Origin of the sequence: Cognatundibacterium griseum, assembly GCF_014284195.1 — a bacterium.
In the GTDB taxonomy this organism is placed as follows: Bacteria; Pseudomonadota; Gammaproteobacteria; order Burkholderiales; family Burkholderiaceae_D; genus Undibacterium; species Undibacterium griseum.
This window is the reverse complement of the sequence record NZ_JACOGC010000002.1, coordinates 403520-461190: the sequence shown is the minus strand read 5'-3', so window position 1 is coordinate 461190 and position 57671 is coordinate 403520. Positions and strand designations below refer to the sequence as shown.

At 52.3% G+C, this 57671-nt stretch carries 47 protein-coding genes and 1 tRNA gene (1 of these 48 cut by a window edge); 11 read left to right on the top strand and 37 right to left on the bottom strand.

The annotated features are described in order from the left end of the window. Nucleotides 1–168: 168 nt before the first annotated feature. From H8K27_RS06550 to cyoA, 7 genes are read right to left on the bottom strand one after another with little or no spacing between them, the layout of a single operon-like run. Complete coding sequence (locus H8K27_RS06550) at nucleotides 169–705, bottom strand: response regulator transcription factor (protein ID WP_176802166.1); 537 nt, start codon at nucleotides 703–705, stop codon at nucleotides 169–171. Nucleotides 706–733: 28 nt separating this feature from the next. Then, the gene (locus tag H8K27_RS06545; RefSeq protein WP_230418984.1) at nucleotides 734–2017 is read right to left on the bottom strand and encodes an ATP-binding protein; all 1284 of its coding nucleotides are present in this window, start codon (nucleotides 2015–2017) and stop codon (nucleotides 734–736) included. 4 nt (nucleotides 2018–2021) lie between these two features. Then, the gene (locus H8K27_RS06540; protein ID WP_186862366.1) at nucleotides 2022–2903 is read right to left on the bottom strand and encodes an SURF1 family protein; all 882 of its coding nucleotides are present in this window, start codon (nucleotides 2901–2903) and stop codon (nucleotides 2022–2024) included. Then, entirely contained in the window at nucleotides 2900–3349 is a 450-nt protein-coding gene (cyoD, locus tag H8K27_RS06535; protein ID WP_186862365.1) for a cytochrome o ubiquinol oxidase subunit IV, read from the bottom strand. The genes H8K27_RS06540 and cyoD overlap by 4 nt, the downstream gene beginning before the upstream one ends. Continuing rightward, complete coding sequence (cyoC, locus tag H8K27_RS06530) at nucleotides 3346–3969, bottom strand: cytochrome o ubiquinol oxidase subunit III (protein ID WP_186862364.1); 624 nt, start codon at nucleotides 3967–3969, stop codon at nucleotides 3346–3348. The genes cyoD and cyoC overlap by 4 nt, the downstream gene beginning before the upstream one ends. A gap of 1 nt (nucleotide 3970) precedes the next feature. Then, nucleotides 3971–5974: a cytochrome o ubiquinol oxidase subunit I gene (cyoB, locus tag H8K27_RS06525; protein WP_186862363.1), complete on the bottom strand. Its 2004-nt coding sequence runs from the start codon at nucleotides 5972–5974 to the stop codon at nucleotides 3971–3973. 2 nt (nucleotides 5975–5976) lie between these two features. After that, the gene (gene cyoA / locus H8K27_RS06520) at nucleotides 5977–6993 is read right to left on the bottom strand and encodes a ubiquinol oxidase subunit II (protein WP_186862362.1); all 1017 of its coding nucleotides are present in this window, start codon (nucleotides 6991–6993) and stop codon (nucleotides 5977–5979) included. A gap of 150 nt (nucleotides 6994–7143) precedes the next feature. Between cyoA and H8K27_RS06515 the strand changes: the two genes are divergently transcribed. Beyond that, complete coding sequence (locus H8K27_RS06515) at nucleotides 7144–8490, top strand: MFS transporter (RefSeq protein ID WP_186862361.1); 1347 nt, start codon at nucleotides 7144–7146, stop codon at nucleotides 8488–8490. Between the two features lie 138 nt (nucleotides 8491–8628). Here the strand turns inward: H8K27_RS06515 and H8K27_RS16670 are convergent, their stop codons facing one another. From H8K27_RS16670 to H8K27_RS06500, 3 genes are all read right to left on the bottom strand, one after another. Further along, the gene (locus H8K27_RS16670; protein ID WP_329604350.1) at nucleotides 8629–10101 is read right to left on the bottom strand and encodes a methyl-accepting chemotaxis protein; all 1473 of its coding nucleotides are present in this window, start codon (nucleotides 10099–10101) and stop codon (nucleotides 8629–8631) included. Beyond that, on the bottom strand, nucleotides 10013–10300 hold the full coding sequence (locus tag H8K27_RS16610; protein ID WP_186862359.1) for an MCP four helix bundle domain-containing protein: 288 nt from the start codon (nucleotides 10298–10300) through the stop codon (nucleotides 10013–10015). The genes H8K27_RS16670 and H8K27_RS16610 overlap by 89 nt, the downstream gene beginning before the upstream one ends. Before the next feature lie 472 nt (nucleotides 10301–10772). Further along, nucleotides 10773–11225: an RrF2 family transcriptional regulator gene (locus H8K27_RS06500; protein ID WP_186862358.1), complete on the bottom strand. Its 453-nt coding sequence runs from the start codon at nucleotides 11223–11225 to the stop codon at nucleotides 10773–10775. Nucleotides 11226–11624: 399 nt separating this feature from the next. Here H8K27_RS06500 and H8K27_RS06495 point away from each other — a divergent pair, with 399 nt between their 5' ends. The 7 genes from H8K27_RS06495 (at nucleotide 11625) to H8K27_RS06465 (ending at nucleotide 19242) form a co-directional block, all read left to right on the top strand. Further along, the gene (locus H8K27_RS06495; RefSeq protein ID WP_186862357.1) at nucleotides 11625–13910 is read left to right on the top strand and encodes a nitric-oxide reductase large subunit; all 2286 of its coding nucleotides are present in this window, start codon (nucleotides 11625–11627) and stop codon (nucleotides 13908–13910) included. A gap of 146 nt (nucleotides 13911–14056) precedes the next feature. Then, nucleotides 14057–14320 (top strand): DUF2249 domain-containing protein, encoded by a 264-nt coding sequence (locus H8K27_RS06490; protein ID WP_176802175.1) that lies wholly within the window; start codon nucleotides 14057–14059, stop codon nucleotides 14318–14320. Between the two features lie 32 nt (nucleotides 14321–14352). Beyond that, a complete protein-coding gene (locus H8K27_RS06485) occupies nucleotides 14353–14733 on the top strand; it encodes a SirB2 family protein (RefSeq protein WP_186862356.1) in 381 nt (126 codons plus the stop codon). 101 nt (nucleotides 14734–14834) lie between these two features. Further along, the gene (locus tag H8K27_RS06480; protein WP_186862355.1) at nucleotides 14835–16052 is read left to right on the top strand and encodes an HPP family protein; all 1218 of its coding nucleotides are present in this window, start codon (nucleotides 14835–14837) and stop codon (nucleotides 16050–16052) included. A gap of 121 nt (nucleotides 16053–16173) precedes the next feature. Further along, on the top strand, nucleotides 16174–18204 hold the full coding sequence (locus tag H8K27_RS06475; protein WP_186862354.1) for a ribonucleoside triphosphate reductase: 2031 nt from the start codon (nucleotides 16174–16176) through the stop codon (nucleotides 18202–18204). 112 nt (nucleotides 18205–18316) lie between these two features. After that, on the top strand, nucleotides 18317–18535 hold the full coding sequence (gene nrdD, locus H8K27_RS06470; protein ID WP_186862700.1) for an anaerobic ribonucleoside-triphosphate reductase: 219 nt from the start codon (nucleotides 18317–18319) through the stop codon (nucleotides 18533–18535). Beyond that, nucleotides 18529–19242 carry an anaerobic ribonucleoside-triphosphate reductase activating protein gene (locus tag H8K27_RS06465; RefSeq protein ID WP_186862353.1) on the top strand — a complete coding sequence of 238 codons (714 nt, stop codon included), beginning with the start codon at nucleotides 18529–18531 and terminating at the stop codon, nucleotides 19240–19242. The genes nrdD and H8K27_RS06465 overlap by 7 nt, the downstream gene beginning before the upstream one ends. Nucleotides 19243–19250: 8 nt before the next feature. Here the strand turns inward: H8K27_RS06465 and hemN are convergent, their stop codons facing one another. From hemN to H8K27_RS06360, 21 genes are all read right to left on the bottom strand, one after another. Continuing rightward, the gene (hemN, locus tag H8K27_RS06460; protein ID WP_186862352.1) at nucleotides 19251–20663 is read right to left on the bottom strand and encodes an oxygen-independent coproporphyrinogen III oxidase; all 1413 of its coding nucleotides are present in this window, start codon (nucleotides 20661–20663) and stop codon (nucleotides 19251–19253) included. Between the two features lie 145 nt (nucleotides 20664–20808). Continuing rightward, nucleotides 20809–21954, bottom strand: a complete 1146-nt coding sequence (locus H8K27_RS06455) for an NnrS family protein (RefSeq protein WP_186862351.1) — start codon at nucleotides 21952–21954, stop codon at nucleotides 20809–20811. A gap of 178 nt (nucleotides 21955–22132) precedes the next feature. Then, nucleotides 22133–22558, bottom strand: coding sequence for a putative zinc-binding protein (locus H8K27_RS06450; protein ID WP_186862350.1), 426 nt, complete (start codon nucleotides 22556–22558; stop codon nucleotides 22133–22135). Then, entirely contained in the window at nucleotides 22558–23055 is a 498-nt protein-coding gene (gene ubiT, locus H8K27_RS06445; protein ID WP_186862349.1) for a ubiquinone anaerobic biosynthesis accessory factor UbiT, read from the bottom strand. The genes H8K27_RS06450 and ubiT overlap by 1 nt, the downstream gene beginning before the upstream one ends. Before the next feature lie 11 nt (nucleotides 23056–23066). Further along, nucleotides 23067–23975 carry a ubiquinone anaerobic biosynthesis protein UbiV gene (gene ubiV / locus H8K27_RS06440; RefSeq protein WP_186862348.1) on the bottom strand — a complete coding sequence of 303 codons (909 nt, stop codon included), beginning with the start codon at nucleotides 23973–23975 and terminating at the stop codon, nucleotides 23067–23069. A gap of 15 nt (nucleotides 23976–23990) precedes the next feature. Then, the gene (gene ubiU / locus H8K27_RS06435) at nucleotides 23991–24995 is read right to left on the bottom strand and encodes a ubiquinone anaerobic biosynthesis protein UbiU (protein WP_186862347.1); all 1005 of its coding nucleotides are present in this window, start codon (nucleotides 24993–24995) and stop codon (nucleotides 23991–23993) included. Nucleotides 24996–25087: 92 nt separating this feature from the next. Then, complete coding sequence (locus H8K27_RS06430) at nucleotides 25088–25780, bottom strand: Crp/Fnr family transcriptional regulator (protein WP_186862346.1); 693 nt, start codon at nucleotides 25778–25780, stop codon at nucleotides 25088–25090. 261 nt (nucleotides 25781–26041) lie between these two features. Then, nucleotides 26042–26686, bottom strand: a complete 645-nt coding sequence (locus H8K27_RS06425; RefSeq protein WP_186862345.1) for a response regulator — start codon at nucleotides 26684–26686, stop codon at nucleotides 26042–26044. A gap of 88 nt (nucleotides 26687–26774) precedes the next feature. Then, the gene (locus H8K27_RS06420; protein ID WP_186862344.1) at nucleotides 26775–28700 is read right to left on the bottom strand and encodes a type IV pili methyl-accepting chemotaxis transducer N-terminal domain-containing protein; all 1926 of its coding nucleotides are present in this window, start codon (nucleotides 28698–28700) and stop codon (nucleotides 26775–26777) included. 63 nt (nucleotides 28701–28763) lie between these two features. Further along, a complete protein-coding gene (locus H8K27_RS06415) occupies nucleotides 28764–29486 on the bottom strand; it encodes a carbonic anhydrase (RefSeq protein WP_186862343.1) in 723 nt (240 codons plus the stop codon). Between the two features lie 22 nt (nucleotides 29487–29508). Then, nucleotides 29509–30522: a GTP 3',8-cyclase MoaA gene (moaA, locus tag H8K27_RS06410; RefSeq protein WP_186862699.1), complete on the bottom strand. Its 1014-nt coding sequence runs from the start codon at nucleotides 30520–30522 to the stop codon at nucleotides 29509–29511. Between the two features lie 57 nt (nucleotides 30523–30579). Beyond that, on the bottom strand, nucleotides 30580–31893 hold the full coding sequence (locus H8K27_RS06405) for a hypothetical protein (protein WP_230418976.1): 1314 nt from the start codon (nucleotides 31891–31893) through the stop codon (nucleotides 30580–30582). Between the two features lie 35 nt (nucleotides 31894–31928). Beyond that, a complete protein-coding gene (locus H8K27_RS06400; RefSeq protein ID WP_186862342.1) occupies nucleotides 31929–32381 on the bottom strand; it encodes a hemerythrin domain-containing protein in 453 nt (150 codons plus the stop codon). Nucleotides 32382–32477: 96 nt separating this feature from the next. Then, on the bottom strand, nucleotides 32478–33224 hold the full coding sequence (locus H8K27_RS06395) for a peptidylprolyl isomerase (RefSeq protein ID WP_186862341.1): 747 nt from the start codon (nucleotides 33222–33224) through the stop codon (nucleotides 32478–32480). Between the two features lie 19 nt (nucleotides 33225–33243). After that, nucleotides 33244–33927 carry a respiratory nitrate reductase subunit gamma gene (gene narI, locus H8K27_RS06390; RefSeq protein ID WP_186862340.1) on the bottom strand — a complete coding sequence of 228 codons (684 nt, stop codon included), beginning with the start codon at nucleotides 33925–33927 and terminating at the stop codon, nucleotides 33244–33246. 11 nt (nucleotides 33928–33938) lie between these two features. Beyond that, entirely contained in the window at nucleotides 33939–34613 is a 675-nt protein-coding gene (gene narJ, locus H8K27_RS06385) for a nitrate reductase molybdenum cofactor assembly chaperone (protein ID WP_186862339.1), read from the bottom strand. A 55-nt stretch (nucleotides 34614–34668) separates the two neighbouring features. Then, on the bottom strand, nucleotides 34669–36222 hold the full coding sequence (narH, locus tag H8K27_RS06380; protein ID WP_186862338.1) for a nitrate reductase subunit beta: 1554 nt from the start codon (nucleotides 36220–36222) through the stop codon (nucleotides 34669–34671). Beyond that, a complete protein-coding gene (locus H8K27_RS06375) occupies nucleotides 36219–39953 on the bottom strand; it encodes a nitrate reductase subunit alpha (RefSeq protein ID WP_186862337.1) in 3735 nt (1244 codons plus the stop codon). Before H8K27_RS06375 ends, narH begins: the two co-directional genes overlap by 4 nt. Before the next feature lie 249 nt (nucleotides 39954–40202). Continuing rightward, nucleotides 40203–41588: a NarK family nitrate/nitrite MFS transporter gene (locus H8K27_RS06370; RefSeq protein ID WP_329604349.1), complete on the bottom strand. Its 1386-nt coding sequence runs from the start codon at nucleotides 41586–41588 to the stop codon at nucleotides 40203–40205. Between the two features lie 55 nt (nucleotides 41589–41643). Beyond that, a complete protein-coding gene (locus H8K27_RS06365; protein WP_186862335.1) occupies nucleotides 41644–42894 on the bottom strand; it encodes an MFS transporter in 1251 nt (416 codons plus the stop codon). Nucleotides 42895–43181: 287 nt separating this feature from the next. Continuing rightward, nucleotides 43182–46091 (bottom strand): response regulator, encoded by a 2910-nt coding sequence (locus tag H8K27_RS06360; RefSeq protein WP_186862334.1) that lies wholly within the window; start codon nucleotides 46089–46091, stop codon nucleotides 43182–43184. 433 nt (nucleotides 46092–46524) lie between these two features. Between H8K27_RS06360 and H8K27_RS06355 the strand changes: the two genes are divergently transcribed. The 3 genes from H8K27_RS06355 to mobV all read left to right on the top strand — a co-directional run bounded on the left by H8K27_RS06355 (nucleotide 46525) and on the right by mobV (nucleotide 49655). Then, nucleotides 46525–46600: transfer RNA gene (locus H8K27_RS06355), tRNA-His, on the top strand. Between the two features lie 109 nt (nucleotides 46601–46709). After that, nucleotides 46710–48167: a DUF6538 domain-containing protein gene (locus H8K27_RS06350; protein WP_186862333.1), complete on the top strand. Its 1458-nt coding sequence runs from the start codon at nucleotides 46710–46712 to the stop codon at nucleotides 48165–48167. Between the two features lie 327 nt (nucleotides 48168–48494). Further along, nucleotides 48495–49655 (top strand): MobV family relaxase, encoded by a 1161-nt coding sequence (gene mobV, locus H8K27_RS06345; RefSeq protein ID WP_186862332.1) that lies wholly within the window; start codon nucleotides 48495–48497, stop codon nucleotides 49653–49655. Between the two features lie 726 nt (nucleotides 49656–50381). Here the strand turns inward: mobV and H8K27_RS06340 are convergent. From H8K27_RS06340 to H8K27_RS06315, 6 genes are all read right to left on the bottom strand, one after another. Continuing rightward, nucleotides 50382–50681 (bottom strand): hypothetical protein, encoded by a 300-nt coding sequence (locus tag H8K27_RS06340; RefSeq protein WP_186862331.1) that lies wholly within the window; start codon nucleotides 50679–50681, stop codon nucleotides 50382–50384. Between the two features lie 14 nt (nucleotides 50682–50695). Further along, nucleotides 50696–51205, bottom strand: coding sequence for a hypothetical protein (locus H8K27_RS06335; RefSeq protein WP_186862330.1), 510 nt, complete (start codon nucleotides 51203–51205; stop codon nucleotides 50696–50698). 547 nt (nucleotides 51206–51752) lie between these two features. After that, nucleotides 51753–52166, bottom strand: a complete 414-nt coding sequence (locus H8K27_RS06330) for a copper chaperone PCu(A)C (RefSeq protein WP_230418974.1) — start codon at nucleotides 52164–52166, stop codon at nucleotides 51753–51755. 94 nt (nucleotides 52167–52260) lie between these two features. After that, nucleotides 52261–53337, bottom strand: a complete 1077-nt coding sequence (gene dusA / locus H8K27_RS06325) for a tRNA dihydrouridine(20/20a) synthase DusA (protein WP_186862329.1) — start codon at nucleotides 53335–53337, stop codon at nucleotides 52261–52263. Nucleotides 53338–53438: 101 nt separating this feature from the next. Further along, nucleotides 53439–57569, bottom strand: a complete 4131-nt coding sequence (locus H8K27_RS06320) for a DEAD/DEAH box helicase (RefSeq protein ID WP_222610612.1) — start codon at nucleotides 57567–57569, stop codon at nucleotides 53439–53441. 87 nt (nucleotides 57570–57656) lie between these two features. Continuing rightward, nucleotides 57657–57671: the end of a DUF1294 domain-containing protein gene (locus H8K27_RS06315; RefSeq protein WP_186862328.1), read on the bottom strand. The gene runs 312 nt beyond the window's last position; the window shows 15 of its 327 coding nt (coding positions 313–327); its start codon lies off the right edge, out of view; the stop codon is at nucleotides 57657–57659.

The following is a 57671-nucleotide window of genomic DNA, read 5'->3' as shown; positions in this document are numbered from 1 at the left end:
ACAGGCATCAGAATACGCTTTCATCTGGCTGGTATTGTCACATAAGTTGTCAAAACAAAAAAATAGAAATGACGATGCCGGGACTGGCAGACATGGTAAGCCTATCTGCGCGGGAAAAGGGTGCAGTATCAGATGGAATGCCGCACCGGAAAGCGCAGAAAGAAGTGTTTATCTGACCTGTTGTTTGCTGAGTTTGCGGGCGAGTGTGCGACGATGCATTCCCAAACGACGTGCCGCTTCCGATATATTGAAGTCGGATTCAACCAGCACTTCATGAATCCGTTCCCACTCCAGGGTTTTGATCGAGGTGGAGCGCGCCGTCAGCTCAGGCTCGGCAACCCCTGCAATGTGTCCGAATGCAGCTTCAATATCATCGGTATTAGAAGGCTTGGCGAGATACTGACAGGCCCCCAGCTTGACAGCTTCAACCGCAGTGGCAATGCTGGCAAACCCCGTCAGCACCACGATCAGCATATCGGGCACATGTTGACGCAGCAGCTGGACACAGGCAAGACCGGAAGCATTGCCGTTGAGCTTCAGGTCCACCACGGCATAGCGCGGAGCATGCTGTTTCAGTAAATTTTCTGCCGCATCCAGACTGTCGGCATGTAGGACCGTATAGTTCCGGCGTTCAAACGAGCGCGACAGCGTGCGGGCAAATGCAGTATCGTCTTCGATAATCAGCAGCAGACGATTGTCCGACATAATTCCAACCTTTTAAACCATTATCTTTCTAAACCACTAATGCGGATAGCGGCAACTCAATCCTGACCAGCGCACCACCCTCCGCCAGATTACGGGCAGTCACGACTCCGCCCAGCTTACGCACCACATTCACCACGAAAAAAATCCCCAGTCCACTCCCGGGACGTCCTTTGGTAGACTGATAGGGCTGTCCAAAATTTTCCAGTATCGAGGGCAGGAAACCGGGACCGCGATCCGTAATCTGCAGCGTCAGCCGGTCCGCATCACTGGTCACTTCCAATGCCAGCCAGTGCGGCGATGCCTCCAGCGCATTATCCAGCACATTGCAGATCATCTGCTTCAGCACCGAATCAGAAACCACCTGTACGTCATGATCTATATGATTCTGAAACTGGAAAATCTCCACTGTCCTGGTATTTCTGAACTCCTCTGCCAGCGCATTCAGGAAAGTGCCGATCGTGGTTTTGGTCGCCGACTCGCCCCTCGCCTCGCCTGCGGACAATAAAATGCTGCTGACAATCGATTTACAGCGCTGTAACTGCCGCTGCATTTCGGTCAGATCTTCCAGCAATTCAGGATTTCTCTGCAGTTCCGGCATACGCCGCCAGTCGCCAAGGATAACAGACATTGTCGCCATCGGTGTGCCGAGCTCATGCGCTGCTCCGGATGCCAGCAGCCCCATTCTGACGATGTGCTCCTCCTCGACAGTGCGCTGACGGAAATCCGCCAGCTGCGCATCCCTGCGGCGCAGGTTATTGCTGATTTTGGTGAGGAAAAATACCAGCAAAGATGCATTAATCAGGAAACAGATGATGATCCCATCACGGTACAGAGACGGCATGCCATTGATATGCTCAGGCGGCAGGATCAGCGGCCGGGAAAACAGCGAAAGACCAAACAGACAGGCACTGGTTATCAATACAATCACCCAGGTCGACCATACTTCCAGCAATACGGCACTGAGAATGACCTGTAACAGATACAGAAAAGCAAACGGATTCGAGGCGCCGCCACTCAGATACAGCTGCGCCGTCAGGATACCGACGTCCACCAGCAGAGCAAAAAATAATTCCCGGTTCGATACCCGGGTTTCTTCATGCCAGCGCAGATGGCTGGCGAGATTGAATGCAACCAGTCCTGCCAGCACAAATGCCATCGACAAGATGGGCAGATGGATATCGAATCCCAGCACGACCAGCGCAATGGTGGCAATCTGACCGAATACAGCGATCCAGCGCAGATGGATCAGCTGCAACATATTGTGATGCCCGGCTGAGTGCTCGTAATCAGCTGCGATATTCAGCAAAGTCATTGTTTTAAGATTTTCTGCCCTGCCCGTCATGCTGGCATTCCCCTTGCGTACCATCCTGCTTTGCAACAGATGAGCGCAGCTGTCTGCGGCGCTCCCGGAACACCAGATAATACCCGCCTGCCACCATCAATGCGAGCGCATACCATGTCAGCGCATAAACCAGATGATTATTGTGGAAAGAAATCACCGTCAGCCCGCCTGCAGGCGCAGGCTTCTCACCTGCCAGCAGAGCCCGGTAAGCCTCGTCAGGCTGCTGCCCGGCAGCGTCGGCATCCACAAAAAACGGAGCAATCCGGCTGATTTGCTGTGCCTGCGCAATCGCGCCGACATCTCTTGAAAACCAGTTACCATGGAGCGGATCATTGTTGCGCAGAAAACCACCACCTGGCTCGCTCATTCTCAGCAAGCCGGTTACTGTATAACGAACCCTGTCGGATTGCAGGGGGCGTGCGCCAGCATCACTTTTCTGCTTCACAAAACCGCGATTCACCAGTACCACACTGCCATCCTGTTGCTGCAACGGCACCAGCATCCAGAATCCGCCTCCCAGCTCGGTCGCTGCCTTCACGTACACCGTCTGTCCGAACAGAAAATATCCCTGCAGACGGACATGACGATACTCATCCGAAGCAGCGCTGACCGCCGGCCATGCCGCCTGTCCGGGCAGCGCGGTGGCAGTCGCATGCACACGCTGCTCAACCCGGGAGATCAGATCCAGCTTCCACTGCAGCCGCCACAGCTGCCAGCATCCTAAAGCCGTGAAGCTGAAAAAAAACAACCCCGCACAGATCGCGACAATCCAGGTCACGATCACTGAACGGGGTTGCTCAGGTATGAAAGTTGATACAGATGCATCAGCTTTCACCGCATCGGCACCATCGGTCATGGCATATTGCGCATGTTGTTCATTTCGTTGGTTGATGGCTGATTAAATGATTCAGGTACTGTTTCATGATTCATGCCCGGCATCATATTGTGATTCAGGTGATACATGACCCACAGCGAACCTGCCAGCATAATCACCACCAGCACACCGGTAAACAACAGCGCCAGCATGGACCAGCCGCCTTCTGCTTTTGAATTCATGTGCAGGAAATAAATCATGTGCACCACAATCTGAATCGCAGCAAAAAATAACAGCACAAAACCGAGGTTGCGGGAATCAGGAATGACCTTACCCATGACCAGCCAGAATGGCACTGCAGTCAGAAAAACGGACAAGATAAAACCGATCGTATAAGTCTTCAAACTGCCATGATCTGCGTGATCGTCATGTCCGTGATGATCATGGTGAGCATCACCATGATTCAAATGTTCGTGATGTGCACTCATGGCAAAACTCCCATCAGGTAAACAAAGGTAAATACACCGATCCAGACTACGTCCAGGAAGTGCCAGAACATCGACAGGCACATCAGGCGGCGCTTGTTTTCAGTTGTCAGGCCGTGACGCTTTAACTGGAACAGCAATGTCACCAGCCAGACGATACCGAAAGTCACGTGCAGTCCGTGCGTCGCCACCAGCGCGAAGAAGGAAGTCAGAAAGCCGCTGCGCTGCGGACCGGCTCCTTCATGAATCAGATGGATAAATTCATACAATTCAAGGCAGATGAATCCGGCACCGAACAGACCAGTCACAACCAGCCATGCCATTGCTGTGCCCAGGTGCTTTTTCTGGGATTCCAGCATTGCAAAGCCGTAGGTAATTGATGACAACAGCAGCAAGGAAGTATTGAGTGCCACCAGTGGCAGATCAAACAGTTCAGCACCGGTCGGGCCGCCGGCATAATTGCGCCCCAGCACCGCATAGGCGGCAAACAGGCACGCAAAAATCAGACAGTCGCTCATCAGGTACAGCCAGAATCCCAGCAGTGTGCCATTTTCCGGATGATGCTCCCGGACGAAGAATCGGGAACCAGCTTCCTGGCTCATCGTATTATGGGTAGTAGACATATCAGGCTTGACTCGCTAACAGGCGGGTACGTGCATTTTCAGTACGGACAACTTCGTCCGCAGGAATGTAGTAATCGCGGTTGTAATTAAAGGTATGAATAATGATTGCCGCCAGCATGACAATAAACGCTGCCACAGCAGGAATCCACATCTGCCAGATCAGTGCAAAACCACAGGCTGCACTCAATGCGGCGATGATGAAACCCGCACCGGTATTTTTCGGCATGTGAATCGAGACAAAACCTTCAGTCGGACGGACAAAACCGTTTTTCTTCATATCAGCCCATGCATCGTTATCATGGATACGTGGCGTGAACGGGAAGTTGTACGCTGGTGGCGGTGATGAAGTCGACCATTCCAGAGTGCGTCCATCCCATGGATCACCAGTCAGGTCAAGGTTTTCATGGCGACGCAGGAAGCTGACCACCATCTGAATAATGAAAGATGCAATACCCAGAGCAATCAATACTGCGCCAAATGCAGCTACCTGGAACCAGATTTGCAGCGAAGGATCATCAAAATGGCTCAGACGGCGTGTCACTCCCATCAGACCCAGCACATACAGCGGCATGAATGCAAAGTAGAAGCCGATGAACCAGAACCAGAAGGAACACTTACCCCAGAACGCATCGAGTTTATAACCAAATGCTTTCGGGAACCAGAAATTGATCGCCGCCATCGCACCGAACACCACACCACCGATAATCACATTATGGAAGTGCGCAATCAGGAACAGACTGTTGTGCAATACGAAATCCGCAGGCGGAACCGCCAGCAGCACACCGGTCATACCACCGATGACAAACGTGATCATGAAGCCGATTGTCCACAGCATCGGCACTTCAAAACGGATGCGGCCGCGATACATGGTGAACAGCCAGTTGAACATCTTCGCTCCGGTCGGAATCGAGATGATCATCGTCGTGATACCAAAGAAGGAGTTGACGCTGGCGCCGGAACCCATTGTGAAGAAGTGATGCAGCCAGACCAGGTAAGACAAAATGGTGATCACGACTGTCGCATAGACCATCGATGTATAACCAAACAGGCGCTTGCCACAGAAAGTGGACACGATTTCCGAATACACACCGAAGCAAGGCAGGATCAGAATATACACTTCAGGATGGCCCCAGATCCAGATCAGATTCACGTACATCATGGAATTACCACCCATGTCGTTCGTGAAGAAATTGGTGCCAAATATACGGTCCAGAGACAGCATTGCGAGTACTGCAGTCAGCACAGGGAAAGCCGCCACGATCAGCACGTTAGTGCACAGGGCAGTCCAGGTGAATACCGGCATCTTCATCAGCGACATGCCTGGGGCACGCATTTTCACAATCGTGACAATCAGATTCACACCTGACAATAGTGTGCCGACACCGGCAATCTGCAATGACCAGATATAGTAATCGACCCCGACATCAGGACTACCCAGAATACCTGATAACGGCGGATAGGCCAGCCAGCCAGTGCGGGCAAACTCACCGACAAACAGTGACGCCATTACCAGCACAGCACCGAAAGCCGTCATCCAGAAACTGAAATTATTCAGGAAAGGAAATGCGACGTCGCGAGCACCAATCTGCAGCGGCACCACATAGTTCATCAGCCCCGTCACCAAAGGCATGGCGACAAAGAAAATCATGATCACGCCATGTGCAGTGAATACCTGATCATAATGATGCGGCGGCAGGAAACCCGCCGAATCACCAAATGCCAGCGCCTGCTGCGCACGCATCATCAGCGCATCCGCAAAACCGCGCAGCAACATCACCAGACCGAGAATCATATACATGATGCCGATGCGTTTGTGATCAATACTGGTGAGCCAGTCACGCCACAACATGCCCCACAGACGGAAGTACGTCAGCGCCCCCAGCAATACGGCGCCACCCAGCACTACGCCGGCAAAAGTGGCGAGAAGAATCGGCTCATGAAAGGGAATCGCCTCCCAGCTCAGACGGCCGAAAATCAGCTTAGTCAAATCAATATGGTCTAACATCTTTATTTTCCATTCGTAACTGGAGGAGTTGTACATACTTCACCGGTCAAACCAGGCTGCTGGTTCTGGGCGAGGATGGAAACAACTTTGCCGCGGGCACTTTGCTCCGGCTTGACATTCATATCGGTACTCATCAGTTTATCCATACAAACCTGATCCGGTCCTACGCAACGGTTCAGAATCGCGTGATACAGATCGCTGTCAACCGAACCATAAAGGCGCACAGGGTTTTTGATACTTGGCTTTTCCAGCTCCAGATAATCCGCGCGGTTCAGGCTCAGCTTACTGTTCTTTGCGGACTGCACCCAGGCATCAAACTCGGCACGTGACTTACCGTAAAATTTAAAGCGCATGTCGGAAAAACCGGCGCCGCTGTAATTCGCGGAGAAGCCATCGTAAGTACCTGCCTTATTAATGACAGCATTTAATTCAGTCTGCATGCCCGGCATCGCATAGATCTGACCGGCAAGCGCCGGGATGTACAGCGAATTCATGTAGGTGGAAGCCGTGATTTTGAAACTGACCGGCACATCGACCGGCGTCACCAGTTCATTTACCGTTGCCACACCTTGTTCTGGATAAATAAACAACCATTTCCAGTCCAGCGCGACGACTTCGACGACCAGGGGTTTGGTGGCGGCAGGAATCGCACGATTTTCATCCAATCGCGACAACTTTCGATATGGATCAAGAGTATGCGTAGAAATCCATGTCAACATACCCAAAGCGATGATAATTAACAACGGCGCACCCCAGATGATCAGTTCCAGCATCGTGGAGTGATCCCATTCCGGATCGTACTTCGCAGTGGTATTGGACTGTCTGTATCGCCATGCAAAAAATAAAGTCAGCAAAATGACAGGAATAATGATCAACAACATCAGGAGAGTGGAAACCACAATCAGTTTGCTCTGTTGAGCGGCAATATCGCCTGAAGGATTCAACACAATAGTGTCACATCCAGCCAACAGTGCAGCGCACAGGAGCAAAAGTCCGCGTCGGGCTAGTAGGGAAATCATGCGGGAAAAGTCCAAATTAAGGGAAATCGTGATAATGTACACGGACTGACTAGCATTAGCGATTGGACGTTTTGTCCTACCCTGCCATAGCTATACCCGGAAGGGCACAAGGCGTCCATCGGTCAGAAAACATAACTACGAGAGACGACTATGCCAAGTATCAGCCATCAAGGTGATCACATCACCGCTATTTCTGCACGCCATTCTGCGCCTGCTGCCAAAAATACTCATGCTGATCATACAACGATTGCGCCAGGTGAAATTGCCATCGGCGTGGTAATCGGCCGGGCCTCTGAGTATTTTGACTTTTTTGTCTATGCCATCGCTTCAGTACTGGTGTTTCCTGCCGTATTCTTTCCATTTGAACAAAGACTGGAAGGAACCCTGTACTCTTTCGTCATCTTCTCATTCGCCTTCCTTGCACGACCGATAGGAACGGTTGTGTTCATGGCAATTCAGCGCCATCTCGGCAGGGAGGCCAAGCTGACCAGCGCACTCGTATTGCTCGGCATTTCGACCGCCGGAATTGCTTTTTTACCTACCTATTCACATCTGGGGTATGCATCCATTGTTTTGCTGTCCATTCTGCGTGTCGGTCAGGGGCTGGCACTGGGCGGCTCCTGGGATGGCCTGCCTTCATTGCTGGCACTGAATGCGCCACAAAACAAGCGCGGCTGGTATGCCATGCTTGGGCAGCTTGGCGCACCGGTTGGTTTTATGATTGCCGGCAGCCTGTTTGCCTATCTGCTGGCGAATCTGTCGCCGGAAGATTTTCTTGACTGGGGCTGGCGCTATCCGTTTTACGTTGCATTTGCCATTAATGTGGTCGCACTGTTTGCACGCCTGAGACTGGTCTCTACCAATGAATATGCGCACTTGCTGGATGAACGTGAACTGGAGCCAACCCGGATAACCGAACTGCTCGGTACGCAGGGCCGTAATGTTCTGATCGGCGCACTGGCTGCGCTGGCAAGTTATGCGCTGTTCCATCTGGTAACTGTGTTTCCTTTATCCTGGATCACCCTGTACTCTTCCCGTTCGCTGACGGATGTGCTGTACATCCAGATCACAGGTGCAGCATTCATGGCCGCCGGCGTGATTGCGTCAGGCCTTATCGCAGACCGGTTTGGCCGCCGCAATACACTAGGCACGCTGGCATTGCTGATTGCGATTCTAAGCGGCTTTGTTCCCATGCTGATGGATGGCGGGGAATTCGGCCAGAATGTATTCATTCTCACCGGCTTTTCGCTGCTTGGATTGTCTTATGGCCAGGCTGCAGGTGCAGTGACAGCCAATTTTGCTTCCCGCTTCCGCTATACCGGCGCAGCCCTGACTTCGGATCTTGCCTGGCTGGTCGGTGCCGGATTTGCCCCGCTGGTCGCCCTGGGTCTGTCAGCCCATTTCGGTCTTGCCTATGTCAGCCTGTACCTGCTGTCAGGCGCTGGCTGCTCCATGGCTGCGCTGAGCCTGAACCGGGCACTTGAAATTCGGGACTAACACCAAAATTGATGCGCAAGCGTGTCACGCGCTGATCAACACATTCGGCACGCCTCAAATAACAATGCCCGTCAGCCAAAACTGATGGGCATTGTGCTTCATCCACTCCGGTTAATATATCTCTCAGTCAGCGGGATCTCAGTTCGGAATTAGTCGCACACGGGATTTTTCAGCCACATCTGCTTTTGTCTGATACGGATGAATTTTGCTCCGGCTACCCTGTGATATATTTCCGCTGTCCTCCAGAGCAAAGCTCGTATTAATCTTAAAGACGGCAATCAGATTAGCCAGTGCTTTTGCCTGCTCATCCATAGCACTTGCCGCTGCGGCTGCCTCTTCCACCATCGCTGCATTTTGCTGCGTCACATCATCCATATGAATGATCGCCAGATTAATCTGCTCAATCCCTGACGACTGCTCCTGGCTCGCGCTCGTGATTTCATTGATGACTTCTGAAACCCGGTTGACACTCGCCACCACATCCAGAATCGCATTTCCTGCCAGATCCACCAGCTTGCTGCCGCCCGAAACCTTCTCCGTCGAATCGCTGATCAGTTCCTTGATTTCTTTTGCAGCTGTTGCACTTCTTTGCGCCAGATTTCTGACCTCACTGGCGACTACGGCAAATCCCCGACCTTGCTCACCTGCTCTGGCCGCCTCAACAGCGGCATTCAATGCAAGGATATTGGTCTGAAAAGCAATATCATCAATCACACTGATGATGTCTTCGATTTTTCTGGATGATTCATTGATTGCTTCCATATTTTGCACCACCTGCTGCACCATATCACCCCCCTTAGCTGCGACTGCAGAGGCTGATGCCGCCAATTTGTTAGCCATACCGGCATTTTCCGCATTATGCCTGACGGTCGACGTCAACTCCTCCAGTGACGCTGCAGTTTCCTCCAGCGAACTGGCCTGCCGTTCGGTACGGGATGACAGGTCCATGTTACCGACCGCAATCTGCTGCGACGCGGAGGCAATCGAAATCGTTCCCTTATTAACCTGTTGCACAATCTGCGACAGATTCTGCTGCATCACCTGGATCGCATAAATCAGACTGCGCTGATCATTCTCCCGTACCCGGATTTCTCCGGTCAGATCACCGGTGGCGATACGGTTTGCCACTTCTGCTGCATACTGAGGCTCACAGCCGAGTTGCTGAATGATGGTGCTGCTAATGTAATAGGCAATGAAAATACTCAGGAAAATTGCACCAACAGTAAAACCGATAATTAGATTACGTGAAAACTCATACGTCTGATTCGCTGTGACTTCATCCTGTTTATCCTTACTCTCCTGCAGATTCATAAAATCCTGGACTAGTCCATGCCATTTTTCATTTTCAGGATTCGCCTTTTGCATTAACAGCTCAATGGCAGCGCCCTTTTGCCCCGCCCGGACCATGTCCAAAAATTGATTATTCAATCCGCGCGCCGACTGCATGGCCTCTTGCAGGTTCTTTATAAACTGCTGACCTGCTGCATCCAGCGGCATGGTTGCCAGTTCCTGATATGCTTTGTCATAGACAGCACGGGTATCTATAATTTTTTTTCGCTTCGCGATCCTGCGCAGCCTGGTCGTCGAGCAATGCAATTGTACGCACAACACGAGAGACGACGTGGATGGAATTACTCATACTTTCCAGCAATTCCATTTTCTTGACATTCGTATCCACGACATGGTGTAACGACTTGTTGTTCTGGTTCATGCCCAACAACCCCAGGGCCGCCACACACAGCAGCAGAATAATTAAAGCCCCATAACCCACACCCAGTCTCGTACTCACTTTCCATGTTGAAAATTCCATGATGTTCCCCCATAAAATAAATATCGCTAATTCACAAATCCATCTCTGATGACCAGCCTTCATGAAGAGAAAAGAAAATTTTTACTCATCAGAAGCAAACTTATTCATGCGTGCATAGTACAAATATTTCCCCAACAAAATATTTCCATGCATCAATGTTTAACCTTTGCGCCCCCTGTTTTAATTTTCTTTAACATTCATCGCACAATTACGCGCACTTCCCTGCCGCAAGGAATATTCGTGCAGCATCGGTGCTAAGCAAAAATTGGGTTAAACAGGAAAAATCAGTACCGGGCAGGCGAAAGCACTAAGGCATTGATGCGAAAGGAAATGGCAGGACAACAGCGCGTCAATGTAATGCCCGGCGGAGAGAAAACTGATCAGACAACAGACTCATCAGACTGCTGTCCATACGGATGATGTCCGGGTACTGCAACACAGGCTTGACACCGGCTGCGTGCATTAATGCAGATCAGCCCTGAATCTGGCCAGGGCTGTGGAAATGAATTTTGGCAATGCCGGTCTTTTTGCCAATCAGGTCTTCGAGTGTGACATGGTCAAGCACATCCAGATAAGCGCGGGTGGCATCATTCAGCACTTTTTTCAGGTGACAGGCGGGCGCATAAGCGCAAGTGTTACTGGCTTTGTCAAAGCACTCTGCCATGTAAAAATCGGTTTCCGTATTGCGTACAACCTGGCCGATATTAATGTCAGCAGGCGCGCTGTGGAGTCTCAGGCCGCCATTTCTGCCGCGTATGGTATCGACCATATTAGACAAACCCAGTTGGTGCACAACCTTGGTCAGATGGTTTTTTGAAATATTGTGCAGCTCCGCGATCTCCTGAATAGTCACCAGGCGGTCGCGGTGAATCGCAAGGTAGATCAGCGTACGCAAAGTATAGTCAGTGTAAGCAGTGAGTCTCATAAAAATTATCCGGGATTAATGCGCACAACAGAGTTCAAACAAGCTCTCTTGTGCTGCCAACATGCGCTAAAGGCAGTATACCGTGTTGCGCCTTTCCTCACCGGCCTGCGCCACCAGGCTGAATACGGACAGGGATGAAAAGGCGGCGATACTGCATAACCTGAACACTCAATATTAAAAAATGTGCATTTCATCGCAACTAAACATACATTTTATTTGCATCTTATAATACATACATATAAAATGCATCTTAATAAAAGCCGGCGTGCCCGTTTCCTGCAATAACCCGATGGATTTGAAGCATTTTTCAGGAAAGCACACCGGACTCTTATCAATTGTTTTGTGTTCGCTGTTTCACTGTTTTGATCGTATTTTCAACCATTCATAAGGAACCACGCCATGCATGCCACGCGCAAACTCTGGACCTGGCTCGCTGTGATCTGTGTCCTATCATTTACCGTTCTCGGTTGGGTAGGAACAGAGATTTATCTCACAGCTCCCCCTATTCCTAAACAGGTCGTCAGCACTGACGGCAAGATTTTATTCACCGAAGGACAAGTGGACCGCGGTCAGGGATCCTGGCTCTCTGCAGGCGGTCAGCAATTGGGTACGGTCTGGGGCCACGGCAGTTATGTCGCCCCTGACTGGTCTGCAGACTGGTTGCACCGCGAATCTCTGGCATTGCTCGATATCTGGGCACAGAAAGAGTTTCAGCAAACCTTCGAGCAGCTGAACGCAGGTCGTCAGGCCGAGCTGAAAGCACGTCTGAAGGATGAAATGCGCCGTAATACCTATGATGAACAGTCTGGCAAGATCATACTGTCACCAGAGCGCGCAGCCGCTGTCCAGCAAGTGGCACAGCATTACATCGGCCTGTTTGGCAATGACCCGGCACTGGAAAAATTGCGTGAGCAGTATGCAATGAATAAAGGTACCTTGCCTGATGTTCAGGATTTGCAATCACTCCCTGCCTTCTTCTTCTGGTCTGCATGGGCTGCTGCCACTGACCGCCCTGGTGCAGCAGAACTGAGCTACACCAGTAACTGGCCGCATGAACCGCTGGTGAATAACACACCGACAGCTGGCGCCGGTATCTGGTCGATTGCCAGTGTGATCCTGATGATCGGTGCAATTGCGACCATGCTGTTCGTGCATTCGACCAGCAAAGAAGCAACTGATCCAACCCCGCCTAAAGCGGACCCTTTATTCAGCCTGAAGCCAACGCCTTCCATGCTGGCAACCAGAAAGTACTTTTACGTGGTGATCGGTCTGATTCTGGCGCAGGTCGGATTCGGGGTGATTACAGCGCACTATGCGGTTGAAGGCCACAGTTTCTTCGGCTTCCCATTGGCAGATATCCTGCCATTTACAGTCAGCCGCACAATTCATACCCAGTTCGCAGTGTTATGGATTGCTACAGCATGGCTGGCAACTGGCCTGTATATCGCACCGGCTATTTCCGGTCATGAGCCGAAGTACCAGAAACTCGGCGTCAACCTGTTGTTTTATGCGCTGCTGTTTATCGTAGTCGGCTCGACCGCCATGGGCTGGTTAGGCAGTCTGCAACACAAAGGCAATGAATTCGCTTTCTGGCTCGGTAATCAGGGTCTGGAATTCACCAGCATGGGACGGGTATGGCAGTTGCTGCTGTTCGTCGGCCTGCTGTTCTGGGTCACCCTGTTAGGTCGCGGTCTGATGCCCGCCCTGAAAACACCGTCTGACAGCCGCGGCCTGATCGCCATGGTGTTCCTGTCGGCCATGTGTATTGGCGGCTTCTATGCCACTTCCCTGACCTGGGGCCAGCATACCCACTACTCGATGATCGAATACTGGCGCTGGTGGCTGGTTCACCTGTGGGTAGAGGGCTTCTTTGAAGTGTTTGCAACTGCCGTCATCGCGCTGCTGTTCACCCGCCTTGGCCTGATTCATGCAGCGACTGCGAACAGTGCGATCATCCTCGAAACCATCGTGTTCCTGTTCGGCGGCATTCTGGGCACATTGCATCACCTGTATTTTACCGGCACCCCCACCTTTGTGATTGCCATCGGTGCGATGTTCTCCGCACTGGAAGTTGTGCCACTGGCAATGATCGGCATGGAAGCCTATCGCAACTACCAGCGCTCTAAAGCTGCCCCTTGGGTACAGTCGTACAAATGGTCCATCCTGTGCTTTATCGCTGTCGGTTTCTGGAATACCGTCGGTGCAGGTCTGCTCGGCTTCTCGATCAATACACCGATCGCCCTGTACTACATGCAAGGTCTGAACATGACTGCTGCACATGGTCATGCAGCGCTGTTCGGCGTCTATGGCATGCTCGGTATCGGCCTGCTGCTGTTCTGCCTGCGTGGACTGTCTTCCAGACTGGCATGGTCAGACAAGCTGTTGCAGGCAACCTTCTGGCTGCTGAATATCGGCCTTGCGATGATGGTGTTTATCTCGCTGGTTCCTGCCGGTATCTACCAGGCTGCCGCCAGCATCACCAAAGGCATGTGGTATGCCCGCTCACCAGAAGTCATCCATTCGCATTTCATGGAAACAGCTGTCTGGTTGCGTGTTCCGGGTGACGTCGTGTTTGCCGTCGGCACCTTATGCCTGGCAGTGTTCGCCATCCGCCTGCTGACAGGCAAACAGGCAACACAAGCCAGCCTGACCGGTGAAGCTGCCGGCGCAGCAAAGCGTGCCTGAGCAAGGCATCGCACTCAGATTGCCGGGGAACGCTCCCCGGATTTCCCGGCAATCTGAATCTGCCCCGCCATCTCACGCAGCATGTTCCCGGTATGCGTCCGCATGACTGCCTACCCTTATTTAACGTTTGAATTCAGGAGTTTTTCATGTCACACGATTGTTCCATTCCTCTGATTGCCGAAGGCGTCTACGCATTTGATGCACGCGGTATTGCCAAGCGCTTCCGTCATGCCGCCATTTTCGGCGCACTCTCCGCGCTGGAACGTGGCGAAACCATGCGTTTCTGCAATGACCATAACCCCTTGCCTTTACTGGCACAGATAGAGCATCATTTCGGCAACGCCGTCAGAATCGCCTACGTGTCGAATGAACCCGGCGAAGTGATTATCGATTTTCTGGTCATGGAATAAAACCAGCCTTTTTTTCAGAAAGCGCAACAGAAATGGACTACCTGAGTGTCAAACATCTGCACATCACCTGCGCAGTGCTCAGCGGCAGCCTGTTTCTGTTACGCGGATTCTGGATGTGGAATGCCTCACCCATGCTGCAGCAGCGCTGGGTCAGGATTGCCCCGCACCTGATCGATACCGTGCTGCTGAGTTCCGCACTGGTGATGGTGTTCTGGAGCGGGCAATACCCCTTCGCACAAAACTGGCTGACAGCCAAAGTCGTTGCACTGATTCTGTACATTGGACTTGGCACCATCGCCCTGAAACGGGGCAAGACCAGAAGCATTCGTCTCCGTGCGTTGCTGGCAGCATTCGCCGTATTTGCCTACATCGTCAGTGTTGCCCTGAGCAGACAGGTCATTCCCTTTATCTGATTTCACGGTCAATTCCTGCATCGTCCGGCCACCGGACACCGCACCACAATGACGCAAGACAGGGTACACTTGCCGCCTTGATGTGTTACTGCTGTGCATTTATGCGTAGAAAATGGTCCCTGATTGAAGATTTTATCTCCTGGCTGAAAACCTTTCTGCCAGCACAACTCCATGTTGACTATACCGAGCGGTTGCGCGCCTGCGGCGGCATTGCCGGCGGCCTGCTGCTGACAGGCCTGTCCACCAGACTGATGCTGGGCCCGGTTGAGCATATACCGATGCTGATCGGCCCGATCGGCGCTTCTGCGGTGCTGCTGTTCGGCGTTCCTGCCAGTCCGCTGGCGCAGCCCTGGTCCATTATCGGCGGCAATCTGGTTTCCGCGCTGATCGGCGTCACCTGCGCCCACTTTCTCGGCGTATCGCTGCTGTCGGCCGCCATAGCCAGCGCCGCCGCTGTGGCAGCGATGTTTTTCCTGCGCTGCCTGCACCCGCCCGGTGGGGCAGTCGCCCTGACAGCGGTACTCGGCGGGCCGGTGATTCACGAACTGGGCTATCAGTTTCCCCTGTTTCCGGTATTGATCAATTCCCTGCTGCTGATGCTGTTTGCGCTGGCGTATAACAACGCCACCGGACGCCGTTACCCGCATGCGTCACACCCTGACCACAGCGGCAAACACGGCACGCGTGATGCGCGTCCGATCGACCGGCTTGGTTTTAAATCCAGCGATCTGGATGAAGTGCTGCAGCAATACAATCAGGTGCTGGACGTCAGCCGCGACGATCTTGAATCCCTGTTCCAGCAAACAGAAATGCATGCCTACCGCCGCCGCTTCGGAGAGATCAGCTGCAGTGATGTGATGTCGCACGATGTGGTCACTGCCGAATTCGGCACCACGCTGGAAGAAGCCTGGACCTTGCTGCGCCAGCACCGCATCAAGGCGCTGCCGGTCACTGACCGCGCCCGGCGCGTGATCGGGATTGTGACGCTGGTCGATTTCATGAAACACGCCAATCTGGACGTCTATGAAAAATTCGATGAAAAATTGCGTCAGCTGATACGGCGCACCCGCGATCTGCATTCCAGCAAGCCGGAAGTCGTCGGCCAGATCATGACCAAGCCTGTCAGAACCGCACGCGAAGACATGCACATTGTCGAATTGGTGCCCCTGTTGTCCGATCAGGGTCTGCACCATATTCCCATTGTCGATCACGAACACCGCCTGACCGGCATGCTGACGCAGTCAGACCTGATTGCAGCACTGTACCGTGGCCGCCTTGGCGACACCGATTCACCGCCATCCGGCACGGTTTCCACCTGAGCCGCATGCGCTACTTGATGCCAGTCAATGAATTAAGAAATACCTTCCACCGACATTGACCACACCATATTTAGTGATTAATCTCTGAAACACACAACATATAGTGTTTTCAGAGATTAAAATGACGCTCACTTCCGTTCCTGCCTCCACCCGTCGCCACGGCCTGCAACAAGTCATCAAGCGCAATGGCGCATCCCAGATTTTTGATGCCGCCAAAATTCATTCTGCGATTTTGCGTGCCGGCCAGGCCTGCGGAGAACTGGATGCCGCAGCAGCGTCCACGCTGACCGCACAAGTGACCGACAGGCTTGCCGCCTTACCGGAACCGGCGGCGGTAACGGTCGAACAGATTCAGGATGAAGTCGAAGCAACACTGTTTGATGCTGGCTGGCGGATTACCCTGCGCGCCTATGTGGTGTACCGGACGCAGCACCAGCAATTGCGGCAGGACCGGCAGACCATGGTGGATGTGGAGTCCTCCGTCAACGAATATCTGCAACAGCAGGACTGGCGGGTCAATGCCAACGCGAATCAGGGCTATTCGCTGGGTGGCCTGATTTTGAATGTCTCCGGCAAAGTCATTGCCAACTATTGGCTGAACCATGTTTATCCGCCGGAAATCGGCGCTGCACACCGTGCTGCCGATCTGCATATTCACGATCTCGATATGCTGTCAGGTTATTGCGCTGGCTGGTCGCTGCGGACCTTGCTGAATGAGGGACTCAATGGTGTTCCGGGAAAAATAGAATCCGGCGCGCCGCATCATTTTTCCAGCGCCGCCGGACAGATCGTGAATTTTCTCGGCACCCTGCAGAATGAATGGGCCGGAGCACAGGCCTTCAGCTCGTTTGATACCTACATGGCGCCCTATGTGCGGCATGACAGGCTGGACTATGCGGCAGTCCGTCAGGCCATGCAGGAGCTGATTTACAACCTGAATGTTCCTTCGCGCTGGGGTACCCAGACTCCCTTTACCAACCTGACCTTTGACTGGGTTTGCCCGGAAGACCTGCGGATGCAGATACCGCATATCGCCGGTCAGGAAATGCCCTTCTGCTACGGTGACCTGCAGGAAGAAATGGACATGATCAACCGCGCCTACATCGAGGTGATGATGGCCGGTGACAGCAAAGGCCGCGTATTCACTTTTCCCATTCCGACCTACAACATCACTGCCGATTTCGACTGGCACAGCCCGAATGCAGAACGCCTGTTTGAAATGACGGCCAGATACGGTCTGCCCTACTTCCAGAATTTCATCAATTCCGAACTGAAGCCGAATATGATCCGCTCGATGTGCTGTCGCCTGCAGCTCGATTTGCGGGAACTGCTGAAGCGCGGCAACGGTCTGTTCGGTTCTGCCGAGCAAACCGGCTCGCTCGGCGTGGTGACGATCAATTGCGCCCGGCTTGGCTATCTGCACCGCGGCAACGAAGCCGGACTACTGGCGGCACTGGACCATCTGCTGACGCTTGGAAAAAACAGTCTGGAGATCAAACGGAAAGTGATACAGCGTCACATGGACAACGGTCTGTTTCCCTACACCAGGCGCTATCTGGGAACGCTGCGCAATCATTTTTCCACACTGGGTGTGAATGGCATCCATGAAATGCTGCGCAATTTCTATGATGACCGCGAAGACATCACGACTGAAACCGGTTACGCAATGGCAATCCGCATGCTCGATCACATACGAAGCCGCATGCTGGAATTTCAGGAAGAAACCGGTCACATGTACAACCTGGAAGCAACACCGGCAGAAGGAACAACCTACCGTTTCGCCAAAGAAGACCGTAAGCGCTTCCCCGATATTTTGCAGGCGGGAACGGCAGACATGCCGTATTACACGAACTCATCGCAGTTGCCGGTGGGCTTCACCGATGATCCGTTTGAAGCGCTGGAAAGACAGGACGCGTTGCAACGGAAATATACCGGCGGCACCGTGCTGCATCTGTACATGACAGAACCGCTGTCGAGCGCAGATGCCTGCCGGACGCTGGTGCAGCGGGCCTTGTCGCGCTTTTCGCTGCCGTATCTGACGGTAACACCGACTTTCTCGATCTGCCCTAAACATGGCTACCTCGGCGGCAGTCACCGTTTCTGCCCGAAATGCGATGAAGAACTGCTCGCACGCAAACGGCTGGCAGCCTGAACGCCACCAGACAATTTTTTCAACCTGACAGGAAATCATGATGCCTGCTTTGACGCCACAAACCACCCCCTGCCCTGATGCTTCTGCTGCTGACCATAATTTGAGTGCCGCCATGGATGCTGTCACCGGTACCGTCGCTGAGAATGGCATCTTCATGTTGTCGGATGAAGAGCGCCAGCCCTGTGAAATCTGGACCCGCGTCATGGGCTATCACCGTCCGATGAGTTCCTTCAACATCGGAAAAAAGGGCGAATTCCATGAACGCCGCTACTTCACCGAAGCCGCGCAAAACAATACAGGCAAACCCAATCGCGGCCAGCTCCCGTGCTGAAAGCGGGCGGACTGACGCCTTTCAGTACCGGTGACTATCCGGGAAAACTGGCGGCGGTGATTTTTGTGCAGGGCTGTCCGTGGCGCTGTGGTTATTGCCATAATCCGCATCTGCAGGAAAGAACCTCTGCCAGCCCCCTGATATGGAGCGACATTTTGTCCTGGCTGCAAAGGCGCACCGGGCTGATTGATGCTGTCGTCTTCAGCGGCGGCGAACCGACCATGGACCCGGCACTGCCTGACGCCATGCAGGCAGTGCGTGAACTGGGGTTTCATATCGGGCTGCATACGGCGGGGATTTATCCGCGCCAGCTTGCGGCAGTGCTGCCACTGACGGACTGGATCGGTCTGGATGTCAAGGCGCCGCCGCACCGCTTTGACGAGATCACCCGCAGCGCCGGCAGTGCAGCGCTCAATGCTGCCAGCCTGCGCCTGCTGCTCGACAGCGGCAAGGATTATGAATGCCGGACCACGGCGCATCCGTCCCTGTTCAGCCCGGATGAGCTGTTGCTGCTCGCGCAGCAGCTGGCCCGGCAAGGTGTCGCCCGCTATGCCTTGCAGGTAGTGCGGCAGCAAGGATGCCGGGACAAACAGTTTGCACCAGCTTCCGGCAACGCCTGCCCCACTTTTCCGGCGCCGTCATTACTGGAACAGCTGCCCCGGCTTTTTCCGCAGTTCATACTGAGACAGAACGATGGCGGTATCTGAATCCGGGTTCAGATGAGTTTGGAATAAGTCGCAGTCGTGACTTTTTTGAGGTAATGATCAAACGTCATGGCAATCGCGCGGACAAACAGACGTCCCTTGGTGGTGACGCGGATCATGTCCGGGTCAGTGACCAGGAAACCGGCCTCTTCATATTGCTTGAGCTGCACCAGCTCATCAGCAAAATAACTGGCAAAACTGATCTGATATTTTTGCTCAACAGCGCGCACTGACAAAGGCATGCTGCACATCAGCGTCATGATGACTTCGCGGCGCAACAAATCGTCCTGACTCAGCGCAATGCCTTTTTCCACCGGCAGATGGCCGGCATCGAGATGCTGATAATACTCTTTGATAGTACGCACAGACTGGCTGTAAGAATCACCGACTTTGCCGATCGCTGAAACACCGAAACCAACCAGATCGCATTCCGCCCGGGTTGTGTATCCCTGGAAATTACGGTGCAGGGTCTGGTTCTCGCGGGCTTTGTTCAGTTCATCATCGGGTTTGGCAAAATGGTCCAGTCCGATGTAGATGTAGCCTGCGTCCAGCAAGCGGCGGGTGGACATCATGAATATCTGCAGGCGGTCTTCGGCGCTCGGCAGGTCGGCTTCGATGATCTGGCGCTGCGCCTTGAAACGGCTTGGCAAATGGGCGTAGTTGTACAGAGCGATACGATCCGGCGCCAGCGCAATCAGGCTATCCAGTGTGCGGCCGAAGCTTTCCAGGTTTTGCTTGGGCAGGCCATAAATCAGATCCGCATTGATTGATTCAAAATGCGTCGCCCGGCTTTGTTTGACCGCAGCTTCAACCATGCTGAATGGCTGAATGCGGTTGACTGCCTGCTGCACCGCGGGGTCAAAATCCTGCACGCCAAAACTGTTGCGATTAAAGCCCAGCGCCGCAAGGGATTGCAGGGTTTCCGGTCTGACGGTGCGCGGATCGATCTCGACACCCAGTTCGGCATCGGCAGTAAACGTGAAATGCCGGCGCACCATCGCCATCAGCTGCCCCAGTTCATCCGAATTGAAAAAGGTTGGCGTGCCGCCGCCCAGATGCAGTTGCACCGTCTGGCGATCCGGTCCCAGATGCGCTGCCACCATTTCCATTTCTTTTTCCAGATAGCGCAGATATTCCGTAGTGCGGCTGTGATCCTTGGTAATGATTTTGTTGCAGGCGCAAAAGTAGCAGAGCGATTCGCAGAAAGGCAGATGAATATAGACCGACAGTGGCGGATTGTTTTTCTTTCCGGCACGCTGTTCCAGATAGCTGATATAGCTTTGCTCTGTAAAGTCCTTGTGAAAACGGTCGGCGGTCGGATACGAGGTGTAACGGGGACCCGATTTGTCGAATTTACGTATCAGCGCTTCGGATAAATCGATCTGATCTGTGAAGGTATTCATCGTGTTCTTTCTGCCCGGCATACCGGGATATCCTGTTGGGTTGATGGCACCATTGTAATCAAGCCATCATGCACCGGGTCGATCTATATCAATTTCTTTATCAAAACCCTGCTCTCCATCAAAAATTTCCAGATGCAATGCATACAACCGGTTTTGCGCGCCCGACTCAGCCGGGTTGTCCGTCCACACGTGCCCGCAGATACACCGGCAGCATCATGGCGATCCAGCCGGCCAGCAGGATCAGCCAGGCCGTTGCGGATACCGAGATCAGCCACGGCAAAACCAGCAGGCTCGCCAGAATACGCAGCAGCGCCGCCAGATGCAGCCCCAGATACAGTCCCCACAGTGTATTGGATGCCTGCAGCGGCCTGCCGCTATGGCCAAACGATACCCGGCTGACAAAACCGACCATCATGGTTGTCATGAAACCCAGCCCCAGCGCATGCACTGCTGCCGAACCCGTATTCACACCAAGCGCGCCGGCAGCCTGCAGTGCAAACACGATAGTGAGCCAGGCAAAGGATAAATGCAGCATTGCCAGCAGGCGATTTGCAAAACTGCGCAACAGTCCCCAGCGCCAGCTGGTGACGGCAAAACTGAGGCTCAGCGCCGCTGCGATCAGGGCTTCCACCAAATGCCAGCCGGCCACGCCGGTCAGCGCCAGCAGCAGACATGCCGTCAGCCAGAATGCCAGCAGCCACACGGGACGCCAGACTGTATAAGGCTTCAGCACATTACTGCTGAAAAATGGCAGCATGCGGTGACAGACCGTCAGAAACACCGGCAACAGAAAAGCAAAAAAAGCCAGCTGGCGCGCCACGCTCCAGGCAACGTCAATCCCGGCACTCCAGCACAGGGTAGCCGCCAGCGCCAATGCGCCGCCGCACATCGCCAGCAGAATCGCCCAGGCATGTTTTTTATCCAGCGCTTTACTGAGCAGAATCAGACTGCCCCAGCGCCATGTCACGGCGCACCAGGCGCTCAGCATCAACATAAAACCGGAGGAACGCAGCGGATACCAGCCGATGCCGGATGCGAACATGGCGAGCAACAAGCCACCGAAGTATGTCCCGCCATGCAGTAAAAAGTAATCATCCCGGGTTTCAACCGAAAGCCAGCGCGGTCCGGCTGTGAACGTGAAACCCAGGATAAACAGGGGGAATACGCCCAACGGCATCAGCAGGGCATGCAGCGGAACCGCCATGTTGTCCGGGTGCTGCACCTGCAGCCACCACCAGAAAAACAGGATTAACACAGCCAGTGCGCCGAGAAAAAAATATAACCGGTGAGGGGCGGTAGCAAGACGTTTCATGATGAGGTATCCGGTAAGTATCGGCAGGCAAACAGGTTATACGGTAAGGAATACAGGAAACAGTCGTGGATCTCCTGCCCAAGAGCCTCAATATACTCCTACCCAGTATATGTATAAGCCCTTATATTTCCTTGATATCAGCGCATTTTTTAAATAATGACAGGGGAGTATGCTAATTTCAGTCTGGCGTCACGGATTCCGGACAGTTCTTTGCAAGCGGCTGCTCAGTCTGCATCCCGGTCAGTTGCCGCTGTACCGCCTGCCAGGCCAGCTGCATTTCTTCTGTGCTGGCATCGGCATGAAAACGTTTACGCGCCCCCTCCTGATTCAGGATCAGATGCCAGGCAGGCTCTACTCCGGCCTGCTGCAGGCAGGCTTTCACACAGGCCAGCGCACATCCATCCAGCGCCAGTATGGGCCGCCCCGACTGCGCCAGCCTGACCAGTGGCCTGACACCGCCGCCGACGCCGCTGATGCAGGACATTTGCGCCAGCCCTTCCCTGTCCAGCCGCACCGCCACATCATTCGCCAGCTGCGCCACGCTGGAGCAGCCGGAACAGGCGTACACCAGCGGCAGTTGCGACGGCTGCGGCGCGTCATCCATCAATGTCTCCCGGCTCCGTGCCGGGCTGCCCCATGCGCTGAAGCCGACTGCGATTCAAACTGCTGACTGAGCTTTTGGGCAAAACTGTTCAGCCATGCCGGACGCTCGCTCGCATCAATCCAGTATTTCACTGCCACACCCAGTTCGGTATCGCCCTCCATGCGCAGACGGCGGCGGAAAAACAAGGTATCGGCATCTTCCATACCCGATGCCATTTTAAAAAAATCCACCGCATTGGCAGACAGGCTGACATCCACCGACACCTGGCGGCTCAGTGAGCGAAAGCGCCCCTGGTTGCATTCAAAATACAGCGACATGCCCAGGTCTTCGACGTGAATACTGAATTTTTTGCCGTATAAAGTATCGGGCGCGACCAGCAGTTCACGCCGCCGCGCCAGCTCCAGCATCAGCATCAGCGGTGTGGTGGTCAGCGGCGCCGGCATGTGCCGGCCAATCGACTGAAACACGGCGGGAAAGCGAAATTGGGACAAATCCATAAAAACTCCGGTCAGATTGATTCGGCCATCAGCCACTGCATACCTGGCTTGGCGCTCCAGTAGCCATTGCTGCGTTGCGCCTCTGCCGGCAGGTAACGGCTGTCCACCTGGGCGGTGCTGCGATTCTTGCGTGCCAGATCAAATGCGGCGACCACTTCCGCCATACCCTGAGATTGTGGCTGCAAACGCAGGATATCGACCTGCATCGCCGCCAGATCGGGCACCTGCGCCCCCAGATCAAGACAACTGCCGCTCTGGGTCTGGATGCCGTTGATGGTCAAAAATTCCTTGCCGTCGCGGGTTGCCAGCGGTAAGCCATCAGGATACTGCTCGCAGCGGAATTCACAGCTGTCCTTACGCAGGCGATGGTGCCGCGCGGTAAAGCAGCGGGAAGAAAACGCCAGCGCCAGTCGCCCCCAGACCTGCACTTCCGTCTGCATCGCGGCTGATTTTTGCTGCTGCAGGCTCGCCAGATCGTCACGCGGCAATTCGATCGGTGGCAGAAAACGCTGCGCGCCCAGTCCGGACAACCAGGCCAGCGTATCGGCATGGTAAATATTCAGATGCGGACCAGCTACAAATGGCTGCCCCTGCATGGCACGCACTGCGCTGAAATCATTGGCTTCCACGCCAAATCCCTCTTCCAGTGCGCGCTCTGTCATGCGGTGCATATTGCGACGGTCCGCTTCACTGTCGATCAGCGTCAGGGTGGAAAAAACCACTTCCTTGCCCGCCTCGCGCAGAGCCCGTCCAACAGCAACCCAGTCGTCCAGCTTCATCAGATGGCGACGGGAACAGGTCACCTCTCCCAAATAAACAATATCGACCGGCCACTGCATGGCATCGGCATAGAAGCTCAGGGTTGCTTCTTTCGACCAGTAATAGGCCAGCGGCGCCAGAGAAATTTTGAATTCATGCATACGATACTCTTCCGGTTATTTCCAGGGCCGTTCAAACGCCCCTTGCGTGACCTGCGCGCCTTCAGCGTGCCGCGCCAGCGTTGCCTGCCAGTCAGGGCGGGGAGAATAGCGTTCCGGGTCGCGCTGCGCTGCATCGAGCGCCGCACGCAACGTTCCCACGACCTGCGCGACATAACTCGGACTGCGCTGACGGCCTTCGATCTTGATCGCCGAGACGCCCATATTCACCAGCTTGGGCAACAGGCCGACTGCATTCAGACTGGTCGGCTCTTCCAGCGCGTAATCGATTTCACCCTCGACTTCAAAGCGCCCTTTGCATAAGGTCGGATAGCCTGCGGCCTCGTCCGGCGCATAGCGGTCAATCAGCGTGCCATTGAGCCGTGCATACATCGTGCGGTCTTTCTCTTCCCAGCTCACGGCATGCGCGGGCGAACAGACGCCTTTGTTGTTCGGTGAATCGCCCGTGACATAGCTCGACAACAGGCAGCGACCTTCTACCATCACGCACAGACTGCCAAAACCGAATACTTCGATTTCGACAGTCGTCTGGCGGATGATTTTTTCGATTTCGGTCAGGGTCAGCACACGCGGCAACACAGCACGCCGTATACCGAACTGTTCACGCATGAGTTCGATCGCATCGAGCGTGGTGGCCGAACCCTGTACCGACAGATGCAGGCGCAAATCAGGATGCCGGTCGCGTGCATAGGCCATGAGTCCGGGATCAGCCAGAATCACGGCATCCGCCCCCATCTGCACGGCCGTATCAATCGCAGCACGCCATTCGCCGACAGCACGCGCCTGCGGATAGGTGTTGATCGCAAACAGGATCTGCCGGCCACGGCTGTGGGCATAATCCGCACCCTGCCGGATATCATGGTCGCTGAAATTCAGTCCGCCGAAATTACGGGCATTGGTCGCATTGCGCAAGCCCAGGTAAACCGCATTTGCCCCTTTGTCTATAGCCGCTTTTAAAGCAACCAGACTGCCGGCAGGAGCCACCAGATCAATAGCATTCATAACTGCAAATAGTAATGACACTTGTTTCCAATGTCCTTGTTCTGGCTCAACAATTCATAGCCGGCCCGCAGGACTCACGGGTGAAAACGGCTTCAGTGCAACGACATACCGCCATGCTGATAGGTTTTCAGCGCCTCTGCCGAACCGATATGAATAATGGAGCCGGATACGCGGATCAGGTCTTCATCCATCAACTGGTGTAACACGCGGGATAAGGTTTCCGGAGATAAATTCAATAGCGAGGCCAGCAAGTGCTTTTTCAGTTCCAGCCTGACTTCGTTGGTGCACTGTATGGCGGAGGTCTGCAGCAAATAGTCAATCACGCGTTGTGTCGCGTTTTGCAGCGAATAGCGTTCGACATTCCGGATAAAGCCCAGCAGCCGGTACGACAACCCAGCCATCATCTGCCGCGACAACAGCGGCGACCTGTCCAGCAACTGCAATAAGGCTGTCCGCGGAATTTTCAGCAGCAAGGTGTTTTCCAGCGCTTCGGCGTAGAACGGATAAGGCTCGTCCAGAAACATCATGGCTTCGCCAAAACTCTGTCCGGCACGGATCAGCTCCAGCACCTTGTCGTTACCCTGGGAAGAAGGAATGCTGAGCTTCAGCAAACCATACACCACGATATACGTTCCTTCCGCGATATCGCCTTTGCGAAACAGCATCAGCCCTTTTTCCAGCTCGATTTTCACCACTTCTTTTTGCAACTCGCCCAAATCAATTGGTGAAATATTGCGAAACAGCGCATGATTTTCGAGCAAACCCAATAAATTCAATTTCGTCATCTCATGTCTCCGGCCAACTGATAGAGATCAAGTGTAGAAGCGTCAAGAGACTATGCCTATCCGCCAACCGGACTAGTCTGCTGATGCAAATGAACAATATGATGCATTATAAATGCATGTTATTGGATGAGGAAGAATTTTTTATTGCCGCATGGATTTATCACAAACATCTGCACAATATCTGACGCATACAGCAACATGGCCGCATCGCAACATCTCTTTAGTATTCTGCCCGGGAGAATGGCTTTTGTGAAAGGCTAGTTATTTATCCAGCCCGTGCTCTACCGCATAGACAGCAATCTGCACCCGGCTGGTCAGATTGAGTTTTTTCAGGATATTCTGAACATGGATTTTGACGGTGCTCTCTGCCACATCCAGATTCCGGGCGATTTCCTTATTGCTCTCACCTCTGGCAAGGCAGATCATCGTTTCGCGCTCACGCGGAGTCAGTTTTTCGCGCTCCGGTGCTGCAGCCTGATTCTGGCCAGCGCGGAACTGCATCACGAGTTTTGCCGTCATGGATTCGGCAATCACGGGCTCTCCGGCGGCGGCACGTTTAATCGCCTGCGTCAGATATTCCGCTTCAATATTTTTCAGCAAATAACCGCGCGCACCATTTTTCAGCGCAGTGCTGAGATCTTCTGCTTCCTCCGACACAGTCAGCATCAGCACGGCGGTATCGGGCAAGTCTTCGACGATCAGCTGCATGGCTTCCAGGCCGGACAGGCCTGCCATGTTCAAATCCATCAACACTACATCGGGACGCAATTGCTTCGCCCTTTTCACCCCTTCGAGTCCATCCGAGGCTTCGCCGACAATCTCAAATTCCGGGTTGCGTTGCAACAGCAAACGAATGCCGCTGCGAAACAGGGTGTGATCATCGACCAGTAAAATCTTGATGGGCATGCGTCTCTCTATTTCTGTTTTCTGAATCAGTTTAATATCATTAGTCCGTCATCGCCGGATTGTCTTTAGCACAGGCAGACCAGCACCGTCAGGCAACCAGCCGTTCCTGGCGCAGCAAATGCAATGCAATGCTGGTTCCCGCGCCTGGCGCGCTCTCAATAGTGAAACGGGCAGCCAGTCGCTCAGCCCTTTCTTTCATAATCCGCAGGCCGACATGCTCTTCGCCTTTTTCATGCACCTGCTCCAGATTGAAGCCGGTGCCGTCATCTGTCACGGTCATGGAAAAATCCCGCTCATTATGAACCAGCACACGGACTTCACTCGCCTGCGCATGTTTGCGTACATTCGATAAGGCTTCCTGCAGGATAAACAAGACCTGCAACTGCTGCTCCGGCGCTAATGGCGCGCCATTTCCTTCAAACGCAATTTCACCGTGGACACCAGTCTGGCGCTGAAATTTGGCCACCACATTGCGCATTTCCGACTCCAGATTACTGTCTTGCAGGCGGGTGCGGAAATTCAGCAGCAACTCCCTGACATCTTCATAGCTTTCCTGCACACCGGCACGCAGCAAAGGCGCAATATCGCTGATTTCTTCCATATCATTGCGCCGCAATGAATCTTCCAGCATCTGTACCTGCAGGTTCAGGAAATTGAGCCCCTGCGCAATGCTGTCATGCAACCCCTGCGCCAGCAGGTTACGTTCCTGAGAAACGGCAAACTCTTTTTCTTTGGCAATCAGACGCTGATTTTCAATCGCGGCGCCCAGATTTTTCCCCAGCGTTTCCAGCAACCGGCGCTCTTCACCAGAGATCGAACGCTCTGCTGAAAAATGCAGCGAAAAACTGCCAATCACCTGATCCCGTGCCAGTATTTGAAATACCGCCAGCGAGACGAAACCTTCTTCCTGGCAGCGGTAGCGTTTTTCCTGATTCAGCTGCCTGAAGTCGCGCACGATGACGATGCCCTGCTGGGTTGCAGCACCGCACAGGCACTCATCTTTTTTGATGCAGTGCTCTTCTTCAATCATGTGTTCCGACATTCCCTCATGCACAGTAATATGCAGATTGTCGCTATGGCTGTCGAGAATACGGACGGTGCCGCCATCGGCTCCGATTCTTTGCATGATGCGGTGTAAAAAACCGCGGCACAGCTCTTCAATCGCATGCGGCCCGGACAGGAAACCGGCAATTTCATACAGCGTGCTGACTTCGTGATTCTGCGCCTGCAATCTGGCAGTTTTTTCCAGCACCCGGACTTCCAGCGTACGGTGCACTGACTGCACGTGATCGGCCATCTGATTGAATGCCTGCGCCAGCACGCCGAACTCATCCTCGGTTTCGATCGGCAAGCGTACGCTGAGGTCGTCTTTCGACATCCGTGCGATACCTGCCTGCATCCGCGTCACCGGACCGACAATCCATAAATACAATAAATATAGTAAGGCAACGCTGGCCGCCAGCGACATAAAAATCAGCGCAGTCTGGCACAAGCGCAACCAGGTGGTTTTTTCTGCCAGTTCCACCTCCACCAGCGATACCAGCACATTGATCTGGCTGACGAACTCCGGTAACTCTTCGCGGTAAACGCGGATCGCAACCTGCCTTTCCTCGGGCGAGGTCATCTGCAATATCCGGCGCGCATTGCCCTGTACGCGCTTTTGCCACGCATCCTGGACTTTGCGCATCTGTGCGCGGATGCTGGGCGTAACGGGTAAGAACAATGGCCGCTTGGCATCACCGGCCTGCAGATCTGCCAGTGTGCGGTTAAATTCGCTCAGTTGCTGCTCGACTGAAGTACTGCTGGCGGCATACTCCAGTTCGACCGCGAGCTTGTAAGAACGCATCCGCAGGCTGCCTGCTTCGTTAATCGCCGCACCACCACCTTCCAGCTGCCAGGAAAGCAGCAAGGTATAGCCGATCGCAGCCAGCGTCAGCCCCAGACCGATGAGTGTGGTCAGGAGAATCCGGAAAGTCAGCCGCTTGCCCATGGGCAGGCTGTTCGCAGAGGTCATATCGGCAACAGTAGGTTACGGGTGAAATTGTTTCATCAATTGTGATGCCATCGTTTCAGAAAATTATTCTGCCGGACTGTTTTGTGCGGCGGCTGCAGCATGCTGAACGACTGCATTGTCTGCGGTTTCATGAGGAATTCCCAGTGGGCAGACCATCGGCAGAAAATTATCAGAACGCTCAGAATACGCCAGTAAGGCACCGTTTGTCATATCAAAATACCAGCCATGCAACGCCAGCTCGCCACGCGCCTCACGCTCAGAGATCCATGGAAAAGTCCGCAGGTTATTGAGCGACATAATGATTGCGCCCAATTCGCACGCCCTGACCTGCTCTGCCTGCGGATACTGCCCCAGCTGTTGCAGCACCTGGCGCTTGACCGGCTCGACAATCCGCATCCAGCCAGCAATGAAATCGATCTTGCGGCTCGGCTGGTAACCCTGCATCAGAGCGCGGATGCCGCCGCATTTTTCATGCCCCATGACGATGACCCGCTTGACGTTCAGCGCCTCAACCGCAAACTGAATCGCCGCGCTGACACCATGCTGAAACTCGGATTCATTACAGGGCGGCACCAGATTAGCGACATTGCGGACTACAAAAATATCGCCGGGATCACAATCGAGCAGCAATGCCGGGTCAACCCGGGAATCGCAGCAACCGATCAGCAGCGTGGTCGGGTTCTGACCGTGGTTCAGTTTATCGAACAATGGGTCATCACCGGCGAAATATTTACTTTGAAAACGTTGAAATCCCTCAATAAACTGATCAATGTTTCTAACTTCCATTACCTTCTCCGTGGCGATACCATCAACCGCCGGTCTGTGACATGAAGCGAACGATTTTCAGCGGCTGTTCTGTGAATTCATGCCGTTCGGGTTTCAATTCTATCGCACTCCGGATTGCGGCATCCAGACCGGCATCGCTGATTCCGGCGCGCAGCAAGGGGCGTAATGCAAACTTTTCATCCTGTCCCAGACACATATACAAAGTGCCATCCACCGACAAGCGCACGCGGTTGCAGGTAGCGCAGAAATGCTGGCTGATCGGGGAAATAAAGCCTATCGTGCCACGTCCGTCGCGGGTGCTCCAGTAACGCGCCGGACCGCCGCCGAGTTCGGCTGCCGCCGGCACCAGGTCAAATTCACGCACCAGTTGCTCACGGACCGGCCCGATATCCAGATACTGACTGTCACGTCCGGTCGCGCCCATCGGCATGGTTTCAATCAGGCGCAGGATAAACCCTTCCTCGAAGCAAAACCGGGCCATGCGGCTGATTTCATGATCATTCACGCCACGCATCACCACCATGTTCAGCTTGATCGGCATAAAGCCCGCCTGTTTTCCTGCCTGCAGCCCCGCCATGATGCTGCCGAAACTGTCGCGTCCGGTAATCTGCTGCATACAGGCTTTGTCCAGACTATCGAGACTCACGTTGATGCGGCTCACCCCGGCATCGCGCAAAGCGCGGGCATGCTTGTGCAACTGGGTCGCATTGGTGGAAAGAGAAATATCCTGTAAGCCGGGTAACTGCGACAGCCGGGACACCAGTTGCGGCAGATTGCGGCGCAATAAAGGCTCACCGCCGGTCAGGCGTACCCGCGCGACACCCATACGGGAAAATGCCGCTACGACACGTTCAATCTCATCGAAACGGAGCCAGTTTTCCGGCTCCTCAAATCCCGAAAACCCTTTCGGCATGCAGTAGCTGCAACGCAGGTCGCACCGGTCTGTGACCGACAGCCGCAAATAGCTCACGCGCCGGCCAAAGCGGTCAGTCAATGCGGAAACATGATTCTGAGAGTGAGGTGCAGTCGTATCCATGACTGCATTGTGGTGGTCAGCGCTGCTGATGGCAATTCGCCGCCAAGCCATGCGCCGCTAGTTCTTTTGGGGGAGAACCGTCTTGTTAAACAACAGGCTGCGTAATTCATGCCGGTAACGCAGCAACGTCTGCAGCAGCAAAACCCCGATCAGGGCCTGAGAAGCCGCAAACAATATTCCCGCCGCCAGCGCCAGTTCTCGCGGCGCCAGCGGCAGCAACAGCAGAGCGACATAGGCCAGCAATAACAGACGCGCCTGCCACAACAGACGTGCAGGCGGCAAGACTGCCTGCATGGTAGGCACCCGCTGCCGGGGTGGGAGCTGGCGCCGCAAATGCAGAAACACCAAAAAAGGAATGATCTTCCCCAGCATTGCATTCACCGGCATGACCGCACCGCCAACCAGTGCCAGCACACCAGTCCACCAGGGGATCCCAGACAACAGCCATGCCGGAAACATCCCCGGAACCTGCTGTGCGAACACGGCTATCGCAACCAGCACCGCCGCGGCCAGCCAGCTCACTGCGCTGCACAGCCACAAAGCCCAGGAAGGGTCAAAACGGCGTCTGGCATGCCAGACCGCATGCGCTGCGGCGGCAGCGAATAGCCCAATGCTCAGACAACCGCCGCCAATCGCCAGCGAACGCCATTGCGGCCAGAATGCCGCCAGCAGCGGCAACCACAAAGCAACAGGCAACGCAGCCTGCCAGCGATCACCGGGGCGGCGCGATTGCCAGAACATCGGCACCGTCGTTGAAGCAATTCCCAGCACCAGCGCGGCAATCCAGCCGACCAGTCCCCAGGCCACATGCAGATCAAGCCAGTAAGCAATATCCGATTGCCACCAGCCGGCGAAATTCCCTGCCATCGTGACACCGAAACCGATGACTGCCAGTAATGCCAGGGGAATCCAGCGCAAAGTACGTGTCGTGGCATCCAGCGCAATGATTTTCCATGCAGTGCGTCCCAGCGCCAGCACTATTGCGCCATACAGCAGGATCGCGACGCCTGCCGCCAGTGCAAAGCCATGCGGATGACCGGATAAAAATCCGGCTGCCAGACCGGCAGCAATCAGCGCGGAACCTGCCGCCACAAAAGGAGAGATAAAACGCGCGGCACTGACCGTCTGCCCGGCCACCACCGGCATCAGCTGAAACAGGGCGCCAATCATGACCGGCGCCAGCATCCCCAGCACCAGCACATGCGTTACCGCCAGAGTCAGGGGAGAAAAACGATCCGGCAGTCCTGCCGCCGGTCCGCAGGCCAACAGCACTCCGGCCAGCGCACCCAGCCAGGGCGCTGGCATCAAACAGCCGAAGATAGTGGCTGGCGACGGCGCCAGCTCATAATTCAGGATTTGGGCTGCCGCCAAAACGGGCTCCGCAAAAAATCAGGCTGAGATCAGCATCAACCGCAGGAACAGGCACCGCAACAGGCGCTGCCCATGCCGAGCTTGCCTTCGAGATTCTGGATACTGTTGCCGCACATCGGGTACAGCACATTTTCTTCCTTCACATTATGCTGCTGAATCAGCACATTCAGCGTATCGATGGCAGCCAGCGCCTGCGCCGTCTGTCCGGCTTCGATAGCAGCATTCACCTCATCGCTCAGCGAACGGATTTCTGCATGTTCATTGCGCATGACCACGGTCGGACCACTGTTCATGCCGGTTGCCTCTTCAAATGCCGGAAACAGCTTTTTTTCTTCCAGCGTAAAATGACCTTCCAGTTCCTCATGGAACAAACGGAAATTTCTTCCGGCGGAAGCAAGGTCATTTTTTTGCAGAGCTGCTTCCACGCGATTCAGCTGATCATCACACTCACGGTGCTGACGCACCAGTTCTTTCACTGCCTGAGACATAATTAACCTATCTTTTTCTGTTAAAAAATCCGGCAAACAAGCTGATGCTGCCTGCCGGCCGCCTTTGCCATCCAGGCATCGGCTGCGAAATACGCTTTACTGTACCAATGGGCTGTCTGCACCTTGCAGATCAATCCCGGAAATGCTGGCACGCCCGACTAGCAACTGCAGATACTGGCGTATGGCATGATCGCGGCTGGCACTCTGCATCATGTCAGCGATGTCATGCTGTATCTCATCAAATGGTAACAAGCGACCTTCTGCCTTGCGCCCAACCTGGATAATGTGAAATCCGAAACGGGTTTCCACCAGTCGTGGAATCACGCTGCCCGCAGTCGCAGCAAACAGCGGGCGCTCGAATTCCGGTACCGTCTGCCCTCTGCCGATCTGCCCCAGACTGCCGCCGACCTCACTGGATGGGCAATTTGAATTCGCCTTTGCCATCTCTGCAAACTCCTGGGGATGCTCCAGCAGATGCGTCAGAATGCCGGACGCGTGCTGACGCAGACCGTCCAGATCAACACCGGGTGTGACCTGGAACAAAATATGGCTTGCTTCCGTCAGCTCGCCGACGGTAAACCGCTCAGGATGTGCCTGATACTGGCGGAGGCATTCTTCCCGCCCCGGCACCGGCACCTTGACTTCCTGCTGCAACAAGGCATCAATCAGCGCTTCGTCATCTTCCGCTGTTAAAGCAAGCTGCTTTGCTTCATCCAGCAGCACCCGGCGCAACACTAATGCAGTCATTGCACTTTTGACGGGATCGGGCGCCTCCTGATGATCCGGCAATTCACGTTCCATATCGGCATCGGTGAATTCAACTCCATTCACAATCACTGGCATGATTTTTCTCCTGTCCGTTTCAGCGTGGGCGAACCAGCTGCCACGCACGGCTGATGTAAGTGACTGAAGCGAAACCGCTCCAGACATGCACCAGACGGGTGAAAGGGAAAATCACAAACAGGCTCAGACCCATGAACAGATGCAGTTTGAACAGCAAGGGAGCTGCCACGATAAATTCTGCGGCATCGCCACGGAAAGTCACGATATGCTGCGCCCATGTCATCAACAACACCATCATGTGACCATCGCTGTGGTTGGCAGATTCAAAAATGGTCGACAGGCCCAGACCCAGCGTGATAAAAATCCACAGCAACAACACCTTGTCACCGGTTTTGGTGACCGCAGAAATGCGCGGATCCGTCAGACGGCGGTGCAACAGGATCAGCAGCCCCAGCATGCACAGCGTGCCAAATATGCCACCGGCCACCATCGCAATCATTTGCTTGACGCTGTGTGTAATACCGATGGTGTCCCATACGATGACAGGGGTCAGTAATCCGACCAGATGCCCGAAAAACAGTCCGAGAATTCCTAAATGGAACAGGATATTTCCGGTACGCAGATTCCCCCGGTGCAGCATCTGGGAGGAATCGCTTTTCCAGGTGTACTGCTCACGCTCAAAACGTGCCAGGCTGCCAAACAGGAAAATCGCCAGTGCGATATACGGATAAATTCCGTAAATGAATTGATGCAGATAAGTCATGATGATCTCCCTTATGAACAACGCCCCGCAGCACCCTGTGCGGCGCCAGCCTGAGACTGCTTAGGATAAAAATGTAAAGTCTGGGTTGCAGACAGATTGGGCTTGAGCAAAGGTTCAACGCCATCGGCGCCGGGGCCGAAGGTTTCCATGGCATCGTCCATATCCCTTACTGGCGGCTCACCCTGTTCCTGCGGCACGACATCGGTAAAACCGGTCAGCATCAGGAAAGCATTGGCATAAGGGCTCTCCTTGCGTTGCAGGCGAATGCCGATGGCAGCCAGAACATGAATCGCTTCGCCCAGCAGCTTTTCTGCAGTCTCCTCATCGACCAGGCTTAAAAACTCCAGAAATAAAGGCACGTAATCCGGTAACTCGCTGGCTTCCGGCTCAAAGCCATAACGGCGGTACTCTTCGATCAGATCCACCATCGCCTGACCGCGGTCACGGCTTTCGCCATGAATATGCTCAAACAAATGCAGCGCCACAGACGGCGTGCGGTCAAAGGTTCCCACGTAGTTTTCCTGCAGGCTGATCAAGTCATGCTGTTTCAGATAACCGGTCAGGGTCTGCAGGTTTTCCAGAGAGTCGGGGTCATCCGCCAATGCCTGCTCAATCTCCGGCAAGGCGGCAATCAGATCAGCCTGCGGGTAACTCAGCAGCGCCGATAAAATGCGGTAAATTTGCATACGATTTCCTTATTGAATACCGGCGGCATGGTGCATACCATACCGCCCGGAATACTTAATCCACAGTGGACATTTTTCTTCGCGATTTCGGCATTTCGACGAAAATCACACTGCCCTGTGGTTTTTTGCCAAACAATGAACCATCCGAAGTACCACCGGAACAGCCATTGCCAAAGGTAAATCCGCAACTGCCTTTCTCATTGAAACTGTCTTCGACCATTTCCTTGTGTGAGGATGGAATCACAAAGCGGTCTTCATAATTCGCGATCGCCATGATCTGATACATATCTTCCACCTGCGCCTCAGTCAGTCCAACCTGCTGCAGTACGGCGCTGTCTTTTTCACCATGCACCACCTCGGCCCGCTTGTAAGCACGCATCGCCAGCATGCGATCCAATGCCCGCAACACGGGCTCCTCTTTACCGGCAGTCAGCAGATTCGCCAGATAGCGCACCGGGATGCGCAGGGATTTCACATCAGGAATAATGCCGTTCATGCCCATGTGTCCCGCTTCTGCCACTTTCTGAATCGGCGACAGCGGCGGGATATACCAGACCATCGGCAGCGTACGGTATTCAGGGTGCAGCGGGAAGGCGACTTTCCATTCCATCGCCATTTTGTAGACCGGCGATTTCTGCGCCGACTCAATCCAGCTGTCAGGAATGCCGTGCTTGCGCGCTTCCGCAATCACTGCAGGATCATGCGGATTGAGGAAACAGCCTAACTGCGCCTCATATAAATCCTGCTCATTTTCCACCGATGCAGCGGCCTCGATTTTATCGGCGTCATACAGCAACACGCCGAGATAACGGATACGGCCGACACAGGTTTCCGAACAAACGGTCGGTTGCCCTGCTTCGATACGCGGATAACAGAAAGTGCATTTTTCTGCCTTGCCGGAACTCCAGTTGTAATAAATTTTCTTGTACGGACAACCGGAAATACACATGCGCCAACCACGGCACTTATCCTGATCGACCAGCACAATACCGTCGTCTTCACGCTTGTAAATCGAGCCGGACGGGCAGGAAGCCACGCAAGCCGGATTTAAGCAGTGTTCGCACAAGCGCGGCAGATACATCATGAATGTCGACTCGAAAGTGCTGTACATCTCTTTCTGTATGCCTTCAAACAGCGCGTCTTTGCTGCGGGCGCTGAACTCGCCGCCCAGATCGTCTTCCCAGTTTGGCCCCCAGACGATCTTGTCCATCTTTTTACCGGTAATCACAGAAACAGGGCGGGCTGTCGGCGGAGTTTGTGACAGCGGTGCATTCTGCAGATGTTCGTAATCGTAGGTGAATGGCTCGTAATAATCATCAATCGACGGCAGATTCGGGTTCGCAAAAATATTGGCCAGAATCTTCAGCTTCCCGCCCTGCTTTGGTTCCAGCTTGCCTGCTGCATTGCGCTGCCAGCCGCCTTTCCATTTATTCTGGTTTTCCCATTCTTTCGGATAACCGATACCGGGCTTGGTTTCGACGTTGTTGAACCACGCATATTCCACGCCGTCACGGCTGGTCCAGACGTTTTTACAGGTCACGGAACAGGTATGGCAGCCAATACATTTATCCAGATTCAGCACCATGCCTACTTGTGCGCGAATTCTCATGATGCAGCTCCTTCGGATTCTTCTAATTTGCCTTCCAGCCAGTCGACTTTCTTCATCTTGCGCAGAACCACGAACTCATCGCGGTTACTACCGACCGTACCGTAATAGTTAAAGCCATACGCCAGCTGGGCATAGCCACCGATCATATGGGTTGGCTTCAGCACTGCACGGGTCACGGAGTTATGGATGCCACCGCGTTTGCCGGATAATTCGGCGCCCGGTGTATTCACGATTTTTTCCTGGGCGTGGTACATCAGGCACATGCCTTTGGGCACGCGCTGGCTGACCACCACACGGGCAGTCAGCGTGCCGTTGCTGTTAAACACTTCCACCCAGTCGTTGTCCACCAGCCCGGCCTCTTTGGCCTCAACTTCGGAAACCCAGACATGCGGGCCACCACGGGACAACGTCAACATGCGCAGGTTGTCCGAATAGGTGGAGTGGATGCCCCATTTCTGATGCGGTGTAATCCAGTTCAGCACGATCTCTTTTTCACCGTTCGGATGTTTGTTCAGCATGGGCGCCACGGTTTTGGTATCGATCGCCGGTTTATAGACGCAGAAACCTTCGCCAAAGTCCAGCATCCAGCGGTGATCCTGATAGAACTGCTGGCGACCGGTCAGCGTGCGCCATGGAATCAGTTCATGCACATTGGTATAACCGGCGTTGTAGCTGACTTCTTCTGATTCCAGACCAGACCAGGTCGGTGCCGAAATGATCTTGCGCGGCTGTGCCTGCACGTCGCGGAAACGAATCTTGTCATGTTCACGGCCAACGGCCAGATGGGTGTGGTCACGGCCGGTGATTTTGCTCAGTGCCTCCCAGGCCTTGACGGACACATGACCATTGGTTTCCGGTGCGAAGGTCAGGATCATTTCAGCTGCATCGATCGCGGTTTCCAGACGTGGCCGTCCTTTGCTGACGCCCTCTTCGGTCACGACCTTGGTAATGCCGCCGATTTCATGCACTTCATGTTCGGTATTCCAGTTAATCCCTTTACCACCGTTGCCCAGCTTGTCGAGCAAAGGTCCGATAGAGGTAAATTTCTTATAAATCTCTTTGTAATTGCGTTCAACCACAATGAAGCTTGGCGCAGTTTTTCCGGGAATCAGATCGCATTCGCCTTTTTTCCAGTCCTTAGGCTCAAATGCCTGACCGAGCTCGCCCGGCGTGTCGTGCATCAGCGGCTGCAGCACGATGTCTTTGCGTGTGCCCAGATAATCGCCACCGATTTCGGTAAATTTTTTGGCGATACCCTTATAGATTTCCCAGTCGGTCTTGCTCTCCCACAAAGGTTGTACGGCTTCACTCAATGGATGAATGAAAGGATGCATATCCGAGGTGTTCAGATCATCTTTTTCATACCAGGTCGCTGTCGGCAGCACGATGTCGCCATACAGGCAAGTGGTGCTCATGCGGAAGTCCAGCACAGTCAGCAGGTCGAGCTTGCCTTCGGCGGCTTCTGCACGGAATTTCACTTCGGAAGGTTTGACCGCTTCGTCAGGATCATCAAACAGCGCATTTTGTGTACCGAGCAGATATTTCAGGAAATATTCATGGCCTTTGCCGGAGCTGCCCAGAATATTGGAGCGCCAGACAAACATATTGCGCGGGAAGTTTTTCGGATTATCCGGGTCATCGCAGCTCATATTCACCGTGCCGGATTTCAGGCTGTTTTTCAGATATTCCTGCGGCTCCATTCCTGCTGCCGCTGCCGCATCGCAGACATCCAGCGGATTCGTTTCCAGCTGCGGCACGGATGGCAGCCAGCCCAGACGTTCAGACTTGGCATTCATATCAATCATACTCATGTGACTGATCTTGGATTTATCCGCAGTCGGCGCCAGAATTTCATCGATATGCAGTTTTTCATGGCGCCACTGGCTGGTGTGCGCATAGAAGAAACTGGTGCCGTTCATCTGGCGTGGCGGACGGGTCCAGTCACTGGCAAACGCCAGTGGTGCCCAGCCGAATTGAGGACGCAGTTTTTCCTGCCCCACATAATGCGCCCAGCCGCCGCCAGACTGGCCGATACAGCCGCACATCATCAGCATATTGATGATGCCGCGATAAATCATATCGTTGTGGTACCAGTGATTCAGCGCCGCACCGACAATCACCATGCTCTTGCCTTGCGTATCATGGGCATTCTGGGCAAACTCACGCGCCACCTGAATCACCAGATCACGTTTGACACCGGTATGCTTTTCCTGCCAGGCCGGGGTGTAAGGGATATCATCGTCATACGAATGCGCCACTGCACCGCCCAGCCCCTGATCGACACCGTAATTCGCCATCGACAGGTCATAAACCGTTGCCACCAGAGCGATGCTGCCATCGGCGAGCGCAATCTTTTTCGCCGGCACATTCCGCAACACCAGATCGTTGGCATCGTTACCGCCAAAATAGTTAAAACCTACAGCGACAACTTCATCATGGCCTGCGATCAGGCTCAGTTGCGGATCGATAGCGCGGCCAGATCCACCGTCTTTCGGCTCCAGATTCCAGCGTCCGACTTTCTCGCCATCGTTGAATGTATTTTCTCCCCAGCGGAAGCCAACCGAGCCATTCGGTGCCACGATATCGCCTGTGGTTTCATCGATCGCCAGTGTTTTCCAGTCCGGATTATTCGCTTCATTCAGATTGCCGGGCAATTGCGAAGCACGCAGCATCTGATCCGGCACATAAGCGCCGTTGCGCTCCACCAGCCGCACCAGCATTGGCATGTCAGTATATTGTTTGACATAGCGGCGGAAATAATCCGATTTTCCGTTCAGATGAAATTCTTTCAGGATCACGTGCCCCATTGCCATCGCCAGCGCAGCATCTGTTCCCTGTTTTGGCGCCATCCAGATATCGCCAAACTTCACCATTTCGCCGAAATCAGAAGAAACCGCTACGGTCTTGGTACCTTTGTAGCGGACTTCCGTGTAGAAATGCGCATCCGGCGTGCGGGTTTGCGGCACATTGGAGCCCCAGACCATCAGGTAAGTGGAGTTGTACCAGTCAGCAGATTCCGGTACGTCTGTCTGCTCACCCCAGATTTGCGGGCTGGCTGGTGGCAAGTCGCAATACCAGTCATAAAAAGACAGGCAAGCACCGCCGATCAGACTCAGGTAACGGGCGCCGGCAGCATACGACACCATGGACATGGCCGGAATCGGCGAGAAGCCGACCACACGGTCAGGGCCGAATTTCTTGATCGTGAACGCATTTGCTGCCGCGATGATTTCCTGTGCCGTATCCCAGTCGGCGCGCACAAAGCCACCGAGGCCACGCACCGATTTGTAACGTTTGGCTTTTTCCGGATTCTGACTGATGGATTCCCAGGCTTCAACAGGCCCCATGGTTTTGCGCGCTTCCTGCCACATTTCCATCAGACGGCCACGGATCATCGGATATTTGACGCGCTGAGCCGAATACACATACCAGCTGTAAGACGCACCGCGCGGACAGCCTCGTGGCTCGTGATTCGGCAGGTCGGGACGGGTGCGCGGGTAATCGGTCTGCTGGGTTTCCCAGGTGATCAGGCCGTTTTTGACATAGACCTTCCAGGAACAGGAACCGGTGCAGTTCACGCCGTGGGTGGAGCGGACAATTTTGTCATGCTGCCAGCGGCTGCGGTAGGCGTTCTCCCATTTGCGGTCTTCATCAACGACCGCGCCATGTCCATTGGCATAGGTGGATTTCACCTTCGACATGAACTTCAATCTATCCAGAAAATGACTCATCGTACACTCCATATCAGGCGGACAAATTGTCCGCATCATCGATTTCTCTACAGGTAGAGTGTATGAATTCAGCGCTGCTTCTGACATTCTTCAGTGCGGTGTATCCGCATCTGCATTGGCACTAGCCTGGCTAGTCCTTTTGAACTAGGTGTTTACCGCAGGATGCGATACAACGCAGATGAGTTGCTGTCTGCAAAAAAAAAACCTCCGCGATCATTGCGGAGGTTTTTTGTTCACAACAGAATCCGCCTAGCAAGGCATTTCCGCACCTTTGCGGGAGTAATACCACCAGGTAATCACCATGCAGCTGACATAAAAAGCGACGAAAGTGTACAGCGCCATATCCGGTGCGCCAGTCATTTTGATTGAGGTACCAAAACTCTGGGGAATAAAAAATCCACCATATGCACCAATCGCGCCGGAAAAACCCAGCACGGCAGCAGACTCTTTGGCTGCATCCAGACGTGCCTGCTTCAATGCGGCTTCCCCCTTGCCATTCACAGCACGCTCCCTTTCCATCTGAAAAATCAGCGGAATCATGCAGAAAGTAGAGCCGTTGCCAAGACCGGTCAGAATGAACATGCCGATAAACGAAGCCAGGAACACCATGAACTGATGCGCATGCAAAGCAGGCAGAATGCCCAGCACAATCGTCGCAGCCATTGCCACAAAAACCCAGAATGTCAGCCGTGCGCCACCGATCTTGTCGGAAATCATACCGCCGACGGGCCGTGCCAGCGCACCGGCCAACGGGCCGAGAAACGCAAATTTGGCGACATCGATCTCAGGAAACTGTGCTTTGATCAGCATGGCAAAGCCAGCCGAAAAACCGATAAATGAACCGAAGGTACCAATATATAACCAGCACATCAGCCAGTTGTGCTTACGTTTGAAAATCACCGCCTGATCAGCAAAAGACGCTTTTGCCGAGGCGATGTCATTCATGCCGAACCAGGCCGCCAGTGTGGCCACGGTAATAAACGGAACCCAGATGAATCCGGCATTTGCCAGCCAGAACATTTTATCTGCGCCGGTTTTGGCGTTATGAAACAGAAAGCCGTCGCCCGAAACTGCTGCGCCGAACATCGCAGAAGAAATCACCAGCGGTGTCAGAAACTGCACGACCGAAACACCGAGATTGCCAATGCCTGCATTCATACCGGTCGCGTAACCTTTACGGGCCTTTGGAAAAAAGAAACTGATATTCGCCATACTGGAACTGAAATTACCACCACCGAAACCACACAGCAATGCCAGCACCAGTAAGGTCGAATAGCTGGTGGCCGGATCTTTCAGCGCAAATCCCATCCCAATGGCCGGGATCAGCAAGGTTGCCGTGGAAATGGCCGTCCATTTCCGGCCGCCGAAAACCGGTACCAGAAAGGAATAAAAAATCCGTAATGTGGCGCCGGACAAGGCTGGCAACGCCGTCAGAAAAAACAGCTGATCCTTGGTGAACTGAAAACCTGCCTTATCCAGATTGGCCGCCACGACACTCCATAACATCCAGACCGAGAACGCCAGCATGAGACAAGGAATCGAAATCCACAGATTACGATTGGCGATGCCACTCCCCTCTTTAGCCCAGAACTCAGTGTTTTCCGGCTCCCACCGGCTTAATACGTAACTCATCACTTACTCCCGTTTTTCCGTTATGAATTCAATCTGATTCCGTACCCTGTATGGCAACTCATGCCGAAGCGGGCAACGCAGCCTGCGCGGCCAGCATGCTCTCTCTGCGGAACTGGAAATGCATCCAGACCAGCGACACGCACACGGTGCCGTACAGCAACATGAAACAGGAACTGCGAACACCCGTCACATCCACCACAGCACCAAATAAAATCGGCAACACAAATCCCCCCAATCCACCCGCCAGGCCGACGATGCCGGATACCGCGCCGATATTGCTTGAGTAATCATCAGAGATAAATTTAAAGACCGATGCCTTGCCGACAGCCATGGAAATACCGACGACGAACAGAATCAGTGTGAATGCGGTCGGGGTGAGGCCGATATGAAATGTCTGCAAACCGGAAACTGTCTTAATCGTGAATTCTGTTTGCGGATAGGACAACAGGAAAAAAGCTACCCAGCATACCCACATCACCCACCAGGTGACTTTGTAGGCGCCGTATTTATCCGACAACCAGCCACCGAATGCGCGCAGTACACCGCCTGGCAGCGAAAAACAGGCAGCCAGCAAAGCTGCAGTCTTGATATCGAAACCATATTCCGACACATAGTATTTGACCATCCACAAGCTCAGGCCGACATAACCGCCAAACACCACGGAGTAGTACTGGCAATAGCGCCAGACCTTAGGCTCTTTCAGCATCTTGAGCTGTGCCAGAAAGCTGACATTAGATTTAACGTTATGGGCAGGGTCGGTTGCAGAAAATACCCAGAAAATCAATGCTGCAGCCAGCATCATGCCCGCATAGACTTTGGGTACGAATGTCCATCCTGCGGCTGCAATCAATGCCGGAGCAATAAATTTATTCACTGCAGCACCGGAGTTTCCTGCCCCAAAAATTCCCATTGCCAGTCCCTGCCGTTCTTTTTTGAACCAACGGGCGACATAAGGTGTGCCAACCGAAAAAGAGCCGCCAGCCAGACCAACAAACAGTCCCAGCACCAGAAAATGCCAGTAAACCGTCGCGTAGCTGATCAGGTAAATAGGAATCACGGTGGACAACATCAACAGGAACAGCACGATGCGACCGCCAAAACGGTCAGTCCAGATGCCCAGCGGAACGCGGATCAGCGAACCGGTCAGCACGGGCATGGCCGTCAGCAGACCAAATTCGGTTTCGTTCAGATGCAGGTTATTTTTAATCGGAATACCGATCACACCAAACATCATCCAGATCGTGAAACACACGGTAAATGCCAGCGTACTGGAACCCAGTACGGAATAAGCCCTGCCTTCGCCTGCCATGACAAACTCCCTTTGCTTTTATCAGTGATATCAGCTTAAGGAGTGTGGGGTTATTTAAAAATTCTCCTGACGGACGTCAAGGGAACGGCAAAAGGATGGGGAATCTGGCTGAAAGAACTAGTCCGGTCAGGCAGTTTTTGAATAAGGGTGGGCTACAAGATAGAACCTCATGCGCAGTGCAGCGCGCAAACCGTATCCGTAGGAGTCTCCGTCAGTGCCCCTGAATCCGCCCCCTCGCCACGGTCGCAGGCTTAGCCTGATAAAGCCAGCTCAGCATCAGGCGACAGTCAGACACTTTTCATCTGCATAACTTCGGCAATAGTATGCAGCAGAACTGCGGATTTGACCGGCTTAGAGACATAGCCATCCATACCGGAGCTGAGACAGAGTTCGCGGTCATCATCCATGGCATTCGCTGTCATGGCGATGATCGGAATATGCAGGCCGGTCTGCTCTTCGCGGTGCCGGATATTGATTGTCGCCTCCACTCCGCCCATCACTGGCATTTGCATATCCATCAGGATCAGGTCAAATGTCTGCGCCTCAAGGGTTTCCAGCGCCAGTGCGCCATTTTCACAAACCTGCACCCGGTGTCCGGCTTTTTCCAGAATCATGATGGCAATCCGCTGATTGATTTTATTATCCTCAACCAGCAATATCTCGAGGCCGTGCTGCGCAGCGGTGCCCGCCTTTTGCGCAGTGCCCTCATCTGCATTCCCATTTTCTGCCGCTACCCGTTTTACCTCCAGTGCGTTTTGCATGGCTCGTTTCAATTCCACCATGGAGAAAGGTTTGCTCAGATGTGACAAGTTCATCCGGCGACAGGTTTCAATATCATCCATCGCACTACCGGAGATCATCAAAATCAGTTTTGGCAATACAGTTCCTTCTGCCCGCAGTGATTCGATCAGCTGAAAACCGCTGATATCGGCCATATGCGCATCCAGCAGGATCAGGTCAATCGGTTCTCCGCTCTCACTTGATTGCTTTAAGACCGTCAGCATCTCATTGCTGCTCCCGGTTTCCAGGTAAGGTAATTGCCATTTCTGCATAGCCAGCGCCAGCACCTGACGCTGGGACGCATTGTCATCCGCAATCAGGACACGGACTGCCGGTAAGGCCTGATCTGCCAGCGGCATCCTGTTATCCGCACTTTGCTGCAATAACAGGTCAAACGAAAAAGTGCTGCCAACACCAACACTGCTCTCGACAAGCAGGCGCCCTCCCATTAACTCTACCAAGCGTGAAGAGATAGACAAACCGAGCCCGGTGCCGCCGAATTTCCGGGTAATCGAATTATCTGCCTGCGAAAACAGACCGAAAATACTGTGCATTTTTTCTTCAGGAATACCAATTCCAGTATCGGTGATCCGGAACAGCAAACGGACTTTCTGATCCGGTGCCGGCTCGCAATGTAAATGGATCCGGATTTCACCATGCTCGGTAAACTTGATCGCATTACCAATAATGTTCAGCAAAATCTGTTTCAGCCGGCCAGCATCACCGATCACAAAACGATACCTGTCAGCCCAGGTATCCATGATCAGCTCTAATCCTTTTTTCTCTGCCTGCACACCAAACGGTTTGATCACTTCGTTCAACGCCAGTGATAAATCAAAGCTGAGGTTTTCAAGATCCATTTTTCCGGCTTCAATTTTGGATGAATCCAGAATGTCATTAATGATGATCAGCAACGAATCGGCCGATACTTTGATCGTATGAATATAGTCGCGCTGTTCCGGTGTCAGCTCGGTATCGAGCACCAGGTCGGTCATGCCGATCACACCATTCATCGGCGTCCTGATTTCATGGGACATCGAGGCAAGGAACAGGCTCTTTGCCACACTGGCAGCTTCCGCTTCTTCCTTTGCCTTGGTCAGCTCTGCCTCGTAGTTTTTCCTGTCGCTGATATCCTGAACGATACCGATCATGCGTCTTGCCCTGCCGTCCTGCGAGCGCTCTATCTTGCCAATCGCATTCACCCAGCACACTTTGCCATCAACAGGGCGGATAATCCGGTACTCGGACCTGAAAGTCGAACCATGTTGCACAACTTCACGCATTTCTTCGAACTCTCTCAGCTGATCAGCAGGATGAACCAGCGACAGCCAGTTCTCATAATCCTGCTTATATTCCGGCGGTATGCCAAAAATGCTGTTGATATTGGTGGAGTTATTAAAACTGCCAGTCTCAAAGTCAAACACAAAACCACCAATCCTCCCCGCCTCTTGAGACTGCCGGAGAATTTCATCACGCTCAATTAAGCGTTCCTGCATCTGATGTTTCGCAAGGAATGTGCGAAGTAATGTCAGAAACAGAAAGATACTGACCGCTGTCAGCAAAATGGAAAAAATAAGGATGTTTTTTTTATTTTGCCGGTACGGAGACAGAATATTGTCCAATGTCTCACCATTGAAAAAGATCATTTCATATTCCGGCAGACGCTGATACCCAAGCAATCGTTCAACGCCGTCAATGTGTGAGAATCGCTGATAATTTCCAGAAAGAGGCTTGCCCTCTCCTAGAAACGGACTGACGTCGACAGCATTATTTTTCTCAAAATTTGTCGCAGGAAATCTGGCTACAACGGTGCCATTATCCCGGGTGACTGTAATCAGGCCGTTCGTGTTGATTTTTTTCGCAAAACTGGTGAACATATCCGGACTAACAGAGATCACCAGTACCCCATCAAACTCCCCCTTGTTTAAAATGGGCCGGGTGAACTGAATCGACCATTTCTTGGAAACTTTTCCCAACAAAGGTTTGCTGATAAAAAGTCTGTCACTGCCAGGCGACTGCTTGTGCACATTGAAATGTTCCCGGTCACTCAGATCCGTTCTGTCATTTGGCCTGGACAGATTAGAAAACTGCAGGATGCCATTCTTATCAATGACGGCAACCTGAAATGAAATATCATCAATAATCTCCTGCCGGTATTTCACCAGCTCAGAAAACTCCTTCCAGTCACCGTGCCATTGCCGCCGCAAATCCAGCAATACCTCATTGATACGCTTGATATTCGCCGAAGAATATTCCGCAAACATCTGCGCTTCTTCTCTGGTGCGGATACCTGCCTCATTGAATACCGACTGATAACTGCGGTTTAACTCGTAATATGCCACTCCCCAGATCAATACCTGAAACAATGCAAATAACAACAGCAATTGTTGCTTGAAATGTTTTTTGGCACGTTTCATAGTGAAAATAGGTCAGTGAAATGAAGAAACCCAATTTGCAGTTCCCAGGCAGGCAGCTCAGTCCGGCAGCCCACCAAGCGATGTCAGTCAGCATATTTTTACCGCTTAGCAACTATGTCATTGTACCGAAGGTCAACACAGACAATTGTTAAACATCACACTATATGCACGAATTAACACGCTTACCTGAACGGAAATCCCTGAATATATTCCTAGAGCAGCATCAGCCATTGCCGACAAGATCATGTCGCTACACAGATACATACAGATAAAGTACAGGCAGCGCTTCAATGCCTTCAAGATAATCCGGCTGGCACTGAGCAAGCCAACAAGAAAACAATCCGTATATCTGCTGCCGCAGACTTGCTAGGAGTATACAAAGCTTGTATAATGCATAGCTCACTTGGCGGCGAAAGCCGCAGATAGTACAGTGGTGGTCGTAGCTCAGTTGGTAGAGTCCAGGATTGTGATTCCTGTTGTCGTGGGTTCGAGTCCCATCGACCACCCCAATACATTTTTTCTCTTTGTAATCAGTAACTTACAAAGAGAATGTCATTGAAGGTGTAGCAGTTGGTGTAGCACATTTTTGCGCCACAGGTTCAACTTGGAACCTGCACCATGTTGCAAAACACCTACCAGAACAGACACGGTACCTACTACATTCGTCTGTTCGTACCTCAAGCACTTCTCCCCCACGTACAGCAACCCAAGCTTATCCAGAGTCTTCGTACAAAGGATCGGAAACTGGCATACTTGAGGTCACTTCAAGTAGCTCTGTCCTTTGAGAAATGGGTTGCAGAAATGAAAAAAATAATAGGAATTGGGGATCACCGTGATCTGTCTGTCACATTACCCAATGGCACGAAGATTGACTTTAATATGCAGGTTGAGGAAGAACGATCTGCATATCAGGATACCATTTCTCAAATAGGCTTGTTAAAACAGCCTGTAACCGCCTCAAATAGTGCTGGAGCTACTACCCATGGGAGCTCTCGCTATCGCCTTGTGGATCTTTTTGGTTCGTACAAGATAGCAAAAGAGAAGGTTTTTGCAGAAGCTACTCAAGCTGCCTACTTCCCACGAATTGAAAAATTTATCGATTACTATCGATCTCGTGGTGTTATTTTTATTGATGAAATTCACAAGCCACAAGCTGGAGATTACCGTGAATTGATCATTAAAGATCAGGATAGTCCTCTCACAGTAGATAATTACACAAAAACCCTCAAAGGTTTTTTTGATTTTGCTATTGGTGCTGGCAAGTATCCATTTGAGAACCCGTTCTCAAATATGCACCTCGTGAAAAAATCGGAACGAGCAAAGCATACAGATTCTTGGTTGCCATATTCCAATGAAGAAATTCAACGATTGTTCGTTGAGAATTTCGAAGAATATGTGAAACGGTTCAAAAAACCAGATTTGTTTTTTGCTCCATTGATCAGTCTTGCTACTGGAATGCGAGTTGATGAAATTGCTCAACTCTACATTAGTGATATTTATCAGGAAGGTGGAGTGTGGGTTTTTGATATTAATGACAATGGGGAAGATAAGGAAGTAAAAACACCTTCGGCAGTTCGTAAAATGCCTTTTACTTCCGATCTACTTTTGACCAACTTTTTGGAATATTATCAGTTGGTGAAAAACACCTATGGTGAAACTTCGTTGTTGTTTCCCTACCTCACAAAAACTGCCTCCAATGGATATGCTAAAAATATTTCCTACAATTGGACCCAGTACAAAAAGCAACTCATTACAGTAGATCAATCTCAAAAGGTGTTCCACAGTTTGAGAAAAACTGTAGGAGCGTCTTTGGTGGATCTGCAAATTGACCTGCCAATTCGTAAACGAATTTTAGGTCACAGTATGGAAGGTGATGTCACTCAAACAGTGTACGGTAAAGAGTACCCAGTTGAGTTCATTCGTTCAATTCTTGATAAAATTGATCACGGTGTGGACTTCAAAAAATTCCAGTTCAAGTTTAAAAATGAAAAAATACTGGAAGGTCTGGTCAACAAAAAATCGATCAACGAACGAAAAAAATTTCTCAAAGAGAAAGAAAAGCAGGTGAAGGAGTAACACCTATTCAAGCAATGTCAACTATCAAATTTGATAGGTGACAGATTAGAAAAAACAGACCGAGTGTCAAAAGGAATCCCACTTTATAGTGGGATTTTTTTTGGCATTCGGAACAGGAGTTTGAGGACAGGTCCTCAAGGTGTTGGGTTTATGTTTTTGAGAGTCCAGAGAGTGAAACTCTTTGGCCTACCAACCTAGGTTAGCGAAGCGATCTAGGTTGACATAGTAGGCGATCAACGTTTTACGTTGGTCAAAGGTTTTGATCTTGCCTTTCGGTATTTGTACGTTACGATTATTGTAGGCACAAAATAAAAACAAGAACAAAATATGACACATAAAAGCAAAAACAAAGTCAAGCCGCAATATGCAGTGCTTCGCACGAAGAAAATCAAAAATCGATCTCACCTCACTTCTGCTGTTAGACACAACTTACGGTTGAGGCACCAAAAAAATATCGATTCTTCACGTAGTGAGTTGAATCAGATTTTGATCAACGACTTTGGCATTGATATGAAATCTGGTCCAGACTTTCAGGTCAAGTTAACTGAGCACTATCAGAAGTTGGGAATTAAAGAAAAGAAAAACAACGTACTCTGCTTTGAATATTTTGCTATTGCCTCTCCAGATTTTTTTGTGGGGAAGTCAGTAGAAGACATTGGGAAGTGGGCAGGTGATCAAGTTAAATTTATGAGGAAAGAATTTGGTGATCAACTCAAGTTTGCCGTACTCCACATGGACGAACAAACACCTCATATTCATTTCTTTGTGACGACTGAACAAAAAACCATAAAGAGGTACAGGAATCGATATGGGGAGTGCGAGAAAGAAACTTGGTCCTTGAGCTCTGCCAAAATCAATCCAGAGTACCTTGCAGATCTACAAACACGTTTTGCTGATAATAATAAAAAGTGGGGATTGGTACGAGGTCAAAAAGGGTCCAAGGCCAAGCACCAGGAAGCAAGTGACTACGAGTACACCATTCAAAAAGTTCAGCAGATTTTAGAAAGTAGTCCTGCATATGAGAAAAAATTTCGTGAACTTGTAGACGGGATTGATTTCTCATGGAAAGAAAGAATGTCTGAAGATGCACTCAAGAAAAAATTTTCAGAATGCATTCTGCCACTAATAAAAAATATTAAACATGAGGCAGATATTTATCGGCAATTCAGTATGCTCAATTTTCAGAATCTGCAAATGGAATTTTTCAAAGAAACCAAAGCAGCAAAAATTGAGCGAAAAGAAATGGAAGTGGAGCGAATTGATATGGAAAACAAGAAAGAGGTCTATCAGGAAGCAATTAACCAGAAGATTGGTGATGCTGGTCTTGTATTCCAATATCAGGAAAGAATGCTCAAAATGGAACAGGAGTTGGCAAATGAAAGAAGGAAGAATGTTGAATTGAGATCTCGATTCAGACAGAGATTTGAAAAATTCTTCAATATTGCCAGAGAATTTATTGGGGTCTTGCCAAAACCAAAAATTGCATAAAAACGTGTTTTAAGTGGCGTTCGTCCGTTTATATTAACTTCGTTAATATCACCCCTACGGGTACTATTCTCCATAGATGGTTTTCTGTATGGATCTCTGTACTGGTTTGTATTGTACTTTTTCTGGCATATTCGTTTCGTTCGTTTCACTCTCTACACTACTAAGCCAGAAAAAGTCTTCCCTTACCCAAATATTGATATTTGAGTTGGTGACGTTATCTGTTGTGGCTTAGTAGTGCCTACATACCAGAATAGAAATTGGTGTAATCATTTCTATGTTGCAGATTCAGGAAATTAACCTCCCCCAAGCATGGTTCTGCTGATTGTCTTCATTGTGGTTTTGCTTGGATCTCATTCTAACCACTTACCCTATAAAATTTTAGTTGGGTCTGTTTCAATATTAGGTGTTTCACCTTTTCCAGTTATCAGGGAACTATGGAATTTTGGTTGCTACCTGACTATTTTTACCTGTGCTATTTATTACCCAATACCTTCACGAGCAATTTCCTGAATCGCGGAACTGAATCGACGCATAAAAAAATTGCCCCACACCTTCCAGTGTAGAGCAATTCAATCTTGACAAATTGTATTCGGTGATTATATTGATCTTAACACTTTGGTCGGGTGTCATTCCCAAGTTAAGAAATTCTTCTGGATTGTCAAGTTTTGGGAATATAAAGGATAAAGCTCCAATTTGCATTGGAGCTTTTCTTGTTTTTGGAGTGCTTTACAGTGTGGATAGATATACACCTAATGCACTGTGACATTCGATCAAGATCTCTTTAATTTTGCTGGGATATATTGTTATATCAGTTTTTGTGGGGCTCATGGTTTTCTTGTTTTCACCATATTTCAAACCACTTGGAGTCAGTCTTGAGTAGCTTTTGATCTCACCTGAACCACTTGAGGAAACGTACTCTGCTTCCTCAACAAGTGAAGCCAATTTCATAAGGTGCAGAACTGTTTGGCCAGATAGAGGAATGTCCTGTTGTTCCAATGCCTTTGAAACAGCAATTGATTTTTCCATTTTTAGGTCCATGGCTATTGGGTAATATTATTGCAAAATTCAGAGGCATATTTTGCATTATTTTCCTCTGCACATTCCTGAGCAACGATATGAGCAGAAACCGTTCCTATTCTATGAGGGGTGGAAATATTAAGAATATTCCAACCAACCACATTTTTAAAATCGATCTTCTCCATTTCACTTCTTGGGAAATTGAGGCTGATAATTGGCTCAATAGATTCTTTTCCATACTTATCAACCAGAACCTCATCCATAATCACTTCCACGTTATCAAAGGGGAGTGATTTGAAATTACTCATAATCCCATTGAGTACGTCTTTGGTGGCATTTCCACCCTGAAATATCGAATCTTGTTTAATGGTTACGGTGATTTTTTTGTTGTCAGGTGATTGCTCAACTTTGGTAATTACAGAACTAATATCCCGAATTGATTTAGGAGCTTCGTCCTGATTACTGCAACCAGCTACGATTGAACTGCAAACAAAAGCTCCAACAACCATGCTCAATAGTTTATTTTTATGCATGAATTTCCTGCTTAAGTAGTTTTTACAGGTGAAAAGATAGCAGGTTCTATGTGTCCTTTCTATCACTCAATCGCCGCGTGGCTCTTTGGAGGGTCTGCCGTTGGCATGTCCTACGGAACAAAGTGAGTAGGTACAGGAACTAATAATTATATTGTTAGTAGGGTTAGTGTAGCAGTTGGTGTAGCACTTTTTTGTGTAAAATGGGACAACAAAAACAGTTACTTCTCATATTAATCAATAGCTTGTGGCAAAAATGGATGTACTCCCATCGACCACCCCATCAGATTCAATAAAAAAAGCCCGCTTTAAAAACGGGCTTTTTTTATTGTTTTTTGCATTTCAACTTCAACTGAATTGGCTTTTGGCTGGTCATATCTGAGGCGGGCATAAAAAAGCCTACGCAGAGCGTAGGCATGAACTCACAATATTCGTGAGATGAGGAGCGTGCGGTGAGACGCCTGCAATATAACCTTGCCAACACGCTTCATCATCCGCTATTACATTTTTTTACCGTTGACCGCCGACAGTCACAAATTCTGATGTGAACTTACATTTTATGCTGCATCATCGTCATTTCTTTGACCGATGCTTTCACTTCCTGCACTTCACGTTTTTTGTCATCATCCTCAAAAGTCAGCTTCAGAATCACAGTCTCGCCTGCACGTGCCTGATTTTTTAAATCCATCAGCATGATGTGGTAAGCACCCGGCTTGAGTTCAATGCTTTTTCCGGCAGGGATATCCAATGCGTTCATTGCCCGCATTTTCATCACATTATTTTCCATTTTCATTTCATGGACTTCGGCCACACCAGCTGCCGCGGTCTGCACCTCAACCAGCCTGACATGCCGGGCACTCTGAATCTGCATGAAAGCACCGGTTGCCTGCTGCTGCGGCACAGTTGCCCTGACCCAGGCGTCTTTAATCACGACATCGGCATATGCGGCCGAGGCTGACATCATGCAGGTTAACGCTGCTGCCTTCAAAAATTGCTTCATCATCGCTCCCTTTGATTCATTGATTGAATTGATTGAACTGGTTGAAAAATTTTCCTGTTTACCGGGCTTCTTCTTGGTTGCGGTCATACGTCGTCACACTTTGCATGCGCTCAAATGCTTCCAGCAAAATTTCCGGCTTACCCTGCGCCAGCTTTTTACTATCTGACAAAGTCTGCCGGAATGCCCGCGCACCAACCAGCCCCATCATCAGCCCCAGCATATGACGGATCACGCTGTTTAAACGCAGGCCTTTGCCATTGTTTCCATACAGCTCCAGCTGGCGATATATATACGGAATCATGCAATGCAGGATTTCTTCCCGCGTTTTGACTGGCGTGGCATCCCCGTAAAACCGCTCGTCAAAAGTCGCCATGAAATACGGATTGTGATACGCCTCGCGCCCGATCATAACACCATCCACATGCTGCAAATGCAAGTCCATTTCCTCTGCCGTTTTGATGCCGCCGTTAAGAATAATTTCCAGCTCCGGAAATTCTTTCTTCAGGCGATAGGCGTAGTCGTACTTCAACGGGGGAATCTCGCGATTCTCACGTGGTGTCAGACCTTTCAAGATTGCATTGCGGGCATGGACGATAAAGGTGCGGCAGCCAGCCTCAGCCACCGTGCCGACAAAATCACGCATGAATTCATAAGAATCGACATCATCAATGCCAATCCGGTGTTTAACGGTGACATCAATCGAGACGACATCTTTCATCGCTTTCACGCAATCCGCCACCAGCTGCGGTTCTGCCATCAGGCAGGCGCCAAAGGCCCCCTTCTGCACCCGCTCAGAAGGACAACCGCAATTCAGATTGATTTCATCATAGCCCCATTGCTCCCCGAGTCTGGCGCCATGCGCCAAATCGGCAGGCTCACTGCCACCAAGCTGCAGGGCAAGCGGATGCTCATCCGGATTGAATTCCAGATGCCGCTGCAAATCACCATGCAGCAGAGAACCGGTAGTGACCATTTCCGTATACAGCCAAGTATGGCGGGTAATATGACGGTGGAACTGACGGCAGTGCCGATCACTCCACTCGAGCATCGGGGCCACAGAGACGCGGCGCGGCGGTAAAATGCGGGGCGCGGTTGCTGTATCCGATGCGGCAACGCAGGGTAAAACGGTATTCATACACAATTTTCAGACATTCAGTAACCCGACATTGTACCCTTACCTGATGTCGCGGTTACAGTCCGCTGCGGCGGCAATCCGGCATGGCTGCAGATATCGGTTCAGACGCCCGTTTTCAGCAGATTCAGCAACGCTGCAGTATCCAGCCGGGCGGCGACATCGCCTTCATCCAACAGGCTGTCTGCAAGATCGCGTTTTTCTGCATGCAATGCCAGGATTTTTTCTTCGATCGTGTTTTGCGTCACCAGCCGGTAGATCGTTACCGGACGCTGCTGCCCCATGCGGTGGGCCCGGTCAGAAGCCTGATCTTCCACAGCAGGATTCCACCAGGGGTCGAGGTGTATCACATAGTCTGCTGCTGTCAGGTTCAGCCCGGTGCCGCCAGCTTTGAGGCTGATGAGGAAAATATCCCCCTCGCCTGCCTGAAAGGCATCGACCCGTTTCTTGCGCTCTGCCGCCGGAATGCTGCCATCCAGATATTGATAAGCAATACCCTGACTATCCAGACTGGCACGCACAATCGCCAGATGATCCACAAACTGGCTGAACACCAGTGCCTTGTGCCGGTTATCCAATAATTCAGTAATAGTGTCGTGCAAGACCGCCAGTTTGCTGCCATGAATCGCTGACTGCCGGAACACGAGTTGCGGGTGGCAGCAGAAGCGGCGCAGCTTCGTAATTTCTGCCAGTACTTTTAAAGATTGTCCCTCCTGCTGGCTCATCGCGGCAATACTGTCCATGGCTTCCTGTCGCAATGCTTCATAGAGATGACGCTCTTCATCGCTGAGCTCCACCTGTAAGGTGATTTCCGTGCGGGGAGGCAGCTCTGTCAGCACCTGCGCCTTGGTACGGCGCAAAATAAATGGCTGGATCAGCTTCTTCAGATGCTGGCGTGCTTGCGAATCGCCACGTTCAATCGGCGTGCTGAACCGTTCGGCAAACCGCTCTCTGGAACCCAGCAGGCCAGGATTAATGAAACGGAATAAATTCCAGAGTTCACCCAGATGATTTTCAACCGGCGTGCCGCTGGCGATCATTTTAAAATCTGCCTGCAGTGCCATGGCTGCCTGACTACGCTTGGTGGCTGCATTTTTGATGACCTGTGCCTCATCGAGTACGATGCTGTGCCAGTGCTGCGCAGCAAACAGCCTGGCATCCGATTGCAGCATGCCGTAACTGACGATCACCAGATCGAATGCCCCCAGCGCCTCCAGAGAGCGCTGGCTCTGATACAGCCTGACGGAGAGTGTCGGCGCAAAACGCAGGGCTTCGGCCTGCCAGTTCATTGCCACCGAGACCGGCGCGACGACCAGTGCCGGTCCGGCCGGGGCACGCTGCAACAGCAACGCCAGCGTCTGCATGGTTTTTCCCAGTCCCATGTCGTCCGCCAGACAAGCGCCAACGCCCCAGTGCGCCAATCGGGACAGCCACTGATAGCCGGCCAGCTGATAATCACGCAATTCCGCTTGTAAAGTTGAAGGCACTTGCGGATGAAAATTTTCCAGTTCTTCGAGTTTTTGCAACTGCTCGCGCCAGGCAGCATCCGTCTCCAGTTCACCGGCTTCGGCTGCCAGCTCAGCCAGTGCCGGGGCCGCGAGCGCATTCAGGCGCAGTTCGCCCTTCGCCGCCGCTTCGCTCAACACGCGCAATTCTTCCAGCCGTTGCCGGAAACTGTTGGTAAGCGCCAGATAATCATCTTCGCCAATTTTCAAAAAACGGCCGCGTGCGCTGGCTGCCATCTGCAATAATTCGCGCAGCGCCAGCACCCTGCCATCATCCAGAGTCAATCCGCCACCCGCTACAAACCATTCGCCCTGCCGGCGGATACTGAGCCGCAGATCGGTCAGGGAACGACTGCCTTTTAACCGAAACCGTTCTCCCTCCGGCCACACCAGCTCCAGTTCTTCTGCTGGAATCGCTTTGAGTTGCGCGAGCAACTCTAGGCATTGCTCAGGGTGCGGAATCTGCCATTCCCCCGCCTGCTGCTCAGCCTCGCTCAATGCGGGGCACGCCTGCACGATGCGCCGCAGCTGCGTAGTTTCGCGCGCCAGATCGCGGCTGGCCTGTACCGGCTTACCGTCCTGCTCGCCCAACACATGCGCTGCACCTTTTCCCGGCGTCAGCCAGCCTCCCTCCGGCAACGGACGCACCAGAAACTGCAAACGTAAACCTTGCTGTAAAGGCAGTAGATGCGCGTAAAAACAGGTGGCGGCAGGAATCGTCCTGAGGTGGGCACCGAGTTCAGGCAAATCGGAATGAATTGCCAGATGGGGAGCAATAGCGGCGATCACATCGACCAGCTGCCCCTTTGCTGTCGCCGGCACCGTCAGGCCACGACCAAGAATACCGGTGATCTGGCGGATTTCCGGTGTGGCCGCATAAACCAGCACCCGGGTTGGCGTTTCCTTTTGCCAGACCATGCCGGCATCGGCAGCAATATAAGGGGCCAGCTGCAATGTGATCTGATCGCCTTTTTCTTTCAATTGCAGCGCCATTTCACCTTTCAGCACATCGATACGGACGTCGGGCGCATCCGACCAATACACAGCCGGGTGACCGATCAATGCCAGCATGGCTTTGTCCGGATTCAGATCGAATTCGCTGCCGCCGAAATAACTGTCGCCGGATTTGCGCACACAGCCAGCCAATTGCCGGTCCTGCTCAGTCAGATATGGCATGCTGGCAGGCTCTTGCATCAGACGGCGCAAGGCGACCGGCCGCCCTTTGCTCCAGCTGCCTTTTGCGCTGCGCTTCTGCTCTCTTGGCTCCAGTTTGAGTTCGTTGAAATGCATATCCAGCAGCCATGCCAGGCGTAGCTCTTCTTCGTGCTGCGCCTGTTTTTCCTGCCCGGCGGGCTTTAGCTGCGTCAGCGCCGTCAACGCCCGCTTCCAGCTTTCTTCACGCTGCAATGCATGCACCAGCGGCTGAATCTGATGCTGTCTGTGCCAGTCCGGGCAAACTGCATCTGCGTGGAATTGCTGTGCCAGCAGCACATCCAGCTCGGCTGCCACCCAGTGATATCCCATCTCCAGCATCGCCGCCCGCATTTCATGCAGCTTAGGTTGTAAGCGCGGATGCGGCGGCGCATCCTGCCAATATGCGGCAAGCGCCTCAAACAGCACATCAATATCATTCGGGATCCGTACCGCAAAGTGCAATACCGGCAGCATGACTCCCTGCGCCAGATGATTGGTCAGCGTCTGCAATACAAAATAACTGTAGGCATAACGCTGCTTCGCGCCTTCATCCACCTGGGCTTTGGCCAGTTTCAGACTGGCTGCATCGTTCTTCGCCAGCATCGCCACTGTGCAGAATAATCCGAGCAGATCGGGGATAAACGCCTTTCGTCTTCCGCTTGCGGATTTCTGCATCTGCGCGTAGGTCTGCGCCATGCCGACGGCGGCCTGCATTTTGTTTTGTAAAACCGCCAGTGCGATCAGAATCTCCCCCTGCGCCTGAGGTGGCAGCTGACGCTGCATCTGCTCCAGTTGCGCAAAGTCTCCGCGCAGCAGAGCCTGCCATGCCAGCAGACCCATCAGCTGCGGCCAGCTGTTCGACTGCTGCGCAATCTGTCCGCAGGCATAATCGTAAGCCCGGCGGCAATCCAGCAAATCCCAGTTGGCACGGTTAAAAATATCGGTCAGCAGCATGCCCTGATCAATCAGGCGCAGTTGCGCAAACAGGGTAACGCCATCTTCATGGCGAAAAAACTGCATACCGGGAATCAACTGGTGATGCTGGCTGACACTGAAGAATTTTTCACGCCACAGCAAAGCCTCATCGGTTCTGCCGAGCAGTACAGAAAACAGCATTTCGCGCTGGTAAAACTGCGCATCGTAAGATTTCCAGTGCTGGTATTCGCCTTGTTTTTTCAGCAGCTCGCGGATATGGACAATCCATTGGCGCAGTTCACCACTCTGCTGCAGGCGCAGCCACAAAGTCATGCGGAGATCTTCGCGCAACAAATATCCGAGCCCGATTTCCTGTCGTAACAGCTGCCGCTTGCACAGATCCAGCGATAAATCACGGATCAGCCGGACGTCATAAGGATTTCCCATCAGCGTTTTCTGCGAGCGTATCTGCATCAGCTCCAGCATGCGCCCCTGACTCAGCGGCGCATCAAATAACGCAGCGGCGTACAGCAAAGGCAATTCGTCATCAGAAACCGTGGCAAGCAAATCCATAACAGGCAAAGTGAAATTGAAAACATTTCCCACACCGGAACGCGGCATCGCGCAGAATCTGTCCGGGAAATCAGAAAAATGGGTAATCTGGCAGATTACCATACCGGCGACATGTCGTCCCGGGGTCAGCCTGTCTCAGAAAATGCCGGC

Bases quoted from the DNA above. Each gene is read 5' to 3' on its own strand.
- narH (WP_186862338.1), bottom strand. From the start codon at position 36,222: ATGAGAATTCGCGCACAAGTAGGCATGGTGCTGAATCTGGATAAATGT.
- H8K27_RS06490 (WP_176802175.1), top strand. From the start codon at position 14,057: ATGTCACACGATTGTTCCATTCCTCTGATTGCCGAAGGCGTCTACGCA.
- H8K27_RS06350 (WP_186862333.1), top strand. From the start codon at position 46,710: ATGTTGCAAAACACCTACCAGAACAGACACGGTACCTACTACATTCGT.
- H8K27_RS06340 (WP_186862331.1), bottom strand. From the start codon at position 50,681: ATGGAAAAATCAATTGCTGTTTCAAAGGCATTGGAACAACAGGACATT.
- cyoB (WP_186862363.1), bottom strand. From the start codon at position 5,974: ATGTTAGACCATATTGATTTGACTAAGCTGATTTTCGGCCGTCTGAGC.
- H8K27_RS06450 (WP_186862350.1), bottom strand. From the start codon at position 22,558: ATGGATGACGCGCCGCAGCCGTCGCAACTGCCGCTGGTGTACGCCTGT.
- H8K27_RS06500 (WP_186862358.1), bottom strand. From the start codon at position 11,225: ATGAGACTCACTGCTTACACTGACTATACTTTGCGTACGCTGATCTAC.
- cyoC (WP_186862364.1), bottom strand. From the start codon at position 3,969: ATGTCTACTACCCATAATACGATGAGCCAGGAAGCTGGTTCCCGATTC.
- ubiT (WP_186862349.1), bottom strand. From the start codon at position 23,055: ATGGATTTGTCCCAATTTCGCTTTCCCGCCGTGTTTCAGTCGATTGGC.
- H8K27_RS06475 (WP_186862354.1), top strand. From the start codon at position 16,174: ATGACGCTCACTTCCGTTCCTGCCTCCACCCGTCGCCACGGCCTGCAA.
- H8K27_RS16610 (WP_186862359.1), bottom strand. From the start codon at position 10,300: ATGGAATTTTCAACATGGAAAGTGAGTACGAGACTGGGTGTGGGTTAT.
- H8K27_RS06400 (WP_186862342.1), bottom strand. From the start codon at position 32,381: ATGTCTCAGGCAGTGAAAGAACTGGTGCGTCAGCACCGTGAGTGTGAT.
- H8K27_RS06480 (WP_186862355.1), top strand. From the start codon at position 14,835: ATGCGTAGAAAATGGTCCCTGATTGAAGATTTTATCTCCTGGCTGAAA.
- nrdD (WP_186862700.1), top strand. From the start codon at position 18,317: ATGGATGCTGTCACCGGTACCGTCGCTGAGAATGGCATCTTCATGTTG.
- ubiV (WP_186862348.1), bottom strand. From the start codon at position 23,975: ATGCATGAATTCAAAATTTCTCTGGCGCCGCTGGCCTATTACTGGTCG.
- H8K27_RS06365 (WP_186862335.1), bottom strand. From the start codon at position 42,894: ATGGCAGGCGAAGGCAGGGCTTATTCCGTACTGGGTTCCAGTACGCTG.
- H8K27_RS06415 (WP_186862343.1), bottom strand. From the start codon at position 29,486: ATGGAAGTTAGAAACATTGATCAGTTTATTGAGGGATTTCAACGTTTT.
- H8K27_RS06320 (WP_222610612.1), bottom strand. From the start codon at position 57,569: ATGCCGCGTTCCGGTGTGGGAAATGTTTTCAATTTCACTTTGCCTGTT.
- H8K27_RS06335 (WP_186862330.1), bottom strand. From the start codon at position 51,205: ATGCATAAAAATAAACTATTGAGCATGGTTGTTGGAGCTTTTGTTTGC.
- moaA (WP_186862699.1), bottom strand. From the start codon at position 30,522: ATGGATACGACTGCACCTCACTCTCAGAATCATGTTTCCGCATTGACT.
- narI (WP_186862340.1), bottom strand. From the start codon at position 33,927: ATGACTTATCTGCATCAATTCATTTACGGAATTTATCCGTATATCGCA.
- H8K27_RS06485 (WP_186862356.1), top strand. From the start codon at position 14,353: ATGGACTACCTGAGTGTCAAACATCTGCACATCACCTGCGCAGTGCTC.
- mobV (WP_186862332.1), top strand. From the start codon at position 48,495: ATGACACATAAAAGCAAAAACAAAGTCAAGCCGCAATATGCAGTGCTT.
- H8K27_RS06420 (WP_186862344.1), bottom strand. From the start codon at position 28,700: ATGACCTCTGCGAACAGCCTGCCCATGGGCAAGCGGCTGACTTTCCGG.
- H8K27_RS06545 (WP_230418984.1), bottom strand. From the start codon at position 2,017: ATGACTTTGCTGAATATCGCAGCTGATTACGAGCACTCAGCCGGGCAT.
- H8K27_RS06495 (WP_186862357.1), top strand. From the start codon at position 11,625: ATGCATGCCACGCGCAAACTCTGGACCTGGCTCGCTGTGATCTGTGTC.
- H8K27_RS06375 (WP_186862337.1), bottom strand. From the start codon at position 39,953: ATGAGTCATTTTCTGGATAGATTGAAGTTCATGTCGAAGGTGAAATCC.
- cyoD (WP_186862365.1), bottom strand. From the start codon at position 3,349: ATGAGTGCACATCACGAACATTTGAATCATGGTGATGCTCACCATGAT.
- H8K27_RS06540 (WP_186862366.1), bottom strand. From the start codon at position 2,903: ATGACCGATGGTGCCGATGCGGTGAAAGCTGATGCATCTGTATCAACT.
- H8K27_RS06455 (WP_186862351.1), bottom strand. From the start codon at position 21,954: ATGAAACGTCTTGCTACCGCCCCTCACCGGTTATATTTTTTTCTCGGC.
- hemN (WP_186862352.1), bottom strand. From the start codon at position 20,663: ATGCCGGGCAGAAAGAACACGATGAATACCTTCACAGATCAGATCGAT.
- H8K27_RS06360 (WP_186862334.1), bottom strand. From the start codon at position 46,091: ATGAAACGTGCCAAAAAACATTTCAAGCAACAATTGCTGTTGTTATTT.
- H8K27_RS06425 (WP_186862345.1), bottom strand. From the start codon at position 26,686: ATGCCCATCAAGATTTTACTGGTCGATGATCACACCCTGTTTCGCAGC.
- ubiU (WP_186862347.1), bottom strand. From the start codon at position 24,995: ATGAATGCTATTGATCTGGTGGCTCCTGCCGGCAGTCTGGTTGCTTTA.
- H8K27_RS06330 (WP_230418974.1), bottom strand. From the start codon at position 52,166: ATGATGTCAGCCTCGGCCGCATATGCCGATGTCGTGATTAAAGACGCC.
- dusA (WP_186862329.1), bottom strand. From the start codon at position 53,337: ATGAATACCGTTTTACCCTGCGTTGCCGCATCGGATACAGCAACCGCG.
- H8K27_RS06550 (WP_176802166.1), bottom strand. From the start codon at position 705: ATGTCGGACAATCGTCTGCTGCTGATTATCGAAGACGATACTGCATTT.
- narJ (WP_186862339.1), bottom strand. From the start codon at position 34,613: ATGCAAATTTACCGCATTTTATCGGCGCTGCTGAGTTACCCGCAGGCT.
- H8K27_RS06395 (WP_186862341.1), bottom strand. From the start codon at position 33,224: ATGCCAGTGATTGTGAATGGAGTTGAATTCACCGATGCCGATATGGAA.
- H8K27_RS06430 (WP_186862346.1), bottom strand. From the start codon at position 25,780: ATGACGAAATTGAATTTATTGGGTTTGCTCGAAAATCATGCGCTGTTT.
- cyoA (WP_186862362.1), bottom strand. From the start codon at position 6,993: ATGATTTCCCTACTAGCCCGACGCGGACTTTTGCTCCTGTGCGCTGCA.
- H8K27_RS06515 (WP_186862361.1), top strand. From the start codon at position 7,144: ATGCCAAGTATCAGCCATCAAGGTGATCACATCACCGCTATTTCTGCA.